Source organism: Nitrospina sp. 32_T5 (assembly GCF_052156635.1).
Classification (GTDB): domain Bacteria; phylum Nitrospinota; class Nitrospinia; order Nitrospinales; family Nitrospinaceae; genus Nitrospina.
This window is the reverse complement of record NZ_JBQKUO010000001.1, coordinates 862771-918998: the sequence shown is the minus strand read 5'-3', so window position 1 is coordinate 918998 and position 56228 is coordinate 862771. Positions and strand designations below refer to the sequence as shown.

The following is a 56228-nucleotide window of genomic DNA, read 5'->3' as shown; positions in this document are numbered from 1 at the left end:
GGAAGAAGTGGACGCACCGGAGCCGGGCCAGCCGTTCGGCAGGCAGGCGTTCGATTACCTGGACGAATTGATCCGGCACCGCGCCATCCGCGTCGACGTCTCCTTCGTGGACAAGGACGGCTGGCACGTGGGCCGCGCTGTGCTGGCGGGAGGCCGGGTGGTGAATGACGAGGTCATCGCCCAGGGCTACGGCTGGCATTACCGCGCCACACCCGATCCCGACGAGCGCCTGACCACGCTGGAGCACCACGCCTTCGCCCACAGCCTGGGGCTGTGGATGCAGGTGGAACCCGTCCCGCCGTGGGAGCACCGCCGCGAGAAGGTCATTCCCGACGCGCCGTGGAGCCAGGCGGAGATGGATTACGACCGCGTCCTGCATTACGGGATCATAGGCGATCCCCGGAGCCGCACCTACCAGTGGCCCGCATGCCGGGGGTATTCGCGCGCCGTGCGGATCAGGAAACCCGTCATTTTCCAGACCCGGAAACAGGCCCAGGAGCTGGGCTACCGGCCCGCCCGCCATTGCCCCTCCTGAAGCCAATCCAACCACCGATACACACAGATGAACACAGAGTTCCCTGGGAGGGAGATCAAGGGAGGGGTCATCGGTAACCTCCCCTCATTCCCCTCCTTGCGAAGGAGGGGAAGTGTCCAAGAAGAAAGCACCGATAAAGAAGAAGGAAAAAGCCCCCCAGCCCCCTTCGGAGAAGGGGGGGCCGGTTATCCCCCATTTCTTAATAAAAAGTCCGGCCAGAGCAACTTCTTGCATGAAAAACAGTTGTTGGACTTTCGCGGAAGCGTTCCTTTATATATAATCAACCATCATGAACAACGCCGACGACAAACAGACTGTGGCCGGGAACGGTTCCGTTTCCTCCTCCGGTACGCGAGTGCCGGAATTGCTGGCCCCTGCGGGCAGCCCGGAGAAGCTCGATTACGCGCTGGCCTACGGCGCCGATGCGGTCTATGCGGGCATTCCGCGGTTCTCGCTGCGCGCCCGCGAAAATCCGTTCAAGGACGCGACGCTGAAAGAGGCCATCGAGCGCACGCACCGGATGGGGCGGAAGATTTACATCACCGCCAACATCCTGCCGCCCAACCGCAAGATCGATTCGTTCAAGCAGTCGCTGGCGTTTTACGCCGAGGCGCAGCCCGACGCCTTCATCATGGCCGATCCGGGGATGATCCGCTTCGCCCGCCGTGAGTTCCCGCACGTGCCGGTGCACCTGTCGGTGCAGACCAACACCATCAACTACGAGTCGGTGCAGTTCTGGTACGACGAGGGAGTGAGCCGCATCATCCTGTCACGAGAGTTGTCTTTGCCGGAGATCGCCGAGATTCACGCCAAGGTGCCGGGGATGGAGCTGGAGTCGTTCGTGCACGGCGCAATTTGTATTGCCTATTCGGGCCGGTGCCTGCTGTCGAATTATTTCAACCACCGCGACGCCAACCAGGGCACCTGCACCAACAGTTGCCGCTGGGAGTACAACGTGCACCAGCAGCCGCACGAGTCGGCGCCCGTGCAGAGCACGCACCAGCCGGAAATCCTGAATGGTGAGTATTTCCTGGAAGAGCGCGAACGGCCGGGCGAGCTGATGCCCATTGACGAAGACGAGCACGGCACTTACATCATGAACTCGAAAGACCTGCGCGCCATCGAGTACCTGAAACCGATTCATGACGCGGGCGTGTGTTCGTTCAAAATTGAAGGCCGCACCAAGACCATCTACTATCTGTCGATGGTGGTGCGCAGTTACCGCCGCGCCATCGACGACCTCGCGCGCGGCAAGGGATTCGATCCCAAACTCATCGACGAGATCAACAAGACCGCCAACCGTGGCTTCACCTCGGCGTTTCTTGTGCCGCGGTCGGATCACCAGACCGAACGGTTCGATTCGGCGCAGGAAACCGACCTGCCGCAGGTGTTCGCCGGGCAGGTGGTGGATGCGCGTCCCGGCTGGATGGAAGTGGAAGTGAAAAACCGGATTGAAGTGGGTGACCGCGTCGAGTACATCTCCCCCGCGCGGCAGAGTTACTTCCACATCGCCGCCATCGAGAACGCGAAAGGCGAAGCGGTGAACGTCGCGCACGGCGGCGCGGGAAAGGTGTGGATCGCCACCGACCAGACCGTCGAGCCCTACGCTCTGCTCAGCCGTGTTGTCACCCAGCAGGCGGCGGACGCTTTCTCCCTGCATACGCAATAATCACCCCACGCCGAGGTTGCAGCCGGTTTTCTGTAAGGGAAACGGTTGGGTTGCGACTCCCCCTCACCCAGTACGCGGGAAAACGGGTGCGGGATCAGTTTCCGTTGCCCGGCTTGTTGGGGCGCTGGGAGGTTTCGGCGAACCAGAGGACGATGAAAATGACGACCGTCAGCCCCGCCGCCAGCCAGAAGTCGAAGCTCTTGTTCTCCAGGTCGAAGAAGTCGTAAGTCATTGTTCCATCAATGATTAGGATGATGACGGCAATGCTGAGAAGGGCGGCGACTTTTCTCAAAACGGGGTCCTCGACATTGGGAAGAAGCGGGCCCGGCGGTGTGCGGTCCGCCGCCCTGTTGGGGCGGGGGTCCCGGAGCGGGTTGCCTGGATTAGAATGAGGCCTTCGCCCAAATTATTTTTGAAACCGGGAGCGGCTTGCTTATATAATATGGGTCGCCTCAATTGTTATTTGAATTTTAACAAGTTACAGGCCGAGCGCAAGCCGGATTCCGGTCTCCCCACAATTTTCAACCGGACGGCCCATCCTGCGTGATTCTCAACCGCATTTATAAAGAGTGGACATTAATATATGGCGATTCCAATTCGACAGGCGATGAAAGTTGGGTTTTATCTGTTCAAGCAAAAACTCCTCGGTAAAAAAAAGTATCCGCTGGTGTTGATGCTCGAGCCCCTTTACCGTTGCAACCTTGAGTGCACGGGCTGTGGAAAAATTCAGAAACCCAACGATATTCTCAAACAGTATCTGAGCGTGGAACAGTGCCTGAAGGCCGCGAAGGAATGCGGCGCGCCGATCGTCTCCATCGCCGGCGGCGAACCGCTGATCCATCCGCACATCGTGGAGATCATCGAAGGTCTGGTCAAGCAGGGCCGCTACGTGTACCTGTGCACCAACGCCATCCTGCTTGAGAAGTACCTCGACCAGCTGCCGAAATCGCCGTTGCTGACGCTGTCGATTCACCTGGACGGCATGAAGGAACACCACGACCATATCTGCATGGAAGAGGGCGTGTACGACAAGGCAATCGATGCCATCCGCGCCGCCAAGAAAAAAGGCTTTCGCGTTACCACCAACACCACGTTCTTCGATGGCGTTTCCGTTGAATACGCGGAGCAGTTTCTCGACCACATCCGGCCGCTGGGCGTGGACGGCATGACGGTGTCTTCCGCCTTCCAGTATCCGGATGCGCCGGACCAGGAACATTTTCCCGGCCGCGCGAAGACGATGGAATTTTTCGGCGACCTGTTGAACCGCAACAAAGACGGGCGGTGGAACTTCAACCACTCGCCGTTCTACCTCGACTTTTTGCAGGGCAAGCGCGATTACGACTGCACGCCGTGGGGCAATCCGTGCTACTCCGTTCTCGGCTGGCAGAAGCCGTGTTACCTGCTCGACGAGGGCTACGCCAAAAGCTTCCGTGACCTGATGAAGACCACCGACTGGGACAGTTACGGTCACCGCAACCACGACAAGTGCCGCGACTGCACGGCGCATTGCGGCTACGAGGCCACGGCGGTGGAGGACTCGACGCGCGGCCTGCGCAACATGGTCTACTCGGCCAAAGCCGTCTTCCAATAGTCCACCACGTACGTGGACAGGCAGATGGGTACTGCCCGGTGGCCCCGTTCCGAAAGTTTACCGGTAATTGCAACCCTCCCCTGATTCAGGGGAGGGTTTTTTATTCCCGTCTTTTTTTAAATCCATTGCGTGAACCACAAAATCCCTGAAAAACGGGATTTCAGGTCCGTCCGCTTCCCTTGTTGTGCAACGCCCCGCCTTTTGTTATAATTTACTAATTCTAAAAAATTCAACCATTTACCCATAGAAAATCATGACAGATTCAGTTCCGGTTCCTCGGTCAAGGGCGGGTTGGTTTGGAGTGCTTGCGCTGGTTTTTATAATCGGGTTTGCCGGATGCGCCTCCTCGATCACGCCACGGGAAAAACTGGATGCCCGCAAACGCTACAACGACGCGCAGAAATACAACACCCTCAACATGCGGGACAAGTATTATCAGGAACTGGTCGAGATCATCAAGGAGGTTCCCGACGATCCGTTTTACCGCGTTGCCCTGGGTGCGGCGTACTTCAAGGACCGGCAGTATCCACGCGCCGAAAAATCCTTCCTGCGAGCCATCCGGCTGGATTCCGAATACATGCAGGCGTACCAGTATTTGGGGCGGTTGTACATGGAAACGGAGAGATGGGATCGTGCCATTGTGCACCTTAAAAAATCACTGGACGCGAAGAAGGTACTGAACCCGCAACAGCTCTACAACTGGCTGGCTTTCAGCTATTACAAAAACGGGCAGTACAATGAGGCGGAACGCACCTGGCAAATAGCGCTGGACATCAAGGACAGTGACCAGATTCGCATCAACCTGGCTCTTGCCTACAAAAAGGCGGAGCAGTACGAGCTGGCCTACAAAAGTTTTCAGAAGGCGGTGGAATTGAATCCGGAATCCGCCCGCGCGCACTTTGAACTGGGTCAGCTGCTGTTTGACGAAGGGGATTACCTGCGCGCCCGTCCCCACCTTCAGGAGGCGATCAATCTCCAGCCGTTGAGTGAGAACGCCCGCACTGCCAAATCCATGTTGAACCGCATGAAGGTTTCGCCCAAGAAATAGTATGGAAGACAGTTTCGGCCAATATCTGAAGCACCAGCGGGAGTTGCGGAGCGTCACCCTGGACGACATCGCCAACTCCACCCGCATTCCCACGCGCCACCTGGAAGCCCTGGAAGAAGACCGTTACGACGACCTTCCGGCAGAGGTGTTCATCAAGGGGTACATCCGCGGTTATGGGGAAGCGCTGGGTGTGGATGCCAACGAGCTATTGACCGCCTATGACGAACGCATCGGCAAGGACCGGCGGGAAGTGCGCGAACAGTCGCTGAAGGAAGTCGTCCAGCGTGAGCAGAAAAAATCTTTCTGGCAGACGCAGATGAAGCTGGTTGGGTTTGTGGTTGGACTGGTTCTGGTGGGCTGGCTGGTGTGGGTCACTTTCCAGTCTTCCCCGCCCTCCGTGCCGGAAGCGACCGTCCCCCCACCTGAAATGAAACAGGAAACGACCCCTCCGGTCCACACGGAATCCGAACCGACCATGGGCTCGGGTCCGCAGCCCGGTCCGCCTCCCCAGGGAGGGGAAGCCCCTCCGCCTCCCGGCTCGGGAATGGAGACCACCGAGGCAAAAACCACCTCCCTGACCGGTCCCAAGAACGACCTGGATGCCGCCGCCGGGGAAAATAAGATTTCGGAATCGGAAAATGGTGGTATAATAAACGACCTGCAAGATCAATTAGTTCCGACAGACCGAAGCTCATTGAACACACCGGGTTCAAGCCATTCCGGCGCTTTTTCTCTGGAAATCCGCGCCAGCGAAAAAGCCTGGTTCCACATGATCGTGGATGAGGAAAAAGAAAAAGATTTCACTCTGCAACCCGGCGAGCGTATCGTATTGCAAGCGGAGAACCAGATCCTGGCGGATATCGGAAACCGGAATGGGTCGGAATTTTTTTTGAACGGGAAGAAGTTTGAACTGCCGGGGACGCAGAACGTGGTCCTCGACTTCGTATTCAAAGCCGAACTGGTAGAGTGACCTATGGCCAAAATCGATGCTTTCTTCAAACTGATGAACGAGCAGGGAGCTTCCGACCTGCACCTGGTGGCCGGGTCCCAGCCGGTCCTGCGTATTCATGGCGACATGGAACGCGTGAAGTACAAGGTTCTTGAAAACGATGAACTGAAAGCCATCCTCTACGAAATCGCCCCTGAAGACAAGATCAAGGTATTCGAAGAAACCGGCGACATCGACTTCGCCTATGAAGTTCCCGGCCTGGCCCGTTACCGCGCCAACTACTTCCAGCAGAAATGGGGCGTCGGCGCCGTCTTTCGCGAGATTCCCAGTGAAATTCTGACCGCGGAACAGCTGGGCCTTCCGCCGGTGCTCACCAAGCTGGCCATGCTGCACAAGGGCATGGTGCTGGTGACCGGCCCCACCGGTTCCGGCAAGTCCACCACCCTTGCGGCGATGATGGACTACGTCAACAAGAACAAGAAAGCGCACATCATCACGGTCGAAGACCCCGTCGAGTTCGTGCACAAAAGCGCGAGCTGTGTGGTGAACCACCGCGAGGTGGGCGTGCACACGAAAAGTTTTAAAGCCGCCTTGAAGGGTGCGCTGCGCGAAGACCCGGACATCATTCTCGTGGGTGAGATGCGGGACCTGGAAACCATCGAGCTGGCGCTGGAAGCCGCTTCCACCGGTCATCTCGTGTTCGGTACCCTGCATACCCAGAGCGCGGCGAAGACGGTCGACCGCGTCATCGACGTGTTTCCCGCCAACCAGCAGGCGCAGATCCGCACCACACTTTCCGAAAGTTTGAAAGGCGTCATCGCGCAGAACCTGTTCAAGCGCGTGGACAAGAAAGGCCGTCTGGCGGTGCTGGAAGTGCTGGTGGTGACGCCCGCGACCTCGAACCTGATTCGTGAGGGCAAGACGTTCCAGATTCCCTCCGTCATCCAGACCGGAAAAAAATACGGCATGCAGTCGCTGGACGACGCCATTCTGGAAGCGTTGCAGGCAAAGAAAATCAGCCCGGAAGACGCGTACGACAAATCGATTGTCAAAGAGCGGTTCGTTCAGTACCTGAAGACACCACCGGAATTCATTTAAAGTCCGTTGCAGGGGTGCAACCATGAGAAAAGCCGAAATCGACCACATTCTGACAACGATGCTGGAGTCGTTCGGAAACATCTCCGACCTCAACATCACCGTGGGCAAACCGTTCCAGGTGGAAAACTCGGGCCAGTTGACGGAAGTGCCCATGCACCCGCCGATCCCGAAGATCACGGCGTTCCAGGCTGAAATCTTCGCGCTGAACCTCATCGGCGCCGACCGGCGGCTGAACGAAATCCTTCTCCGCGAGGGCTCCTGCGACTGTTCGTATTACATTCCCGGCAAGGCGCGGTTCCGCGTCAACATTTTCTCCCAGCGCGGCAACTACAGCATCGTCCTGCGTAAACTGGAAACGCGGATTCCGTCGATCGAGGATTTGAAACTGCCGCCGCAGTTTGCGAAGGCGGCGGAGGAGAAAAACGGCATGGTGCTGGTCACCGGGGCCACCGGTTCCGGTAAATCGACCACCCTCGCGGCGCTGCTCAACAAGATCAATCACGACAAATCGGTGCACATCATCACGCTGGAGGATCCGGTGGAATTCGTGCACCCGCATTTGCAATCCACTTTCAACCAGCGGGAGCTGGGCGGCGATTTCAACAACTTCGCCACGGGCCTGCGTGCCGCCCTTCGTCAGGCGCCGAAGGTCATCCTGGTGGGTGAGATGCGCGACCGCGAAACCGTGGAGATTGGCATGAGCGCCGCGGAGACGGGTCACCTTGTCATGAGCACCCTGCATACAGTCGACGCGGGGCAGACCATCAACCGCATCGTCGGCATGTTTTCGCAGGAAGAGGAACAGCAGATCCGCATCCGTCTCGCGGATACCGTGCGCTGGGTCATCAGTCAGCGCCTGGTGCCGAAAGCGGGCGGCGGACGGATTGCGCTTCTCGAAATCATGAACAACAACATGCGCATCAAGGACACCATCCTGAATGGGGAAGAAGAGGGAAAGACCTATTACGACATCATCCGCGAGGGTGACGCCTACGGTATGTGGACATTCGACCAGCACATCATCAAGCTGTATCGCGAAGAACTCATCACCCAGGAAACCGCTCTCGCGTATGCGTCGCGGCGCAACGTCGTGGCGCGCGGCATCGACGCCATCAAGTCCGAAAGGGGCGAGGCGACGACGGACATCGAGGAGCTGGCCCTGGACGATTCTTACGATCAGGAAACCGGGTTTGCCAAAAAGAAAAAAATGCGAAGGTGACGCGGCAATGCGTCCGAGGAGAGTCTGAATGCAGGTCACATGCAGTCAGTGCAGCAAGACGATCAACATTCCGGATGAAAAGGTCCCCAAAGACAAGGCGTTCAACCTCACCTGCCCGGCGTGCAAAACGAAGAACCGCGTCGATCAGCACCTGAAGCAGGAGGATGAGGAAGAAGAGGGCATGGAAGCCATGATGCTGGTGACCGACGAAGCCTTCGAAGAGGATGAGGCCCCTCCCATTTATGAAGAGGGTGACAAGGTCGCGCTCATCATGGACCCGATGAATTACGATGCTTTCGCCGACGTGCTCACCGAACTGGGTTACAAACTGGAAACGGCCAAGTCACCGGAGCACGGCGCGCACAAACTGAAGTTCTTTCACTATCATGTGGTCGTGTTTCACGAAAAGTTTGGAGGGGAAAGTCTGGAAGAAAGTGCCCTTTACAAGTATGTATTGAACATGCCCATGAGCCTGCGGCGGAAAACCTTCATCTCTTTGGTCGGGAAGGAATTCAAGTCCACGGACAACATGGAAGCCTTCGCCTACAGCGTCAACCAGGTGATCAACGAAAAGGATCTGGACAGACTGGACGTGGTATTGAGGAAAGGCATATCAGACAACGAAATCTTCTATAGGATCTATCGCGAGACTATGGACGTTCTTGGAAAAGTGTGATTATGAGTCTCAAGGATACTCCGACAATTCAGCGGTATGCAGATGGAGACATCATCGTTTCGGAAGGAATTGTCAGCAACAACGCATTCATCATCATAGAGGGCAAGGTCAACGTCACCAAGAAGGTGGACAAGAAAAGCGTGTTGATCAACACCCTCAAGGCAGGGGACGTGTTCGGCGAAATGGGTTTGATTTCTCAGACCGTCCGGAGCGCCAGCGTGGTGGCGGTGGGCAATGTGACAATCGGGGTGATCGAAAAGGAACAGTTCAATCACCTTGTGGAAAAATTGCCGGACGATGTGCGGCTTGTGGTCAAAGCGCTTGTGGACCGCCTGCGGTTTACCAGCGAACAATTGTCGCGCATCGGACTGGAGCTGGAAAAAACGCGCAGCGTCATCTCCTCCTTTTCGATTAATCAATAAGGGGACGGAAAAAAGCCATGCCAACTTTTACTTACAAAACGACGGTAAAAGGGAAAACGCAGACCGGCGAAATTGAAGCCGATAACGAGCAGGGCGCCCGGGCGAAGCTGAAGCAGAAAAACATCCGAGTGGACAGCCTCAAAGCCAAATCCTCGTTTTTTTCATTGGAGATCGGTGGGGGAGGCAAGAAGAAGCAGAAAATCACCGAACGCGACGTCGTTATCTTCACCCGCCAGTTCTCCACGATGGTGGATGCGGGTCTGCCTCTGGTGCAGTGCCTGGAAATTCTCGGCAAGCAGTCGGACAACAAGACCTTTGGCGACATCATCATGGATGTCAAGAACGGCATCGAGCAGGGCGCCAACCTGTCCGACTCCATGCGCCGGCATCCCAAGGTGTGGGATGCCTTGTACTGCAACCTGGTGGAAGCGGGCGAGGCCGGTGGTATTCTGGACACCATCCTGTCGCGTCTGGCCGCGTATATCGAAAAATCCCTCGCGCTCAAGAAAAAAGTGAAAGCCGCGATGGTGTATCCCGGCGCCATCGTCACCGTCGCATTTGTGGTCGTGGCTTTCCTCATGATCTTCGTCATCCCCGCTTTCGCCACCATGTTCGAGGGCAGCGGCGGCGAGCTTCCGGGTCCGACCGCCATCGTCATGATGGTCAGTAACTTTTTCCAGAACCAGTGGTACGTGATCATCGGCGGACCGATACTGTTCTTCATGATCTTCAAGCGGGTGTACGCCACCGAAAAGGGGAAGGTGGAAATCGACCGGTTCGCCCTCAAACTGCCTGTGTTCGGCATGCTCATCCGCAAGGTTTCCGTGGCCAAGTTCACCCGCACCCTCGGTACCCTGCTTTCCAGCGGTGTGCCCCTGATCGACGCGATGGATATCTGTGCCCGCACCTCCGGCAACAAGATCGTCGAGCGGGCGATTCTCAACACCATCGAGTCCATCAAGGAAGGTGAAACCATCGCCGCACCCCTGTCGCGCGAAGATGTGTTCCCGCCCATGGTCATACAGATGATCGACGTCGGTGAATCCGCCGGTGCGCTGGACGGCATGCTGATCAAGATCGCAGACTTTTACGATGAAGAAGTGGATACGGCGGTGGAGGGCCTGACGGCACTGCTCGAGCCGATGCTCATGGTGTTTCTCGGTTCCGTGGTCGGTTTCATTGTTGTCGCCATGTACCTGCCCATATTCAAGATGGGCGAAAACTTCTAATCGGTGTCCGGTGCACTCCCGTGCACCCGCACAGGTCGACTGAAGGGGCAAACCGGGTTCGCTCTTGCCGGGGCCCGACGACATTGAGGAGACCATGTTTAAGACCCAGGATTATCCTGATAAAGAGCTCCTTCTCCGGGTCAAGACGATCATGGTGTTCCGGGTCGTGTTCCTGACCGGGTTCGTCGCCCTCGCCATCGCCTTCGAGCACAACGCCCGTTACGAAACCCCCATCATGCCCCTCAGCATCGTGCTGGGAAGCGCTTATTTCCTCTGCATCATTTATGCCTTGATGTTGCGGCTCAAGATGCCCCTCGTCTGGGTGGCATGGGCCCAGGTGCTGGGCGACCTCACCACCGTTGGCGGGTTGATCTACACCACCGGTGGAATCGAAAGTCCGCTCTCTTTCGTCTTCCTGTTTGTCATCATCGCCACCAGTGTCATGTTGCCGCGGGCGGCGGTGTACCTGGCGGCCTCGGGGGCCAGCATCATCTACGGTCTCCTCGTGGACCTGGAATACTTCAACGTGATCCGCCCGATTTACTTTTTCCAGAAATCCAATATCTCGTACCAGGGTGCGTACGGCTTTTACATCATTGCCCTGAACCTGGCCTCGTTTTATTCGGTGGCCTACCTGAGCAGCATCCTCAACCACCGCCTGCGCATCATCAACGACGAACTGCGTTCCAAAAGCCTGGACCTGAAAAAGCTTCAGGAGTTTCATAAGAACGTGGTGCAGAACATGGTCAATGGCCTGCTCACTACCAACCATGAAGGACGCGTCACCTCCGTCAACACCGCCTGCGAACAGATAACCGGGTGCACTGCCGATCACAGCCTGGGCCGCATGGCGTACGATTTGCTTCCGGTGCCGCCATTGAGGTCGTTTTTCCTCGACCGCCAGTCGGTGCAGTTGCCCGTAACGCTGGAAGGGGAATTCCAGCGCAAGGACGGCGAGACCATTCTGGTTGTCATGAAAATCAGCTCGCTCATCCGGCCCAGCATGGACCCGTTCAAGGACGGCTTCAAGTCGGAAGGCTACATCGTGGTGCTGGAAGACCTGACGGAAATGCGCAAGATGGAGGAAAAGATTTTGCAGTCGGAGCAGCTGGCGGCGGTGGGTCGCTTCTCTGCCGGACTCGCGCATGAAATCCGCAACCCGCTGGCATCGCTGAGTGGTTCCATCCAGGTGCTTCGCGATTCGCTGCAGGTGGAGGACCAGTACAAACGGCTCATGGATATCGTCATCAAGGAAACCGACCGGCTGAATTCCATCGTCAAGGATTTCCTGTCTTATTCCCAGCCGCGAAAGTCCAAGACCACGGTCATCGATCTCACGCAGCTGCTTCAGGATGTGGTCATGCTTCTCAAGAACAGCAATGAATACGATTCTTCCATCGACATTGTTTTGAATGTGCCGTCGAAACACGTGGTCGTTCAAAGCGAGGAAGACCAGATCAAACAGATGGTGTGGAACCTGTGCATCAACGGCATCCAGGCCATGGATAAGAACGGTACCATACGGCTGGAACTGCGGGAGGTCCAGGGTCACCGGCATCGCGATTTCCAAACCGAGCGCAAGGGCGTGCTGCTGATCGTGGAGGACCAGGGCCGCGGTATCCCCCTGGACAAACGCAAGCAGATATTCGATCCTTTCTTCACCACGCGTGAAGAAGGCGTGGGGCTGGGCCTTGCGACGGTGACCAAGATCGTCCAGCGCTTCGGCGGGCACATCGGGGTTGAAAGCGAAGTGGGCAAGGGCACCCGGTTCGAAATCTTCCTTCCCCAGGAACGCGCCCTGGTTGGAACCCGCAAACCGGAACAGGAAAAGCGGTCACAAACCCTGTTCCCGAACTGATTCCTCCGTTTCATGACTTCCTTTACGCTCTACCCGGAAAAACGTTTCCGCTTTCCCGATTTTAAAAACGCCCCGCGGTTGAATCGTCTTCGATGGAGCGTGTTCTTCGTCCTGTGCCTGGTGCTTGCGGCCTGTGCTTCCACCCGGGAAAACATCGATATCACCGACATGGTGGTCATTCCGGCGGGACCCTTCACCATGGGCCTCGACATCGACAACCCGCAGGGCTGGGGCGATACCGACGAGCAACCCGTGCATACGGTGCATCTCGATACTTACGCCATGGACCTTTATGAGGTGACGGCGCAGCAGTTCGCGGAGTTTTTGAACGCGCATCCGGAAAAGGCGGACCGTTTCATTGAACTGGGTAAAGCGGTGACGGTGGAGAAGGTGGGCGAACGTTACCGCGCGCGGCCGGGACTGGACCGGCATCCCGTCAACCGGGTGTCGTGGTACGGAGCGGATGCCTACTGCCGCTGGGTGGGCAAGCGCCTGCCGACGGAAGCGGAATGGGAAAAAGCGGCACGCGGAACCGAAGCACGCCTGTTTCCCTGGGGAGATGAATTCCCCACGAACGACCGCGTCACCTTCCGCCGTTCTTTCGCTGACCTGGGTTTTCAGGTGATGGAACCGGTCGACGCCCTGCCCCGGGGCCGCTCGCCTTACGGTCTGCATCACATGGCGGGCAATGTGTGGGAGTGGGTGGGCGACTGGTATGGTCCCGCCTATTACGAACGCTCGCCGCAAAAAAATCCTGCGGGGCCCGAATCCGGCGACTCGCGCGTCCTGCGCGGCGGCAACTGGTACTTCAAAGCTTATTACCTGCGCACCACGTACCGCTTCAACGAAGAACCGCACGTCTTCAAAATCTGGCAGGGCTTCCGCTGTGCCCGGTGAATCACCGGAGATAAATGGCTACTGCGTGGCGGGCGAACGATGGCCGGCGGGCGCGATCTTGATGGGGTTGTGTTGGCTTCGGCTCACAGCCGTGCGGCGGATCGCCGCTGATGGATGGCCAATGCGTGGTGGGCGAACGATGATCCGCAGGCGCAATCCGAATCGGGTTACGTGGGCTCCGATTCCCTGGCCGGTCCGTTTTGTTCCCCGGGTTGCTTGAGCAGTCGCTGAAACAAATCAGCAAGCACGGAAACCTCTTCTTTCCTGAAACATTCCATGAAATGCCGGCGTACGGCGGCGTGGTACACCGGCCGCATACGTTGTTGCAGTTTCCGTCCTTTGGCGGTGATCGCGGCATAGGCCCCCCGCGCGTCCTCCACGCAGGCCTCTCGCCGAACCAGCCCCTCCGCCGCCATGCGGTCGATCAGGCGGGTGACATTGAACTTTTTCAACAGGGTGGCCTCGCCGATCTCCGTCAGCCGGAGCCGGCCGCCGGTCACGCGGGACAGTTCCAACAGCACGTCGTACCAGACCAAAGGTGGAAATCCCTGCCGTTTCAGGGCGGACTCGACCCGGTCCATCGCCACCTGGTGCCCTTTGATGAGGCCCGTCCACGCTGTTTCTTCCAGTTGCGTCAAGTATTTAGCGGCCATGCGGTCACCTTACAGAATTTTTGTTGCAATCGCAACCAAAAAAATGCATTCTTTTAGTTGCAAATGCAACAATATTATTTCTTGATTGGGAGATTTTATGATGACAAGGAAAATCAAACGGAATGCGATTCGGCAACTTTTGAACGACGGCGCCAACCTGACCCTGGTGGAGGCACTGCCCCGGGAGCACTTCGAACAGGGCCACCTGCCGGGGGCCATTCAGATCAATTACGATGAAGTGGAGGAGAAGGCGCCGAAGCTGTTGCCGGCGAAGGAGGCGAGGATTGTCGTGTACTGCGCCAGTGAAACCTGCCAGAGTTCGACAAAGGTGGCCGAATCGCTGGTGGCGATGGAGTACACGGATGTGTCCCGTTACGAGGAAGGAAAGAAGGACTGGTTGGAACACGGCCTGCCCGTGGAAGGAGCGGCCGTTTCCAGGTAAAAACAAAAACCCCCGGCCCGTGCAAATCGGGCTGGGGGTTGAATTCCGGTTTATTTACCGCCGGCCTGTTTGGCGACGGCGTCCGCCGCTTTCTTCGCGGCTTCGGGGTCGCCCAGGTAATAACTCTTGATCGGCTTCAAATTGTCATCCAGTTCGTATACCAGCGGAATGCCCGTCGGGATGTTGAGCTCCACAATGTCGGCCTCGCTGATGCTGTCGAGGTGCTTCACCAGCGCGCGCAGGCTGTTGCCGTGGGCGCAGATGAGCACGCGCTTGTTCGCCTTGATCTCCGGCACGATGGTGTCGTTCCAGTACGGCAGGAAGCGGTCCACCGTGTGTTTCAGCGCTTCGGTCTTCGGCAGGTCGGTGGCATCGACCCCGGCATAGCGCGGATCGTTGTGCGGCAGGCGGTCGTCGCCGTCGGGCAGCGGCGGCGGCGGGATGTCGTAACTGCGCCGCCAGATCTTCACCTGGTCGTCGCCGTGTTTCTCCGCGGTTTCGGCTTTGTTGAGTCCCTGCAAATTTCCGTAGTGGCGTTCATTCAGCCGCCACGAGCGGTGGACCGGAATCCACATCAGGTCCAGTTCGTCGAGCGCGATCCACAACGTGCGGATGGCGCGTTTCAAAACAGAGGTGTAGGCCACGTCGAACGTCAGCCCGGCCTCGCGGATGAGCTGTCCCCCCTGTCGGGCTTCATCGCGGCCCTGGTCGGTGAGGTCCACGTCGGTCCAGCCGGTGAAGCGGTTTTCCAGGTTCCAGATGCTCTGGCCGTGGCGCATCAAAACCAGTTTATGCATTCGCAAATCCTTGAAAAGGGTTATATGATGGATGGCGGGCCGGGCCCGCCGGACTGAGTCCGGTGACAACAGGATAAATTCGGAATTGCGCCCACGGACCATCGCCGTAACCACCGGGCAGTAGCCATTTTGCGGCGGGCGTGGCCCGCGGCAATTGGCGTTTCCAAAGTCCCCGGTTTTCGGGAAGGCCCGATTGTACCGCATCGCCCGGAAAATGGCGAGTCCCGGCGGGCGTAGCCCGCAGCAAACGACCTAATCCTGAGAGGTCCCGTTATGTTTCTCGAAGTCGAGCCGTGCGGCAATATCGATCAGCCGTTCAGCATGATGTACCGCGAGATGGAATCCCCGCGCGAGGTGTACGCCATCAAGTACTCCGTGCAGGGGTCGGACCAGCCGGTGCAGGTGACCGGATGGGACGCGGAGACCAATGCGCCCTGCCCCGCTTACGCCTGCCGTGTGGAAGAGTCCGGCGACGGCGTGGCCCTGCTCATCTACGGCGGCACGGGCGGCCTGCGGCTCAAGGGGCTGGACGATGAATCCGCCTGGGACCTGCACAGCGCCCATCAATGGGGCGAAACCCACCTCGTCTATCCCAAAGACGCCTTCATTGTTTACAAAGACGAACTGTAACCGGATTGCGTCACTCGGTCCCCCCTTGTAAAGGGGGGTTAGGGGGATTCTTCCGCTTGAATCCTGAGCGTCAGCGAAGGATCTCGATGGTCAATGCAACTCTTTGAAAAAGTCATCCATCACTGCGTTCAGGATGACAAACCAAAAAGGAAAAAGCCCCCCCAGCCCACTTCGGAGAAGGGGGTGCCCATCTGCTTCCAATCACCATCGTTCGCCCGCCGGGCATTACTCCGTTCGCTCCGGGCCGGACGAGGCCGGTCAGCCTTTGGCGTCTTTTTGTTTGTGGAACTGGCGGCCGGAGCGGTCGCCGGGATCGCTGGTCACTTCCTCGAGAACCAGCTGGCAGATGCGCGTCTCGCCGGGTTTGGCCTCGATGACGAACGGACCGTGGTTCAGCATCTCCAGCGTGATGATGCCGAGGCCGGTGCCGCAGTGGATCATCGGTGCGGTCATGTGCACCATGAGGCCGAGGCGGGCGATTCTGCTTTTGCCTTCGACGCGGCCCGCCAGTCGCGATCCGGGCGGGAACTCGACTTTCTCGAATGTGGAGCCGAGGTAGATGCGTTTCGGTTCGATGCGGTAACATCCCTTCTCATCCTTCGGCACTTCAATCAAATACTGCTCGCTGAACTGGCGGTAATCGAAATGCTCCGGGTTGACGGTGATGCCGGAAACGCCGTGCGGCTCGTACTCCGGTTTCCAGATCCACAGCGGCTCGCCCAGATGCAGGTCGATCGACGTGGTGTCGATGTTGGCTTTTGACGGCGCGGGCTCGATGATCATGCGTCCGGCGGCAAGGGCCTTGTGAATGTCGTCGCCACTCAATATCATGCCTGCACCTCTTTCGTGATGTGTGCGGGTTCGATGGCCTCGCCACGACCGGCAGCCACGCAATGCAAAAGGTATTCGCGGTTGCCCTTTTGACCCGTGATGGGCGAGGCGGTGAGGCCGCACGCGACCCAGCCCTGCTCCGCCACAAACGCCGTCAACTCGGTGAGCACCTTTTCGTGTTTCGCCGGATCGCGGATGACGCCCTTGTGCTCGACCTCACTCTTCCCTACCTCGAACTGCGGTTTGACCAGCGCGACAAGGTCGGCTTCTTGTTTCATCACCGCGAACACCGGAGGCAGGATGAGTTTGAGCGAAATGAACGACACGTCAATCACTGCGAGGTCCACGGATGCGTTGTCAACGTCTTCCAGTTTCAGGTGGCGCGCGTTGAAGCGGTCGCGCAGGACCACGCGGTCATCCGATTGCAGTTTCCAGTCGAGCTGGCCGTACCCGACATCGAAGGCGTACACCTTCTTCGCGCCGTTCTGCAGCAGGCAGTCGGTGAACCCGCCGGTGGAGGCGCCGATGTCCGCCGCCGTTTTACCCTGTACATCGATGCCGAACGTGGTGAGCGCGTGTGTCAGCTTGACGCCACCCCGGCTGACGAACGGGTTGGGGTCTTCCACCAGGAGGGCGGCGTCTTCCGCAACCATTCTTCCGGGTTTGTCCAGCACCTCATCGCCCAGGCGTACGCGCCCGGCGAGAATCACCGCCTGCGCGCGCTCGCGCGAGGGCACGAGTTTTTTTTTACCAGGAGCTGGTCGAGCCGCAGTTTATTCGTCTTCTTCGTCATCGTCTTCTTCGTCGTCCGCCAGAGCCGCATCGCCGCCGAACAGCTCCGCCACCAGTTCGCCTTTCTGGTTGCGCGTCAGCTTTTCGATCTTCTGTTCCGCTTCCTGCAGTTTCTTGGAACAGATGCGCGACATCTTGATGCCTTCTTCAAAAATCTGGAGCGACTTGTCGATGTCGAGTTCGCCTTTTTCCAGCTCGGCGACGATCTGCTCCAGCCGCTGCAGCGCCTTTTCAAACTTCATCTCCGCCATATATGGACTCCCTTATAAAAAGAGAAGGTTTTTATTGGAAGGATCCTTGTTTGCATTTCACTCTTTCGTCCCGTCCACCGTGCAGTCGAGTTTGCCTTTCGACAGGCGCACCTCCACTTTATCGCCCGGCTTCATTTGCTCCGCCGCTTTCACCGCCTTGCCGGAGGCGGTGTCGGTGGTGATGCTGTAGCCGCGGTCGAGAATCGACAATGGACTGAGCGCGTTTAAATTTTTGGCAACGCCTTCGAACTGTTGCTTGTGCCAGCGGAACTGCGACGCCATCTGTTTCACCAGCCGGTGCTCGAGGTTGGCGCGCCGGTCCTCGCCGTGTTTGAGGTCCCACTGCGGCGACGCCTGCATGAGCCGGTGGACCAGTCCCGTGGCCCGGTTGCGTTGCACCAGCACCCATTGATCGAGCCCGCGAAGCAGGCGTTGTGTTATTTCATCCAGCCGTTGCGCGGGCTGTTCGAGGATGCGTTGCGGCTCGCGGAAAAAACGCCGGTCGATGAGCCGCCGGAGGTGCTCCCTGTACTCGCCGATCTCGTCTTCCATGCCGTCGATCAGCGAATTGATGAGCCAGCTCAGATCCTCCATCACGTCCTTGAGGCGCGGAACCGCGAGTTCCGCCGCGGCCGACGGCGTCGGTGCGCGCAGGTCGGCGACGAAATCGGCGATGGTGAAATCGATCTCATGCCCGACGGCGGAGATCACCGGCAACTCCGATGCGTGAATGGCGCGGGCCACCACCTCCTCGTTGAACGCCCACAGGTCCTCGATGGAGCCGCCGCCACGTCCCACGATGAGCACGTCGAGATCCTCGAGCGTGTTCATGTGGCGGATGGCTTCGGCGATTTCCTCCGCGGACCCCTCACCCTGCACCCGCACCGGGTAGAGGAGCACCGACACTTTGGGATTGCGCCGTGTGATGACGTTCAGCAGGTCACGGATGGCCGCTCCGGTGGGCGAGGTCACGATGCCGATGCGCCACGGGAATTCCGGGATGGGTTGTTTCTTTGCCTCGTCGAACAGGCCTTCCTTCTGCAGTTTTTCTTTGAGCTGTTCGAACGCTTTCTGCAGTGCGCCCAGTCCGCGCGGTTCCAGCGAATCGACCACAACCTGGTATTCGCCTCTCGGTTCGTACACGTTGAGCCGGCCGCACACCAGCACCTGGTCGCCGTCGGCGGGCTGGAACTTGGTTCGCTGGCGGTTGCCGCGGAAGAACACGCAGCGCACCTGCGACTTGTCGTCTTTGAGACTGAAGTAAGCGTGGCCGGAGTTGGCGACGACGTAGTTGGAGATTTCGCCCTCCACCCACACCATGTCGAACGCCTCTTCGAGCAGGGCGCGGATAGTGCGGGTGAGCTCGGTGACGGTGAAGACGTGACCGCTTTCGTCCTCGAGGGGGGCGTCGCCGAAAGGTTGCGGGGAGGACTGAGCCATGGAGGCGATTCCTTAAATACTCAAAACGAGTGCCGCGCTGCGGACAAAAGCAAACCGCGCGGGCGGCTCACAGATTGTGGATGGACTTGAACGCGGTCAGCGTGTTCTGCATGAGCATGGCGATGGTCATGGGTCCCACGCCGCCGGGCACGGGTGTGATGAACGAACACTTCTCCGCCACGTTGTCGAAATCGACATCGCCCACCAGCTTGCCATCCACGCGGTTGATGCCGACGTCGATGACCACCGCGCCGTCTTTCACGAAGTCGGCGGTGACGAACCGCGGTTTGCCGATGGCGCCGACCACGATGTCCGCTTCCCTTGCCACCTCCGGCAGATCCTTGGTGCGCGAATGACAGATGGTGATGGTCGCATTGCGCTGGAGCAGCAGCATCGCCATCGGTTTGCCGACGATGTTGCTGCGGCCGATGATCACCGCACGCTTGCCTTCGATATCGATCTTGTAGTGGTCCAGCATTTCTATGATACCAGCGGGGGTGCACGGGGCAAGCGTTTTGACCCCGCTGGCAAGGTGGCCGACATTCACCGGGTGAAAACCATCCACATCCTTGCGCGGGTCGATGGCTTCCAGCACGCGTTGCGAGTCGATCTGCTTCGGCAGGGGCAGCTGCACCAGGATGCCGTGGACCGAATCGTCGCTGTTCAGGTCGCTCACCAGCTTCAAAAGAGTGGCTTCGTCCGTTTCCGCGGGCAGGTTGTGGGACAGGGACTGAAACCCCATCTTCTCGCAGGTTTTGTTCTTGTTTTTCACGTACACGGCGGAGGCCGGGTCTTCGCCGACCAGCACCACCGCCAGGCCCGGCACCTTGCCGGTTTTATTTTTGAGCTCCGTCACCTCCGCCTGGACGCGGTCCTTGATGACCGAGGAGACGAGTTTTCCGTCGATGAGTGTCATGATGCGTGAGTTCGAGTGGGTTGGGGTTGCCGTTACAGGATTCCGGTTTCGAAAAAACAGGCCTCATCATACCAGAACCGGGAAAGATTGGAACCGCCCGGAAAAAAGATTCGTCGCCTCCGGAAAAGTCAGACCACCAGTTCCAGCAGGAAATCGAATTCGGGTTCAACCTGTTTTTTGATCGAGGGGACCATCTCGGGAATGAGGTCGAGGTGGGCCCAGTATTCGTCCGGCACGCTGCGGTTGCCGGACTCCATGTCCGGGCTGAACTCCATCTCATGGCACAGGTAATCGGCCATCGCCACGATGCGCGCGTCGTCACGGTATTCCCCGGCCTCTTCAGGCCGGTGGTGGTAGCGGGTGGCTTCCGCGTGCATGGGAGGCAGTTTCCAGGACTCGAACAACACCGCGCCCAGTTCCGCATGGTCGAAACCAAATTGTTTCTTTTCCAGTGCGCACAGGTCCTGTTCTTCCGCCGCCTGTTGCGTCAGGATGGCGGAAACCGCCCTGGGTTCACGCACACACAGGAGGATGCGGCCCATGTCGTGCAACAGGCCCACCAGGTAGTAGCGTCCGGGGCGATCACAACCCATCCGCATGGCCAGCCGTTTGGCCAGCACGCCGCAGGCCACGCTGTGCCGCCAGAACTGGTCTTCGTTGAACAGGTCGTGTGGCACGCCGCGGAAATTCTGGATCACGGACATGGAAAACAGCAGGTCGGCGAGGGGTTCCGTGCCCACCAGCGCGATGGCGTGGTCGAGGCTTTCGATTTTGCGTTCGAAGCCGTAGAAAGGGCTGTTGACGATCTTGAGCAGGCGGGCGGAGAACCCGGCATCGCACCCGATGATGTGGCCGATGTCGCGGAAGGATTTGTCAGGATCGGTCAGCGCGTCGTAGATGGCGAAAAAGTTTCTTGAAAGCGCATAAACTCTATCCTGATTGCGGATAAAATCCTGCGCGGTCTCGGTATTCACGACTTCCTCCCGAAAAAATACGTTCAGGCGATATTCAATTCCTTGATCAGTCGCGACAGGTAAGACCGCTGAACGTCCAGAATCTGTGCCGCCTTGGTGCGGTTGCCGCTGGTGGACTTGAGGGTGTTGAGTATGAACGAGCGGCGAAACGCGTCGGTGGCGTCTTTGAGTGTGGCGCCGACTTCCACATCCAGCGGCGCCTTGGTGGATTCAAACGGAAAACTGTCCGGCCGGAGTTCCTCCCCTTCTTCCAGAACGATGGCACGCTCGACCGCGTTTTCCAGCTGCCGGATATTCCCGGGCCAGTGGTAACCCTGGAGATAGTTGACCAGTCCCTTCGGAACTTTTTTAGGTTTTTCTCCTTCCGGAGTGTGCTTGCGTATGAAGTAATGAAGGAGGTCCTCAATGTCTTCATGGCGGTCGCGGAGAGGCGGCAGTTCGATATTGATGACGTTCAGACGGTAGAAGAGGTCCTGGCGGAATGTGCCTTCCTTCACCATTTTTTCCAGATCGCGGTTGGTGGCGGAGACGATGCGGACATCCACCTGTGTCTGCGAGGTGCCGCCCAGCCGAATGAACGATTCTTCCTGAATGACGCGCAACAGCTTGACCTGCATGTCGAGGGGCATTTCGCCGATCTCGTCCAGAAACAGGGTGCCCCTGTCCGCGGCCTCGAACAGGCCGATTTTGCGGCTGTCCGCTCCGGTGAACGCCCCTTTTTCGTGGCCGAACAGCTCGCGTTCCAGGATCGATGCCGGAAGCGCGCCGCAGCTGATGGAAACGAAAGGGTGCGTCTGCCGGGAACTGCGGTCGTGGATGAGGTGAGCGAACAGTTCCTTGCCCGTTCCGCTTTCGCCGGTGATCAACACCGCCGCCTTGGAACTGGCCACGCGCTCGGCCTGGCTGATGGCGCGGCGCAGAGGGGGGCTTTCCCCAACGATGGAATAACGCTGGCGGTACTTTTCCTGGAGGCGGTCGAACTCCTCGCCCAAAATTTCGTTGTTTCGTGTGAAGTTCAAAAACATCGCCATCATGCGCGAGAAGCGGTCGAGAAACACGTGGTCCCCGTCGTCAAACGGCGTGTCGTCTTCCTTGTCCAGCATCTGCACCACGCCCAGCACTTTGTCGTCGAGCATGAGTGGAAAGCAGGCGATGGACTGCACGTCCATGTCGGTCATGTCGCTGACTTCCCGGAACCATCTTTCGTCCTTGCGCACGTTGTTGGAAATGATGGGTTCGCCCGTTTTGGCAACGATGCCGGCGATGCCCACCCCGAGCGGCAGCTCCACCATTTTCAGCTTGTCCGTGCCTTCCCCCGAGGCCTGGTAAAATTGCAGGGTGCCGGTCTTCTCGTTCAGCATCAGCAACGATGCGTTGCGGCACCCCACCACGTCCAGCCCCGTCTCCAGGGAAATCTTGAGCAGGGCATCCACCTCCTCGAACGTGGTCTTGAACAAGGAAGAGATGTTGCGGATCGTCAGGATGTTGGCAAATTGATTGATCTGTTTCATGATTCAGGTGACAGAACTGCGCGGGTGTGTTTCAATCCGGTCAGTTTCTATTGGCAATGAATGAAGGCGGCACTCTGGCCCCACATCCCCTGCGGGTTCCGATACGTTTGATATTATTTTATAATTGCCCGTTTTTTAGCTTATTGTAAACGGTTTGATGCGGTATCGGACAATTTATTATAAACCTTTTTGCTGAAAGCATCCAAAATAAACCAGATTGTGAATATGTTTCAAAGCGGTATAAAACAACACCTTACTGCCTTAATGGTGCTTGCGGTGCTGGGTCTGGTGGCAGGCGGGGCCACACTTTCCACTCCTTTTGTCTACGAGGACCCCTCCTTCATCCTTGAGGACCCACGGGCGGGTTCCGTGGCCAAGGCCTGGGAGGGGCTCTCGCTGGAGAACGGGTACCGCCAGCCGGTGTTGTTTTTTTCCTATGCACTGGACGGGGTACTCGGAGGCGGCTCGGCCTGGGCTTTCCATTTGACCAATGTGTTGATCCACGTGGCGGCGGGTTGGGCCCTTTATTTTCTGCTGGTGGAAGCGGTTGCGCGAACGCGGGACAGGCCGAAGTCGGAATGGGTGTATGTGCCGATGGTGGCTGCGGGGTTGCATCTCATTCACCCGCTCAACGTTCAGGCGGTAGCTTATCTTTCCGACCGGGAATCCCTTCTGTCCACGTTGTTTTCGCTGCTGGTGGTGTGGAGCGTGGCCCGGTTTGCGCGGTTGAGACAGGAAGCCCCCAAAAGTTTTGCCGGATCCGCCTGGATGCTGGCGGCAGTGGCTTTTTTTGTGCTGGCGGCGGGCACGCATCCGGCCGCGGTGTGCCTGCCGGTGGTCGCGGGGGTGTACCTCATTTTGTTCGGTCAGGACCCGGCTCTCAAAAGGGAGCTCAAGGTCGGACTCGCGGTGATGATTCCCATTCTCCTCTACATGGCCTGGAGGGCGCCGGTGGATCCGTCGGCGCTGGCTGCGGACGATGGGGCTCCGGGCCGCTGGGATCACCTTGCAACCCAGGTTGGATACCTCTGGTTCTATTACGGGTTCAAATACCTTCTGCCGTTCAACCTGAGCTTTCTACCGGATGCGGCCCTCGCGGGTGTGGGCGATGCGGGGGTGTGGGCGGCCCTGGTATTGACGCTGGCCGTGGCGTGGCTGGCCTGGAAAAAAACACAATCGCCCCTGCTGCGGTTCGGGTTGATCTGGACCGGTGTTGCGTTTCTTGCCAACTCGGCCCTGGTGCCTCAATCTCCGCTGGTTTCCGAAGCGCGGTTTTATCTGCCGGGAGCGGGTCTCCACCTCGTCGTGGCCTGGGCTCTGGCGCGCCTCACCCACCGGGTGCCGGGACGTCTGGCTCCGATCGCCGCCGGACTGGGAGCGGTGTTGTTGACCCTCGCCGTGTTGCGGGGCCTGGTGTTCACTTCCGAGGAAACGCTGTGGCGGGATGTGCTGAACCAATCCCCCGGCCAGCGAGTGGCGGCCATGCAGCTGGCTTCGTTTTATGAGCAGGCGGAAAAGCCGGACGAGGCGGAGGCGGTGCTCAAACAGGCGATCGCGGTGCGGCCGGATTCCGAAAACCTGCGCCTCAAGCTGGGGCTTTTGTATATGAAGCAGGAGCGGTTCGATTCCGCCATCGAGCAGTTCGAGGCGGCCATCCACGGCGGCACGCAGAATCCCGTCGCCTACTACCACGCCGGAAAAGCGCTGGTCGAGCAGGACCGCGGGGCGCAGGCCGTGCCGTTTCTGGAGCGCATCATTCAGGGCGAGAACCTGCCGGGTAAATACTATTACCTGCTCGGCCGCGCCTACCACCAGGCCGGGCGGCTGGACGATGCCTTGAAGCAGTTCCGCCTCACCGTCAAAAAAGATCCGGGGAACGCGCTGGCATACAACCGCATGGGCGAAGTGTACTGGGACACAAAAAGTTACTTCTTCGCTGATGTCGCTTTTCAGCAGGCGTATGTGGCGGACAACGCATCGGTTCCCATCCTCAACAACCTCATCAGCTCCAGCATGCTGATGAAGCATTATGAAGAAGCCATCGAGTACTGCGACCGCCTGCTGGAGATCGATCCGGACAACCCCAACGCCCGGCAGTGGAAGATCGCCGCCCAGCGGCTCCTGAAAACGGAGAAGAAGGAAGAGCCCCCTGCGGTGGAAGGAGGAGATTTCAACCGCTCTTCTGAATGAGCGGGGGAATTGTTGTTCTTTCGACGGGGTTGTGGTAACTTTTCTGGCTACGCGCCGAAGTGGTGGAATTGGTAGACGCGCCGGACTCAAAATCCGGTGGGGGCGACCCCGTGTCGGTTCGACTCCGACCTTCGGCACCACCCCGAATTTGCAAGCCCACCCCGCCCCGGGTGGGCTTTTAATTTTTGTTGCGCGTCATACCCTCCCCGGCATCCCATAAAATCAATGCCCGCCGAGCAGCCCCACCTTTTCTCCCCCTTTAAAGAGTATTTTTATTTTTATTCCCGGCCCACCGTTGGTACAATTCCGCTCATCCCCCCTTCAATATTCCACGCAACTCACTTTCCTATGGAGGTCTTGACACATGGAGAAGACGGAACTCGTCCGCCGCCTGAAGGACGCTAAAAAAGCATCCGGCAAAACGTATGATGAAATCGCCGACGCCCTGGGCCTGTGCAACGGCTATGTGGCGCAGTTGTTCCAGAACCAGGCGCAGTTGAAAGAAGGCACGGCGGAGAAACTGCAAAAGGTCGTGCCCGGCATCAACGCGGAGATGATCGAGCAAATGAAGCAATGCCCGATGCGCTCGTACAACCCGATGCTCATTCAGGAGCCGAACGTGTACCGCATGACGGAGATCTGCCTGCACTACGGCGAAGGCATCAAGGAACTGATGAACGAGAAGTTCGGCGACGGCATCATGTCGGCCATCGACTTCAAGATCACGGTGGACAAGGTGAAAGGCGACAAGGGCGAAGACCGCATGGTGGTCACCATGAACGGCAAGTTCCTGCCGCACATCGAGCAGGTGCAGTAAAGGCGACGGTGGGGAGGGGTACGTTCCCTCCCCCCTGTGCGTCTTTTTTACGTCCCGCCTTCTATGGTAGAGTATGCGCTGTCAATTCTGCGGAGACAATCATGGTGGAACGGCGTCAACTGGACAAGGCGGAGATCGAGGCGTCCAAGAAAAACCTGGAGCGGGCCAGGCTCAACAAGTCGGACCTTGAAGGCATCGACCTGAGCGAAGGTTACATGAAGGAAGTGGACCTGGAGCGGTGCAACCTGAAGCGGTCCAATTTCAAGAACGCGTCGATCAATGGCGGCTACTTCAAGGGAAGCAACCTGTTCGGATCGAACTTTTCCGGCGCGTCTTTGATCCGCGCCGACTTCACCCGCACGAACCTTTCCGGCGTGAACTTTCGCAACACGGACCTCAGTGGCGCGAAGTTCCACCAGGCGCTTTTGAAACGGGCCCAGTTCCAGGGCGCGAACCTGGTGCGCTCGGAATTCCTGGAAGCCCAGATGAATGAAGCGAATCTTTCCGGCGTCCGCCTCAACAAGTCCGACCTGCGCGGCGCGATGATGATCGGCATCAATCTCGCCGGGGCGCAGATTCCGCAGTCGCACCTGAGCAAGACCAACATTTCGAAAGGCGACCTCACCGGCACCGACGTGAGCGGGTGCAACTTCACCGGATCCGACCTGCGCGAAGCGGTGCTCCGGGAAACCAATTTCGAGAACGCCATCCTCGACCGCACGTTTCTGAAAGGGGCCGACCTTGCGGGGGCGAACCTGACCGGTGCGCGCCTGCGCGGCGCCGACTTTGCCGAAACGGTTCTGGACGGCGCCAACTTTTCCGGGGCGGACCTCTCCCTGGTCACCAACCTTTCCGCAGAGAGGCTGCAAAAGGCGGTGCTCGACCAGAACACCAAACTGCCCGATCACCTGAAGGCCGAGTCCGACGGCAACGGCGGTTACACCGTCACCGAACTGCCGCGCGAAGCGTAACCCGGGTTTGCCGGGTTTCCACTCCCGCCTGCGATAACCGACGCCGATTCATCCCCACGTAGTGGTGTCAGCTGTACTTGGACATCACCTCTTCCGGATACGCTTCCAGCCGGTGGACCGACAGGTCTGACCCCTGCATCTCTTCCTCTTTAGAGAGGCGGATGCCGAACAGCGAGTCGAGCGTTTTGTAGATGACAAAGCCGAACACCACGGCAACGCCCACCGCGATGAGCGACCCGATCAGCTGCGAGAGAAAACTCACGTCCCCCAGACCGCCGAGCGCCTTCTGGCCGAAGATGCCGCAGGCAATGCCGCCCCACGTACCGGAGAGGCCGTGCAGGGGCCACACGCCCAGCACGTCGTCGAGCTTCAGCTTTTCCTGTTCCCAGATGAAGCCCTTGACGAAGATGATCGCCGCGATACCGCCGATGAATAACGCGCCGATCGGGTGCACCTGGTCGGACCCGGCGCAGATGGCCACCAGTCCCGCCAGCGCGCCGTTGTGGATGAAGCCGGGATCGTTCTTGCCGATGACCAGTGCGAACAGGATGCCACCGACCATGGCGAACAGGGAATTGATCGCGACCAGCCCCGTGACGCCGGTCAGCGTGGCGGCGGACATGACGTTGAATCCGTACCAGCCAATGCACAGCATCCAGCTTCCCAGCGCGAGAAACGGGATGTTGCTGACCGGGATCGGCGTGCTTTTTCCCGACGCGCTCCACCGGCCGAGGCGCGGACCCAGCACAATGACGCCGACCAGCGCGATCCACCCGCCCATGGAGTGCACCACCACCGATCCCGCGAAATCGTGAAACGGTTTGCCGCCCAGTCCGGCCAGCCACGATCCGTCCTGGCCCAAAAACGAGATCTGGCCCCACACCATGCCCTCGAACAGCGAATAGGTGAAGGCGACAAACAACGCCCCCGCCAGCGCCTGTGTCCAGAACTTGGCGCGTTCCGCGATGCCACCGGAAATGATGGCGGGAATGGCTGCCGCAAAGGTGAGAAGAAAAAAGAAATGCACCAGCTCGTAGCCCTGTTTGTCGGCGACGAGGGTCTCGGCGGAATCGTAAAAATACACGCCGTAGGCGATGGCGTACCCGACCGTGAAGTACACCACCGTGCAGATTGAAAAATCGACGATGATTTTGACCAGCGCGTTCACCTGGTTTTTCCTGCGCACGGTACCGACTTCCAAAAATGCGAAGCCGCCGTGCATGGCGAACACCATCACCGCCCCCAGCATCAGGAATAAAACGTCACCACTTGTCTCCAGAGTTTGAATATTCTGTTCCATACAGTCACACTTCCTCCCTTAACGTTTTGCACGTAAAGAATCCCCCTTCTCAGTGCGACTTTTCCTCCCTTGAAAAAGTCGGGTTGAGTATAATGGATGGACTGCCAAACGGACAGGGATTATTGGCCCGTCCGGGTGTTCAAAATCCAAACGTCCTTCCCTCCTGACACGAGCATTGCATGGCCCAACTCATACAAGACCTCACCATCCTCCTGCTCGTTTCCCTGCCAATCACGGTCCTTTTTCATCGATTCAAGCTGCCGACGGTGGTGGGCTTTCTGGTGACGGGGATGCTGATCGGCCCGCACGGGCTGGGGTTGATCGGCGACCTGGAATCGGTCGAGCACCTGGCGGAGATCGGCGTCATCCTCCTCCTGTTCATCATCGGGCTTGAATTTTCGCTGAGCCAGATGCTGAAGCAACTGGGGCGCATTGTGGGCACCGGCGGATTGCAGCTGGGCTTGACCGCGGTAGTGTGTTTTTTCCTGTTTTCGGCGATGTCGTTCCCGGTGAACCAGAGCGTGGCGCTGGGCCTGTTGATTGCGTTGTCCAGCACCGCGATTCTGCTCAACATGCTCAACGAACGGGTGGAGCTCGATACCCTGCACGGGCGCATCGCCGTCGGCGTGCTTTTGTTTCAGGATGTGTGCGTGGTGCCGTTCATGCTGGTGGTGCCGCTCCTGGGGCAGATGGAAACCATTTCCGGCTGGAGTTTTCTGTGGGCGTTCGTGAAAGCCATCGGCGCGGTGGGCGGCGTATTTTTTCTTTCCCGTCTGCTTGTTCCCCGTGCGTTGGGAAGGATTGTGCAGGTGGGGAAGCGGGAACACCTGACGCTGTTCGTCATCTTCATCATTCTCGGAACCGGCTGGGTGTCGCACCAGATCGGGTTGACTCTGGCAATGGGTGCGTTCATCGCCGGGCTGATTCTTTCCGAGACCGAGTACAACCACCAGATCATTCTCGACATCCTTCCCCTGAAGGAATATTTCGTCAGCGTGTTTTTCACCTCGGTGGGCATGCTGATGCAGGTGGAGGTGTTTCTGGAACAGCCGGGGTTTTTACTCATGCTTGCGGCGGTGGTCATTGTCGTCAAGGCGGTGATGGCGTTTGTTGCCGCCATTCTGGCGGGCACGGCGCCGCGCATCGCTTTCATCGTCGGCATCCGGCTGGCGCAGGTGGGTGAGTTCTCCCTCATTCTCGCGGCGGTGGCTCTGGAGACGGGGGTTTTTGATTCCAGGCTGTACCAGCAGTTTCTGATCGTCTCCATTTTGTCCATGATCGTGGCCCCGTTTCTGATCCAAATGTCTTCCAGCCTGTCCCTGCGCCTGTTCAAGGGCGGGCTCGCCGCCGATACCGGCACGCAAAGCAAGGCGACGCAGGTGAGCGATCACGTCATCGTGGTGGGGTACGACACGGTCGGGCAGAACCTGTCCAAGGTGTTGAAGGAGGTCCAGATTCCCTTCACCGTGGTGGACCTGGATGGCCAGCAGATCAAACGCGCTTTGGTGGAGCAGTGCCATGGGTTTTATGGGGACGCAACCCAGCGCTCCACCCTGCTGCGGGCGGGCATCCGCCAGGCCAAGATGCTCGTGGTGTCCATCCAGGAATTGAAAGCGCTGGAACAGGTGATCCGTCTGGCCCGGCAGTTGAACCCCAGCCTCTACATCCTGGTCAAGACCCGCCTGGCTTCGGAGGTGGAGACGTTGACCCATGCGGGCGCGGACCTGGTGATCCCCGCCGAGTTCGAAACCTCGATTGAGATTTTCTCGCGCGTGCTCCGCGAGTTCGGCATGCCGCACAACGTCATCGAGCAGCAGGTGGAGCTGATGCGCCTGGAAGGTTACCGCATGTTGCGCGGGTTGTCTTTGAACATGGACAGCCTGGCCAACTTTTCAACTTACCTCACCGCCTCGCTCAGCCGCTCATTCCTGGTTCTGGAGGGATCCTGGGCCAATGGAAAGACGCTCAGGCAGATTGAGCTCAAGACCAAAACCGGGGCGACCCTCATCGCGGTGGTGCGCAACCAGGTAGCCCAGCCGAATCCCGTCGCCGACTTCACCATCGAACTCCGGGACGTGCTCATCCTGTTCGGTTCCCACGCGCAGCTGGACCAAGCCCATCGCCTGTTGCAGGACGGACCTTCAACGAAATCCGAATCCCGAGCCAAGGTCAATTGAAGCGGCCGTCCGGGAAGAACGCACCCCTGTGGGCGGTCCCGTGTTGCAACCCGGTATGAGTTTTGTCTTTTAAACGGTGGCGCGGGTCGCGGGCTTCTTTTTTGGAATGCGTACGGGTATGGGGCGCGCGGAGCCTTCACCGCCTGCGAGGTATTTGGTGGGTATGCAGGATTTGAGAGTGGGCAGGGTGTTGCCCTTGATGTCGTGTCCCCGTACCCGTGCAAAGGCGGCCATCAACTGGGCCATGTAATGGGCTTCCACAATGTCTTCCAGATCGAAGCAGTTGACGGTGGTGGGCTTGGCGGGTTTATCCGGGTTTTTGATCACCAGGTGCGGCCGGAAAAATCGGCGGCTACCGGATTCCGTTTCCAGTGACACCGCGACCCGCTGAATCTGCTGGGCGTGATACGCTTGCTGTTTCCAGAAAAAAAACGAGTCCGTCATCAGCAGGGAGCGGCTTTCCGTATTCAGTAATATACGGGGCCGCCGGCAGACCCATTTTGCCAGGAGCCACGCCGCCAAGGCGGTGAGGCCGGTGTACAGGAAGAATTCAATGAAATCGACTGTCACCAGAAACAGGGTTACCAGGATCAGGGCCAGACAGCGAAGGTAGCGGACACCGTTTTTCTGGCTTCGGGTGAGCCTTTTGGTCAACACCACGTCCGTATTCTGGTAGGCTGTTTCAAGAGACATAGGAGTTCCGGGAGATCAGAGTGACACTAAATACTTTAAGGGAACCTGCCAGGGTTGTCAAACACGCTTATGACCACATCGGAAAACCCAACTCCAAATAAATCAAATAATAAGAACCGGCTTCCGGTGGCCGGCAGGTGGCTTCCGCTGGCCGGGCTGGCTTTGCTTCTGGCGGCGTGTTCCGGCACCCGGCCGGATCATCTGGGTGTGACCGACGGACGCCTCGCCCCCTGTCCGGATTCCCCCAACTGCGTTTCCAGTTTTGCTTCCGACGCCGAGCACCAGGTGAAACCGCTGATGTTTAAAAGTGAACCGGAAGCGGTGATGAAGGCCATCCAGGAGGAACTGGCCAGTCGCGACCGGGTGGAGATCATCACCCGGAATCCCCATTACCTGTATGCGGAGTTCACCAGCCTGGTCTTCCGTTTCGTGGATGATGTTGAATTCCTGATTTACGCGGAGACGAAGACCCTCCACTTCCGTTCCGCCTCGCGCATCGGACGCAGTGACCTGGGCGTCAACCGGAAGCGCATCGAGTCTATCCGGAAAGCCCTGGCCGCAAAGAACCTTTAGCGTTTTCCCAGAGTCGGCAGTTCCAGCTCCAGTTTTTCTGTGAAGTTCTGAAACAAATCCACGGCGTGTTTTTTGTCCGGTTTGGGATGGCTCCACTCTTTGTGGAAACCCGGGTTCACCTGCAGAAACGTTTCCTGAGGGTAGGTGGTGTTGGGGTACACGAAGTAGGCAAAATCCAGGAGATGCGCGTGCCGCCGGACGCGCGGAAACAACTGGTAGATCGACGGCCGCAGGGTGAAGTGGTTGCTGTCGGGAAGGAGCGGTTTTTCCGGCCACCAGAACGCGGGCACGAACACGATGTTGGGGTCGCCGAAAAGGTAAACGGTGATGCCCTCCGCCGGGTTGCCGGGCAGGCGCGGGATCATGAGGTACAGTTCGTAACCTCGTTGCTGCTGGTTCTTCACCGCCTGCTGGCGCAGATAATCCGCCGCCTCCTTCACACCATAACCGGAATTCATGCCTTCGACGTAGAGAAGCCGGTCGAGCTCGTGCAGGGATGCGGTTCGCGGATCGTTGAGCAGGCGGGCGTCCCACACTGCCGCGGTGAGACCCGTCACGAAAAGCAACAAAACCAGGGCGCCCGATTGCATGCGCGGCGGGACCGCCGATGAGGAAGCCCTGCGTTTGGCCAGGCGTCCGGCCAGCCATCCCGCCATGCGGTCCACGGCCAGACCGGCAATCAGCGCCGCCGCCGGAACCATCGGTAAAAAATATCGTGAGAAGAATCCGTTGGCCACCAGCACGATCGCCAGCCCCGGAAGAACCAGCCAGCTCCATAGTGCCATTTCCGCCCGGTCTTTTTTCTGGATCAGTTTCACCAGTCCCATCAGCAGCAGCAACGCCACAGGCCAGGTCAGGTAGGTGGCGAAAAATTCATGGGTGATCCACAGGTTTCGGATCCAGATCATGAACGGGAAACGGACCAGCTCTTCCAGCGGAATGAAGTAAGCGAGGTGATGCAGGAACGGCAGGCGGCCCGGCACGCGCACCGGCGGCGCCAGGTAATAGATGACCGCGTTCATCAACAGTGGAATCGATACCGCGACGCCCAGCTGCATCCAGAATCCGGTCCGCTTGTGCGCGCCCCACATGAAAAACATGAGGACGGGAATGAGGATCCAGAGGAGAGCGCTGGCCTTGGTCCACAGCATCAATGCCCACAGCACGCCCAGCACGCGGAAGGCTTTTTTGGGGTCCCGCGTTTCGTGGACGATGTGGAAGGCCCAGCGTAACGACCACACCCCCAGCGCGGTGAGGAGCCCGTCCACCAATGCCAGCCGGTCGAAGAACAAGGTGTAGGGGAGCAGCACATAAAGAAGGGCCGAGGCCACCCCCGCGCGGAGGGAAAACAGGTCGCGCCCGATAAAAAATACACCCAGCATGGCGGCCCATCCGGCCAGCACCGACACCACCCGTCCCGCCACCAGCGGATCGTCGAACAACGCGAGCGTCATCGCGTTCAGCCACATGAACAAGGGTGGCTTGCCGTCGGTCATCGAAATCAGGATCTGCGTCGGATCGCTCAGGATGATCTGCGCCCAGTGGATGTAGATGGCTTCGTCGGAAAAGATGGGCAGGCGCGTGAGAGCAAACAAGCGGGTCCACGCATACAGCAGGGTGAGGAGGGCCAGCGCGAGCGCTTGTTTACGACGGTGTGACGGGGATGGCGTTTGTGTTTGCATGGCGACGTTTAGGTTTTAACAGAAAAGCGCCACACAAAACAATGGTAACCAGCGTGATTCCCGCACCGAGGCGGAAACTCCACGGCCGGTACTCGAACCGGATCCGGTGCGTTCCGGCGGGCACCACCACCGCGCGGTACACCAGGTTGGCGCGGTAAAGCGGCACGTCCTCGCCGTCGATCGACGCCTTCCAGCCGGGATAATGCGCGTCGGACAGCACGAGCACCTGCGGCTCGGGCGTGGTGGCAGTGAGCGTCACCGAACCGTAATCGAGAACGAGATCGGCGACGGATCCCACCGGCCGGGGTGAAGGGGTTTCCGGATTGTCGTCGCCGGTGCATTCAAACCCCTCCGGCGGCTGTTCCAGGATGACCTGCCGGGAGAAGTCGTTGCGCCCGTCCAGAAGCTTGGCGATGATGTGTTTCTCGTCTGCAACCACCCGGCACTCTCCCACCAGAAACCCACGCGGCAGGAAACCGGTATTTTTGTAAACCTTCAACTCCGGGTAGGCGGGATCGTGAAATTCCACCGGCTCAAGTTTTGGCGATGCCAGCGGGTCCCGGCTCACGATGTACTGCACGTTGGCGAGGCGAAGCAGGTTGAGACGGTTTTCGAACGGCGGCACCCGGAGGATTTTGCGAAACTTGAGATAAAGGTTCTGCCGCATCACCGCCCAGCCGTCCGCCTGGTAAATTCCGGGCACGGTGCGGATGGGAAGCGGTACCTTGGGACCCTGGATGAGGTTGCCGCGCAGGTTCACTCTGGCGATGCCTCCATCCTTGGCCCGCTCGGCGTTGTCGGCAATGTAAATACGTTCCTCGCCGGCATGGGTCTGCATGAAACGGGTCAGGGGATCGGTCGCTTCAAAGTCTTCTATCGGCACTTTGTGATGAAAGCCGTAGCCACTGAAAACCAGGTCCAGTGCCAGCACGAACAATGCGGCACCCAGCCACCGCCGGGGTTTTCGCTCCGTGCGCAGAAAGAAAAACAACATCAGGCAGAACAACGACAGGAACGCCAGCAGGCGTTTGGAATTGAACAGGTTGATCCTCACATCATTGTAAGTGGGCGGCACCAGTCCCGCTTCCTGCATTGTCCTCTGAATGGCCGGTTCGAACGCATTGATCAGGCCGAACAGGACCATGCCCGCTGTGGCCAGGCCGATCCACACCGGCGCGCGTTTGATTCTGGCCGTGGGGGCGGACCCGGCCTCGCGGACAAACCCATCCCACCCCCACCCTGCAAGAAGGGCGAGCATCACCACCGCGGGCAGGATGAATTTGACCGGGTAACGGAAGGTGTCGAAAAACGGGACGGCGGCGTGAAAGAGCGGATACAGCCCGCCCGCCGGTCCCATCGCCACCAGCGCCGAAAGCACGGCCACCCCCGCGCAGACCCGGGCGCGCAGACCGCCGCGCAATAGCGCCAGCCCGGCCAGCAGGAACGGAATCGCTCCCACATACAGGGAGCGCAGCCACACCTGGTTGGTGCCGGAAGCATCCGGCTGGCTCAGGTAACCGTAAGGATCGAGGAAGAAAAACTGCAGCAGGTCCTGCGGCATCATCGACCAGCGTGCCGCTTCGCCGATAGGGAGCCCCCCGGCCCGTTCGGTCAGCTTCGATAGTTCATAAGTCGGGAAAAACTGCACCGCAATGAGTCCGATAAAGACGGCAAAGAAAGTGCCCAGGTATGCCAGCCGCCAGCGCCAGGCGGGAAGGGATTCCTGCGGGAACAGGCTTTGCGGCCACAGGGCGAACAGGGTGAGCAGGCCGAACATCTGGTAACACGTCTCCACGCCGCCCGCGAGGAACATGCACGCTCCAACCACAGACGCGGCCAGTCCCCAGCGCAGATCCCGATTTCGCAGTCCGGCGAAGAAACACAGCAGGAGAAGAGGAATCCAGGCAACGGGCATGAAAGTGGACAGGTAAATGCGCACGGTCACCAGGTACCCGCCGAACATGAAGATGAGAGCCGACACCAGCGACGCGCCTCGACCGCAGTGCGACGCGCGCATCAGGAGATACATGAACCAGCCCGCCAGTGCATAATGCAGGACCACCGTGAAGTTCACCGCCAGCACAAAGGGAAACGCGATGAACAGGAGACTCAGCGGGTAAAGGATGGCGGGTTGAAGCGTGGCGAACAGCGGGTTGCCGCTCAGGATGTACGGGTTCCACAACGGGAAGGTGAAATCCCCCACCTGTTCCAGCCACAGCATGCGGTAGGGAATGAAGAAGGAAATGAGGTCGCCGCCGCCGAAGATGAAATCGCCGCCGACCATGTCGTGAAAATACAACACGGCCAGGGCCAGAAAAGCCAGGCCGGAAAGGGCGATTTCCTTCGCCGTTAAAAAAATAGAAAGAGGACTCTGCCCGGGGGCAGGGTCCTCTTCCGAGAGGGGCGTCATGCTGCTACGATCAGTTCACGGTACCCGGGTTGAAACCAGACTGGTCGGCATACGTGAACGTGTTGGTCGTCGAGTCATCCCAGGTGATGGTGATGGAGGTCGCCGCGGAGGCGGTACCGGTCGTACCCGCCAGGTCCGTTTGCGCCAGTACCGAGGTGGCGTCGTAAGTGGACGTGGTGTCCAGCAGGTACTGGGCATGCAGCAACGTGATGGATCCACGCAGTGCCGCAAGCGCGCCCTTCTGGCGTGCCGTCGAAGCGGCGGATTGCAGGTCCAGGAATTTGGGAATGGCCACAGCGGCCAGAATGCCCAAAACCACGATCACCAAAATCAGTTCAACCAAAGTGAAACCTTTTTCATTCTTTTTTCTGGATTTCAACATGATTCCCTCTCCTCCCTTAATGTTTAACGGAATCTTCTTTAGATAATGTAGAATTTCTTACCCAATCAACTATTCAAAATGGAATGATCGGCTGTTTGTATACCCTGAATAGAGCAATTGTCGTGCCAAGCAACCATTTCATTCCCCTGCCAAACCCGAGAGATCAAATTAAAGTCTTATTTTACAATAAATTAAATTAATATTGACTCGAAAAAAGATTTTTTCATCTCAGTCCCCTTGGTGAATGGATTCTCACCCCGCCCCCGGCGCGGGCTCCTGTTTTCCGAGTTAAAACCATGTTAATACTAATGATGACAAGGGGTTAAGCGGTTTTTTCGGTATTCTGCCCCCATTCCGGGTTGCTGATTTGGAGGTACGAAAATTGTCCCAATCTGACATTATTTGTCAGTAACCGTCTATTTTTCAACACTTTTTCGGGCACCGGATATAGCCGGCCGGAACCCCGGCCGTGTGCCGGTCAATCCCAATCCGAGTCCGAAATCCGTTCCACCGCCTGCTCCAGTTCGCTGTCCGGTACTTGAAATTTCCGGCTGATCGCCCCCCGGGACCGGTCGTAGGCCCAGCGGAACACCTTTCCGTTGTTGCGCTGGTGGTAGATGAATCCATCGACGTCGAACGAGGTGAGCGTGGTGCCCGCCTCTTCGGGAGAAAGAATCTCGCTTCCTGTGGCCCGAACGTACACCCACAAATTGTCGTCCCTGTCCAGCCCGGTGGGTTTTTCCCTGCGGCGCGGGTCGTATCCTTCCGGGATTTTATTGAGGTCGGAAAACGGGCTTTCCGGGAAGGAAGCTTTTTTCCCCTGGAGCATTTGTTCTCCCATGACCGTCAGCAGATTCGAGCGCAGGATTTCGATGGTGGTGGCTTCGGCGGTGACTTCCGCCTGACGTGCCATATCGAACATGCGTTGAATGGCCACGGAGGCCAGCAGGCCGATCATGACAATGACCATGACCATTTCAATGAACGTGAAACCCAGCTCCGATTTCCAACCGGATTGGCGGCGGACCGAATCGTGATCGGGTTTGAACATGGCAGTCACCTCAGCGCCATTTTCGACATATCCCACATCGGCAGAAAAATGGACAACGCAAGAAACAGGACCATGACGCCCATCACTACAATGAGGATGGGTTCCAGCCAGGTGGACAGGGCCTTGATGCTGCGCTCCCCTTCCTGGTCATAATAATCGGCCACCTTGAGAAGCATTTCATCCAGGGCGCCGGAAGTTTCCCCTGCCGCGACCATCTGCACCACCAGGATCGGCACCCATCCGCTTTCCCGCAAAGGCCGGGCCAGCCCCTTGCCCTCTTCGACGCTATCGATCAATTTCATCAGGGCCCCAGTCAAAACGGTGTTATCCACGACTCGTGCCGACACGTGGAGGGATTCCAGAATGGGTACGCCGCTGCGCTGGAGGTTGCCAAAGACGCGCGCGAACTTGGCCATCGATGACCGCAGGTGAATGGGCCCCAGAAGCGGAATCTGGAGTTTGATGTAGTCCCACTGGTGTCGGCCGAACTGGGTTGCCGTGTAACGACGAAACAGGTAGATGCCACCCACCACGACCACCACAAACGAAATCCAGTGTTTCACGAACATGCCGTGGATCAGCACCAGGATCTGGGTTGGCATGGGCAGTTCCACCTTGATGGTCTGGAACAGGTTGATGAACACCGGGACCACCTTCCACATGAGAAAAGCGATGGCGATCACCATCACGCCGAGCACGATTTTCGGGTAACGAAAAGCCGCGCGTACCTTGGCGTCGGTCTCCTGTTGTTTCTCCAGCAGGTCCGCCAGCCGGGCAAGAACGTCTTCCATGATGCCGCCGGTTTCCCCGGCTTCGATCATGTTGATGTAAATATCGGGAAACACGTCCGGGTGACGGGCCATGGCCTCCGAAAGCGCCAGACCGTCGGCAATGTCATCCTGTAGTTTTCGAACGACCGCCTTGAAGCGCTGGTTTTCCACCTGGTCTTCCAAAGCCTGCAGGATGGAAAGAATGGGAATGCCGGCGTTGAACAGGGTGGACATCTGCCGGGTGAACAGAACGATCTCCTGGGTTTTGATCCTCTGGAAACGGGTAAACAGGTCCGTTTCCATTATGGAAGGCCGTTCCCGTCTGGCCGTCTCGATGGCCACGGGGTAGTGGCCCATGCGGCTCAATTCCAGGCCCACGTCCTGCTGGGTGGCGGCTGTCATCGTTCCCGATATCAGGGTCCCCATCCGGTTGCGTGCCTTGTATTGAAATTGCGGCATGACGGCTCCTGTTAAAACGTCGAGTCTTCGGTGAAAGTCATCCGGTTCAACTCTTCCACCGTGGTCATTCCATTCAGCACCTTGGAAAGTCCGTCCAGCCGCAGGGTACGAAGTCCCTGCGAGGACATGGCGCGGTCCCGGATGTCCATGGGTGCGCTGCGGTCCAGAATCATTTTGCGGATGATGTCATCCACCAAAAGCACCTCGTAAATTCCGACGCGGCCTCTGTAACCGCTTTTTTTGCAATTCTTGCACCCTTCGCCCTCGTAGAGGGTCAGCCCGTCCACTTCGAAACCCTGTATGTTGAAAATTTCGATTTCTTCCGGGGTGGGAGCGCGTTCCGTTTTGCATTCCTGGCAAATGCGTCGAACCAGGCGCTGGGCCAGGATGCCGACGATGGAAGACACCATCAGAAACGGTTCGATGCCGAACTCCGCCAGCCGCGAGATGGTGCTCGCGGTGTCGTTGGTGTGAAGGGTGCTCAACACCAGCTGACCCGTCAGCGCCGCCTGGATGGCGATCTGTGCGGTCTCCGCATCGCGGATCTCACCCACCATCACGATGTCCGGGTCCTGCCTCATCAGGGAGCGCAGCCCCGTGGCGAACGTGATGTTGGCCTTCGGGTTGACCTGCGTCTGGCGGATGCCATCCAGCCGGTATTCCACCGGGTCTTCAATGGTCTTGATGTTCTTGTCCGGCGTGTTGAGCTGGCTGAGCGATGCGTAGAGCGTTGTGGTTTTTCCGCTTCCCGTCGGTCCGGTCACCAGAATGACGCCGTAGGGGTTTCTCAGCAACTTCTGGAACTTTTCCAGGCTGCCGCCGATCAGGCCCAGGTCGTCCAGCGAGAGCGACAGCTTGGACCGGTCCAGGAGGCGGATGACGAGATTCTCGCCGTAAATGGTGGGGCAGGAAGAAACACGGAACTCGATGTCCCTGCCCTGAAGCTTGCGGGAAAATCCGCCGTCCTGCGGCGCCCGGGTTTCGGCGATGTCCAGGCTCCCCATGACCTTCAAACGGGAAATCAAGGCGGACTCGATGGATTTGGGTATGCGTTTGGCCTCGAACAGAACGCCGTCAATACGGTTGCGGATGAGAAGGAATTTTTCGTACGGCTCGATGTGGATGTCGCTCGCACCGTCTTCCAGGGCCTGGCGCAAAATCAGGTCCACCAGCTTCTTGACCGGCGCGTCGTTGCTGTCCGCCACCTCGGCCTTGACGGGTTCCTCCACCTTCTTCCTGGCTTTTTCGCCCACGCCCAGGTGGTTGACCACATCCTGGATGTGAGACGCCACACCGTAATACTCTTCAATCGCGCGGTGGACCTCGGATTCGGTTGACAGCCAGGTCACCACATCCATCCCGGTTTTCACCGCGATTTCATCGATGGCAAACAGGTCGAATGGATTGGTGATGGCCAGGTTCAGTTTTTTGCCCTCCACTTTGAATGGGATGAGCATGTACTTGCGGGCAAACTTTTCTTCGACCAGGTCGGTGGCCTCGTTCGGAATCTTGATGTTTTCCAGGTCGGCCTGCGGAATGTCCATTTGCTCCGACAAGCTGGATACGAGGTCCTTGTCCGTGATGTATTTCATCTGCACAAGGACTTTGCCCAACTGCATGCCGGTTTTTTTCTGGATTTCCAGCGCCTCCAGCAGTTGGGATTCGTTGATGGCGCCCGCCCGAATCAAAATGTCTCCCAACCGGAGCTTCGACTTGATAGCCATAAACCTCGGACCCAAAAAATTGAAATGATAGGGTGAAAACCCTAGTATTGTACCCTTAAAGCTTTGATTTTTAAAGAATAAAATGATATTTGGGCTATATCCGGTATCCGCAAACCAAACTTTTTGCGGTTGGACGAAAACCGGGGACACCCTGTTTGCCAAACAATCTCTCTATATTATTGGAACGCCGTTCCATCAAAATTCCAACTGTTTTCTCGTGGTTGGAGGGTCAAGCGGCCATCGGCCCGGCACCGGGTGGGGCGCGTTCATGCTGTTTTCAGGCGGCCCGGTTTCTGGTAGGTTGAGAAAAACAAAGCGACTGCCATGACTGCCGAAAACACAACCCATCTGGAGTGTCCCTCCTGCGGGAACAACCTGACTCCCCGCAGTGTGGCGGGGGTGAGCGTTCATGCCTGTGAAGGGGGGTGCGGCGGTTACTGGATCGGGAAGAACAGCCTGAAGCGGTTGCCCGAGAGGCTCCCGGGGGCCGGTGCGGAACTGCTCACCGTATCGCGTTCGGACGGGGTGCATGCGTTCCGCAATGTGGATCACATCTGTCCGCATTGTCAAAACACACTCCTGTACCGCCACTGGTTCAGCCGGAAACTGCAGCTGGAGGTCGACCAGTGCTCGAAGTGCGCCGGGTTCTGGGTGGAGGTGGGTGAGCTCGCACCCATCCTCACCGCCGGCCTGGACCCTGAAGAAAGAAAACAGCGCGCCGAGGCTTATTTTGAGGTGGTCATCCGCGACAAGGTGGGAGGCATGAACCTGGTCAATGACGACATGATGGATGCAGCGCGGCACATCGTGCAGATCTTCCGGTTCCTGTGCCCGAGGGAATATTTTCCGGATGCCGCGCTGTTGTCAAACATCCTTCGTTGACGCGCCGGCGGAAGGCGGGTCGATCTTCCCGTTATCCCCATCCGATTCGAACGCACCCGCTCCGGACGGAGCCCCCACTTCTGTTTCCTCGCCTCCCGGCCCGTTGTCGCTTGAGAATTCGGGATCGATGGCTTCCTGCATGGTTTCCGCCACCGATACGGCGGACAGGGGGGACGGACGCGACGGCACGGGCACGGTTGGCACGTTTTCTTCCACTTCCGGTTCCGGTGCCACCACCTCCAGCCGGAAGGCGTAACTGCCCAGAACCGCGAACACCATGGTCTGCATGGTGAAGAACCCCGCACTGCCCAGTACGTCCAGCATGATGCCGCCTGCAATCGGACCCAGGATGGCCCCCAGCCCGAACACCAGCATCAAACCACTGCTCGCCTGGATCATCTTCTCCGGCGGAACGTGGTCGTTGGTGTACGCGGAAAGGATGGAATACAGGGGCAGGGAAAATCCGCCGAACAACATGGCCAGAAACAGCAGTACGTTCATGCCTTTGTTTTCAAAAACCAGGAGGGCGAGAGAGACGAACGCGGCGGAAAACGCCACCACGGCAATCACTCTCTGCCGGGTCATGCGGTCCGCCAGCCAGCCCAGAGGCCATTGGAACACCATGCCGCCCAGAATGACCACCGCCATGAACAGCGCGATGTTGGAAACCGAAAGCCCCAGCTTGGATGCGTACACCGCACCCACCCCCCAGAAAGCGCCGGAGGACACGCCCACCGCAAGCGATCCCACGAGCCCCAGCCGCGCCAGGCTGAACAGGCTGGCCAGTTTGGGTTTCGGCGGGTTGGTGATCTGGGGCGCCACCGTCGCAGTGGACAGCAGGATCGGCACCGACGCCATGGAAATGACCACCGACACCAGGATGAACAGCATGAAGCCGTGCGGGTCGTCCACGTTCAAAAGCATCTGGCCCAGCCCGCTTCCCAGGAACTGGATCACCATGTACAGCGACAGGATTTTTCCCCGCATCTCGTTGCGGGTGAAATGGTTCACCCAGCTCTCCACGGTGATGAAGATGCCGACGAAACAGAATCCCGTCACCAGCCGGAACACCAGCCAGGCAACAGGATGGACAAACACCATGTGAAGGAGGATGGTGCCGGACGCGATGGCGGCCATCGCCGCGAACACACGGATATGCCCGACTTCGTGGGTGATGCGGATGACCCACAGCGACCCTACCAGGTAACCGATGTAATACCCGGACATGATGAAGCCGGTGAGGAAGGGGGAAAATCCTTCAAACGAGGCGCGCAGGCTGAGCAGGGTGCCCTGCAGACCACTCCCCAGCATAATGAGGAAAAGGCCGAACAACAATGTGCGCAGTGAGGTGAGTGTGGGCAGCATGGTTTCGAGTCGTTTTTTTATACCTTTTCGGGTTTTCGTCTGAATGCATTAAATTTCATATGAAAGGAACCCGCTTTTGATTTCAAGAACAATCCCTTCCTCAATCCAAATATTTTTCCGACCTGTTTCCCCACCTTAAAAATTGGGTTAATCCACTTGGGCTGGTATTGAAATGTTTCCTCCCGATCCGGGAGCAGGCTGGAAAAATTTTCCCTCCGGGGCAGGATTTGCCCGGCTCCAGGCCGGCTTCGTTTCCGCACCTTCAACCCCGCAACCCCGCTCCTGGTAAGAGTTTCCCGGGTTTTATCCGTTTTGGCACACCCTTTGCTTTTCAAGGGGGAACCAAAAAGCTGTGCCTCGGGCCAGCGTGATGAGGAAACCATCGTGAACACTCAAAACAAAAACATCCTTGCACAACTGATCGGGCCGGGGCCCCAGTCCAGGCAATCCGGGTTCCAGCCCGGGAGCAAGGAAACGGGCGCGCCGGACTTCGACAAGTTCATGCAGAACGACACGCGCACCGTGCGGCAGGACCATGTTTCCTCTTCAGACGCTCACCACCATGACCGCCGCTTCGACGACACCCGTACCGAATCACACAACCGCACTCGCGAATTCGTTCACGAACCGAAAACAGAAAACCGTTTTGCGAAAACCTATCAACCCCGTACCCACGACTCCAAATACACAACAACCGCTTCGGACAATACGCAAACGCAATGGGCGGATGGGAAACAGTCCGGTCCCATCCCGCAGGAAACTTCCTTGCAGGCGTTGCTCGCCTTGTTGCAGAACGCCGGGGGTTTGTCCCCACAGGCGCAGGCGCTTCTGGACTCAGCCGAAAATTCAAACAAGCCGGGCACCGATGCGCTCATGCAACTGCTCAATCAGCTCAAAACGGATCCGGACCTTCAACTGATGAACCTGATCTCCGGTCAAAACGGCGGGGCGTCGAAAGACATGCTCATCGAACAGCTCCGGCAGATGGACCTCGATCCCGAGGTGCTCGACCGCCTCATCGCTGCATTGAACGATGACATGAATCAAAACGGTCAGGGCGGTGCGTTCCTGATGGCGTTGAACGGATTGCTGCAGGCCCTGCAGAACCTCCAGGTTGAAAACCCGGATGATGGCATGGCCGTCCAGTCTGCGCAGAACAACGGGGCCAACGCTACCGTCCTCGAAAAGAAAGTGATCGACGCCTTGATGAAGGCCGGCCTCACCGAAGCCGAAGCGCGCAAGATCATCGAAGAGGCGCGCGGCATGAACGGCTCGGACAGCAAGGTGGATGGTCGCATGGTGCTTGCCAAGCTGGCGCAGAGCCTTTCCAAATCCAGGGGAGCCGGCCAGCCGACACCCGAAACGCAAACCGAATCCGCCGCGCCTTCCCGCGAACCCAAACTGAACCTCGACATGCGTTCCACCGACGCGAAGATGAAAACCCCCGCCGAACTGATGGGGGATAAATCCGGTTCGCAGACCGTTTCCAACCTGACGCACGAAGGCAAGGCACAGACGAATCCCGGCATGCAGCCGCTGAACCCGAACGCGGCTGCACCGAAACCCGCCGCCGTATCGGCGCAGGCGGCAACGGCAACGGCAGTCAACGGTATGAACACAGGTGGCGAAGCCACGCAGACCGCAAACCAGACCGCTCCGGTTGGCGCCACGTCCACATCACCCGTTTCCGACAAAGCCGGGGAGGGATTCCGGCCGATGATGGCGGAGACCTACAGCGCCCGTGGCGGGGTCGAAAAACCCGTGACCGCACAGATCATCGAAAAGGTGGCGTTCCGCAACCTGGGTCATTCGCGCGAGGTGCACATCAAACTCGACCCGCCGTCTTTGGGCACCGTGCGGCTGAACGTTTCGTCCAGCGGCGAAACGGTGCGCGCCACCCTGGTGGCGGAAAACCACGCGGTCAAGCAGGCCATCGAAGGCAGCCTCACGCAACTGCGCGACAGCATGCACAGTCAGGGCGTGAAGGTGGATTCCTTCACCGTGCTCGTCGGCGGCAACCACCAGGGGCAGTCATCGCACCAGCGCCAGGAACAGGTGCACGCGTTCCGGCCGTTTGATCCGGCACAGGGACCCGATGCGTCCGGACCGGTGGAAGAAGTCGCGTTCACCCGGCCGGTGTTTTTCAACGAATCGCAAACGATCAGTTTATTCGCATAACTCTTTAGGAGGCATTGGCCATGTTGGATGGTGTTTTACCGTACGCGGAATCGAACAAATCCACTGCGCCCACCAGCGCCAAGAACACACTGGGCAAGGATGATTTCATGAAACTCATGATCGCCCAGCTCAGCAACCAGAATCCGCTCGACCCGATGGACGGCCAGGAGTTCAGCGCCCAGCTGGCGCAGTTCAGCGCGCTGGAACAGATGACCAACGTCAACACCAACATCCTGAAACTGATCCAGTCGCAACAGGCCGCCACCAATTCCAGCATGATCAACATGATCGGCAAGCAGGTGGATGTGCAGGGCAACACCGTCGCCCATAAATCCGGCGACACGCACAACCTCAGCTACTCGCTCGCAGAGCAGGCGGACACGGTGACGGTTGAGGTGTTCGACGCGATCGGTTCGCTGGTACGCACCGTCACGGGTTCCGGCGGCAAGGGCGGCAACACCGCTGTCTGGGATGGATTGGACGCTTCGGGCAACCCGGTGGCCGAAGGCAACTACACCTTCCGCGTGAAGGCGACCAGTCCCGCCGGCAATACGGTGGAGGCCACCACCTTCACCAAGGGAACGGTGTCGGAAGTCCTGTTTGAAGACGGCGACACCTACGCCATCGTGAACGGTACCAAGATTTCGGCAGATAAAATTTCCAGGGTTTCGCTCTAATAAAAATCGATAAGGAGAGATGTCATGTCACTCATAGGCTCCCTGTTCTCCGGTGTTTCCGGTTTGCGGTCGAATTCGCAGGCCATGAACGTCATCGGCGACAACATTTCCAACACCAATACGGTTGGATTCAAAAGCAGTAAAAGCGTGTTCGGCGATCTGTTCAGCACCGTCCTGACCTCCGGGTCGGTGACCTCGCAGGTGGGGCAGGGCACGCAGTTCATAGGATCGTTGCAGGATTTTTCCCAGGGCGCGATCGAAAACAGCACCAACTCGCTGGACATGGCCATCGACGGCCAGGGTTTTTTCATCGTCAACAACGGCCAGGGAAATTTTTACACCCGCGCCGGGCAGTTCCGCATCAATGACAACGGTGTGGTGCAGGACATCGGCGGAAACATTCTTCAGGGATTCCGTGTCACCGGCGGTACCGTGAACAACACCCTGGAGAACGTGGACCTCGCCGGAGTGCAGTCCGCCCCCAATGCCAGCACGCAGTTCACGCTGGGAGCGAACCTCGACGCACGCTCCGCGGTAGGCACCACGTTCACCTCACCGATCACGCTGGTCAACTCGGTGGGCAACCAGGTGGTGGCTTCCATCACCTTCACCAAGGCGACCAACACCACGGCCACCTTCCCGGCCACCACGCACACGCAGTGGGACTATGCGGTATCGGTTCCCGCGGGCGAGGGCACGGTGGTTGCGGCTACAGCAAATAACAGCGGTTCGCTGGTATTCGACAATACCGGGACACTGGACGGCGTTCTGGACAGCGGCGGCACGGTGCTTTTCGGCGGCGACGTTCAGGATCTGACCGTCACCATCGACTTCACCACGGCGTCGCCTCCCGGTGCCGCGCAGAACATCACCTGGGACCTCGCCGACACGACTGGCATTGCCACCAACGGCAAGGTGACCGGGTTCGCCGCCACCTCCAACAACAACTCGGTGGTGCAGGACGGTTTTCCGACCGGCGTGTTGACGGGAATCAGCGTGGCCAACGACGGCACCATCAACGGCCTGTTCAGCAACGGCCAGTCGGAGTCGCTCTTCCAGCTGGGTCTGGCTGATTTCCTGGCCCCGACCGGGCTGACGCGGGTGGGACAGAACCTGTTTGCGGAATCCGGGCTGTCCGGGCAGCCGGTCATCGCGGCGCCGCAGACCGGAGCGTTCGGCTCCGTGCTGGGAAGCACGCTGGAGCTTTCCAACGTCGACCTGGCACAGGAGTTCGTCACCATGATCAAAACCCAGCAGGCGTTCCAGGCGAGCGCCCGCATCATCACCACCACCGACGACCTCCTTACCGAGACCGTGAATCTCACACGGTAATCGTCGAAACCTCCTGCCCGGGTCCCGTTTGCGGGGCCCGGGTTTTTTTATGGCGAATCGCTTCCCATGAATTAGCAGGCGGTCATGGGACCTCCGCCATCGTCTGCCAACAAAGTATTACCCATTTTGACACGGGCCAAGCCCGCCGGACTGAGTCCGGTCGCAACTGGATGAATCCAGATTCGCGCCCACGGATCATCGCCGTGGCCGCCGGACAGTAGCCAAATTGCTACGGGCCACGCCCGCCCCACGACGTGGGGAGGAAACGGTTGGTATCTGGAACGGGCCCGCCGACCATCGTCTGGAGACAAAGCATTACCAATAATTGCTGCGGTCCACGCCCGCTTTGGGCTTGACAAAGCGGTCAATAAAAATAGAATAAGCTCAAGCAATCTAGGTGATTACAGGCACGTAGCTCAGGGGTAGAGTACTTGCTTGACATGCAAGGGGTCGGCGGTTCGAAACCGCCCGTGCCTATTTTCTCAATATCAGGATCCTCCAAGGTCTTTTTAAGCAAAAAAAGGGCATCATGTGCGGATCGTCCCATGATGCCTTTTTACGTCTTATGAACGAACAAACCCAGAACAAACCGGCGCAAACGGAATTCGACCTCGACACCATCCGCCACAGCTGCGCCCACCTGATGGCGCAGGCGGTGAAGGAACTGTTTCCCGAGACGCAGGTCACCATCGGGCCGGTCATCGAGGACGGGTTCTATTACGATTTTTACCGCGAGACGCCGTTCGTTCCCGAGGACCTCAAAAAGATCGAAAAGCGCATGAAGGAGATCGCGAAGAAAGGTCTCGACATTCAGCGCCAGGAGATGCCGCGCAACGAAGCGGTCAAGTTCTTCAAGGACCTGGGCGAGGATTTCAAGGTGGAGATCATCGAGTCCATCGACCGGGACGACGCCATCTCCGCCTACTCGCAAGGGGATTTCACGGACCTGTGCCGCGGTCCGCACGTGGACAACACCAAGCGGCTGAAAGCATTCAAACTGCTGTCCACCTCCGCCGCCTACTGGCGCGGTGACGAGCGCAACCCCGTCCTGCAGCGCATCTATGGCACCGCCTGGCGCACCAAGGATGAACTCAAGGAATACCTCGACCGCCTGGAAGAGGCCAAGCGGCGCGACCACCGCAAGCTGGGCAAGGAGCTCGACCTGTTTTCGATGTCGGAGGACGTGGGCCCCGGGCTGATTCTCTGGCATCCGAAGGGATCCCGCATCCGCTACATCGTCGAGGAGTTCTGGCGGCAGGAACATTACAAGAACGGTTACGAGCTGGTGTACACGCCGCACACGGCAAAGTCGGATTTGTGGCAGATCAGCGGCCATTTCGATTTCTATAAAGAGAACATGTTCGCGCCGATGGATGTCGAGAACAAGGAATACATCCTGAAGCCGATGAACTGCCCGTTCCACATCCAGATTTACAAGTCGCACCTGCGCAGTTACCGCGACCTGCCCCTGCGCTGGGCCGAACTGGGAACGGTGTACCGCTACGAGCGGTCGGGCGTCATGCACGGGCTTTTGCGCGTGCGCGGCTTCACTCAGGACGACGCGCACCTGTTCTGCGCGCGCAACCAGATCGAGTCCGAGATCGAACGCGTGCTCGAATTCGTGCTCTACATATTGCGCGCGTTCGGCTTCGACCAGTACAAGGTGTTCCTCAGCACCCGGCCGGAGAAATCCGTGGGCTCCGACGACGACTGGGTCACCGCCACCGGCGCCCTGCAGAAGGCGCTCGACAAGTCCGGCCTCGACTACGAGGAGGACCCCGGCGAAGGTGTGTTTTACGGACCCAAGATCGACATCAAGATCAAGGACAGCCTCGGCCGGTTCTGGCAGGTGTCCACCATCCAGGTCGATTTCAACCTGCCGCACCGGTTCGAAATGTCGTACGTCGCCGAGGACGGCAAGCACCATCAGCCGATCATGATCCACCGCGCGCTGATGGGGTCCATCGAACGTTTTTTCGGATGCCTGATCGAGCATTACGCGGGGGCGTTTCCCCTGTGGTTGGCCCCGGTACAAGTGATACTTTTGCCCATCACGGATAGCCAGAACGCCTATGCCGAAGAGGTGGCGGCGAAACTGGAAGAAAACGGAATCCGGGTGGAAAAAGACTTGCGAAATGAAAAGATTGGGTTCAAGATAAGGGAGGCCCAAATGGCCAAAACCCCTTATATGTTGGTTTTAGGCGACAAGGAAGTGCAATCCGGGCAGGTGGCCGTCCGCAAGCGGCGCTCTCAGGATACCCACACCCTGTCATTGGATGATTTCTTGAAACAGTTGAAGCACGAGATCGACACCAAGGCGATCGATGTGCTTTAAAGCGTTTTTTCATTTGAAATTGAATAGGAGACCTTTGTATTAATAAAAAACAGCGTATCAACAACATGATCCGTGTCAAGGAAGTCACGGTGATTGGCGCCGATGGCGAACAGTTGGGAACGTTCCCCACGCACGAGGCCCTGTCGATGGCGCAGGAAAACGATCTCGACCTGGTGGAAGTCGCGCCTCACGCCAACCCCCCCGTTTGCCGGATCATGGATTACGGCAAGTACAAGTACAAGCAAAGCAAACGGGCGCACGAAGCGAAGAAAAACCAAAGGGTCATTCACGTCAAGGAAGTCAAATTCCGGCCGAATACCGACCAGCACGATTTCAATTTCAAAATCAAGCACGCCCAGCGTTTTCTTGAAGCCGGGGACAAGGCCAAGATCGTGATCTTTTTCAAAGGCCGGGAGATCGTTCACCGCGAAAACGGGCAGCGCCTGCTGGAACGCGTTGCCGAAACGCTGGAGGATCTTGCCGATATCGAACAGGCTTCGAAGCAGGAAGGCCGTACGTTGACGATGATTCTCGTGCCGAAAAAGAAAAAGGAAGTTCCGACGAAAAAGGAAGATGCGGCCGAAGCCTGAGCGCCGGACCGTGACAGGAATAGAGATAAGGAAAACGGAGTCAGCACAATGCCGAAGATGAAAACCAACAAGAGCGCCGCGAAACGATTTCGCAAAACGGGGACGGGCAAGATCCGCAGGAACGCCGCGTTCACGAGTCACATCCTGACCAGCAAAACCACTAAACGAAAACGCAACCTGCGCCGCAGCCGCACCCTGACCAGCGGCGACGCCAAGCGCATCAAAGCCCTGTTGCCTAATTGAGCGAACCGGGAGAACACCAGGAGAATCTGAAAAATGCCAAGAGCCGTAAACGGAACTGTATCCCGTAATCGCCGAAAGAAAGTGTTGAAGCTGGCAAAAGGCTTCCGCAGTGTGCGCAGCACCGCGTACCGCAAGGCCCGCGAGGCAGTTGAGAAGTCGCTCAGCTACGCCTACCGCGACCGCCGCACCCGCAAGCGTGATTTCCGCCGCCTGTGGATCGCACGCATCAATGCCGCCGCCCGCGCCGAAGGACTGACCTACAGCCAGTTCATGCACGGCCTGAAGAAAGCCAACATCGACCTGGACCGCAAGGTGCTGTCCGACATGGCGATCCACAACGAAAAGTCCTTCAAGGCACTGCTCGAAACCGCCCGCTCCAATCTGAATTGACCGGCCTGCGGCCAGACGAAACTGGCTGATGTTCCAAGGGCGGGTTTTGGTTTCCCAGTGCAATCGGAATACAACCTGTTTGCCCCCGGCCCAGCCGGGCCAGTTTTCCCCAGACCTTGCCTGGTATGATCGATCAGATTGACAACCACCGCCGGGAATTCGAAGAAGCCCTGGCCTCCGCCTCCACTTCCGCCGACCTCAAGGACCTGCGCACGCGCTACCTTGGAAAAAAGGGGCACGTCACCGTCATCCTGAAAGACCTGCGCGGTCTGCCGCCGGAAGAAAAACGTGCCGTCGGCAAACACATCAACGACCTCAAAACCCACGTCGAAGAACGCATCCAGGAAAAATCCGGCGAACTCGAACAGTCCGGAGGCGGCAAAAAATCCGGAACGTTCGACACCACCCTGCCCGGCCGGCGCGAACCCATCGGCACGCTCCATCCCGTCATGCAGGTGATGGAAGAAATCACCCGCGTCTTCGTCAGCCTCGGTTTCGACGTGGCCGAAGGGCCGGAGATCGAATCCGACTACTACAATTTCGAAGCGCTCAATATTCCGCAAGATCATCCGGCGCGCGACATGCAGGACACCTTCTATATCGGCGATCGCGTTCTGCGCACCCACACCTCGCCGGTGCAGATCCACGTCATGGAAAAACAGCAACCGCCGGTGCGCATCATCGCGCCGGGCAAGGTGTACCGTTGCGATTCCGACATCTCACACACGCCGATGTTCCACCAGATCGAGGGATTGATGGTGGACGAGGGCGTGTCGTTCAGCGATCTCAAGGGCGTCATGAACCTGTTCGTGCACCAGGTGTTCGGTCCCGATACGGGGGTGCGCTTCCGCCCCAGCTTTTTCCCGTTCACCTCTCCCAGTGCGGAAGTGGACATCCAGTGCGTCATCTGCGGCGGCGACGGCTGCCGCGTCTGCTCGCGCACGGGATGGATCGAGATCCTCGGGTGCGGCATGGTGGACCCGGCGGTGTTCGGCTTCGTCGATTACGATCCGGAAAAGTGGACGGGCTTCGCCTTCGGACTCGGTATGGAACGCATCGCCATGCTCAAATACGGCATCAACGACATCCGCCTGTTCTTCGAAAACGACCTGCGGTTCCTGCAACAGTTCTAACCGGAAACCGTTTCCCTTTCTCCATCTCTTCACCCACTGGAGGCGTACGATGGATCGTTACCGCCTGCTTCGCTGGGCTTTGGCCGTCGGGGCGTTGGGATTCGCCGCCCTGTGCTCGGTGTACTTCGTCGTCAACATCACCCCCGGCCTCATTCCGGACTCCCTCATCCAGAAAGTGCGCGAACCGGACCTGTTGAAATACCCCAAAGCGAAGCGGTGTGCCGATTGCCATAAAGATATTTTCGAAGCGTGGAAGAAAAGCCGTCACTCGGTGGCGTGGGTGAGCGAGGGTTACGTCAAGGCGTCGGAGAACCATTCCAAGGAAAAATGCCTCAACTGCCACATCCCGATCACCGTGTTCCCCGGAGAAAAACCGCAACCGCGCCTCAAGCACCGTGACGATGGCATCTATTGCGTGCCCTGTCATGTGAAGGAAGACGCCATGCATGGGCCTTACGACATCCTGTCGCCGCCGCATCCGACGAAACAGGACGATGCCTACCGGACCGCGAAGTTTTGCTCATCGTGTCATGAAAAAACCTACAAGCAGTGGCAGGCGACGGGATCGGACAAAACCTGCCAGTCCTGCCACATGCAGCGCAAACTGGCGCGCCTCACCCAAAGCTTTCCGAAAAGCCTGCTGCACGCCAAACGCGAAGTCGCCGATCACAGTTTTCCAAAACGGGAAATCACCGAGGTGGAGATTGCGGTGACCGGTTCGTTCGGCAAGCGCGTGTTCGAACTGGAACTCACCAACCTCAACGTGCCGCACTGGGTGCCGACGGCGGACAACGGCGACCCGCGTATGTACCTGTACACCACTTTTTTTGACGAAGCGGGGAAGGCCATCGACGAGTACAAGGAAATCCTGGCGCCGCAACAGGAAACCGCCCTGCCTTACAGAAAACCCGTGCAATACCGCTACTTGGCGGGAAATGACGTGCACCGCGCCGAGCTTCTCATCCAGTACACGCCCGCCTGGTCCAAGGAAAAAACCGACGTGAAACGCGTGCATTTCTCAAGATAAGCCCTTGCTTTCCCTCGGTTCGGTTTAGGTATAATGGAAGTCTCAATCGTATTTTACGATCACCCCAAACCGGGAGGGCTTCATGATCCGTCTTTTCCAATTCTCCGCCTTTGTTTTCGTTGCACTGCTGTTGTGGGCGGCTGCGCCCGTTCTGGCCAAGGACCTGGTGGTGAAACCGCCGCCGGACTCCCTCAAAAAACTCTACCCGCCTCAATCCAAGGAACCGAAGTGGATCCAGCAGATGCACGCCCTGTCCGGGAATTTCGGTGGGGTGTTCACCAACATAGCGGAGCAGGATTGGGAAAACGCGGAACAGCGTGCGGCCGATTTCGTGAAAGCCTACGAGGACACATCGAAGCTGGTTCCGGAATGGGAGGAGTATTTCGACCTCAAGGCGGCGCACAATTTCGCCCAGGCGGTCACGACCCGCGATGCCAAAAAAATCGGCGAGGCCTCCGGCGGGGTCGCCAAGACCTGCGGCAAATGCCACGCGGACAACTACGTCTCCGTATGGGCGCATTTCCACTGGCCGCACGTGGATAAAATAAAGATCACCGATCCGGTCACCGAGGAAGAGCTGCCCTATGGCAAGTTCATGCACAAGATTTCCGGCTCGTTCAACGCCGTCACCACCAACTTCAAAGAGGGGCAGTACGATCGATCGGCCAAGGCGGTGCGCGGATTCAAACAGCGCTTCATGGAATTGAAATCCACCTGCTCGAAGTGCCACACCACCGACGCGGTGAAACAGTTCTTTGTCGGCGACGAGGTCAACAAGGCCTTCGACGACATGCGCGACACGTTGATGCAGGACAAGCCGAATCCCGGCGAGTTCTGGAAAAGCGTCGGTATCATCGGCAAGGAAGGGTGCAAGAAGTGCCATCTCACCCACCGCGCTTGGGCGATGATCCAGGAATACTGGGAAAAGGGCACGCACAAGCATTGATGGGGCGTGACGGAATGGAATGAAACCACAACAAGGATCGTCCGCGAAACAGGCAACGGGCCGGGGAGCGGGGAGCAACCCCGCGAACCGGTTCAAGCCCCTCGACCGGTCCACGGCCGAGGACTGGCTGGACGATCCCCAGGGCCCGGGCAAGGACACCGAGTTCTGGCAGGACATCTCGAAGTCGATCCTGTCGTCGAATGACAGCCCGGACATTCCTTTCGATACCAGCCTCAATCCCTACCGCGGGTGCGAGCACGGGTGCGCCTACTGTTACGCGCGGCCGACCCACGAGTATTTCGAGCTGTCGGCAGGAATCGATTTTGAAAGCAAGATCCTCGTCAAGCCAAGCGCGCCGGAACTGTTCCGGCAGGCCCTTTCCAGAAAAAGCTGGACCCCGCAAGTGGTCGCCGTCTCCGGCGTCACTGACGCGTATCAACCCGTCGAGCGTAAACTGGGCCTCACCCGCGCCTGCCTGGAAGTGGCGCTCGATTTCCGCAACCCCATCGCCATCATCACCAAAAACGAGCTCGTGACACGCGACATCGACGTATTGTCGGAGCTTGCAGCGTTCAACTGCGCCGCGGTGTATCTTTCCATCACCACACTCGACGCGGACCTGGCGCGCAAGCTGGAGCCGCGTGCCTCGACGCCGGAGAAGCGGCTCGATGCCGTGCGTGCGTTGACCGAGGCGGGCGTGCCCGTTGGTGTGCTTGCGGCACCCATCATTCCCGGTCTCACGGACCATGAAATCCCCGCCTTGCTCAAGGCGGCGAAAGACGCGGGCGCGCAGTTTGCGGGATACCAGGTGCTGCGTCTGCCGTATGGATTGAAAGACCTGTTCCGCGAATGGCTGGAGACGCACGTGCCGACGCAGGCGGGAAAAGTGTTGAACCGCATCCGCGAAGTGCGCGGTGGAGAATTGAACGAGACGCGCTTCGGCGCACGCATGAAAGGGGAAGGGGTGTACGCGGAGCAGATCAAACAGATGTTTTCGCTCGCTCGCAAACAGGCGGGGTTTGCGGCAGGCGGACCGAAACTGGCCACCGACCACTTCCGCGATCCCACCGACCGGCAGGCCAAACTGTTTTAAAGAGACAGGAGACGGCCGGTTGGTATCATCGTTTCAACCAAACCTTTCTTCCCAGTGCTGAAGCAGGGCCCGGATGAAGTCGCGGTGCGACTTCTCTTCGCTTTCCAGCTCAATCAAAACCGACTTGGTTTCCACATCCTCACAACTTGCCCGCATCAGTCCATAGAATTCGACGGACATCTCCTCGCATTTCAGGCAGACCTCCAGTGCTTTTGGGATATCCACGGAATCGTGCATGCGATCAAGCATGTGGTCCACCATTGGAAACAGTTTTTTTTGAATCTGCGTGTCAATCAGTTCGCGCAACTTCGGGCTGTGGTTCCAGGCGCAATGCCGACTTTCCTCTGTGCCCAGCATGTCTTCAAAATGCTTTTCATGATGAGCTTCATCCCGGGCCATCAGCAATAAATAATTCTTAACCACCGGGTCATCAATGCGCCCGGCGACGTTGCGGTATAACTCCTGCACCTTCTCTTCCAATTCCGTTGACACTTCAAGAAGTTCCTGGCTTGCGATATCCATGACCCGTCCCGCCTCAAAGTTTTTATCGAGGATGCTCTATTATTAAATATAGGCCCCTGCCCGAAAATAAAAACCCCGGCACGCCACTTTGGTTCAGGAAATGTGGGGGCTTTTGATTGAGGTGGATTCGACTGTTTTCAATGAGAGAAAGGTGCCGGGAAGAAAGGCAGGTGAATTTCCCGGAAAGGTGCCCGGTTATTCCGCGTCAGGCCTTTGGGCGCGGCGGACGATGTCCTTGTCGAAGTAGTTGATGCTCATACCCGCATCGAGCACGATGCCCTGCGCGTTGATGCCGCTGGCCCGTTCGCTGAGCAGAAACACGGCGGTGTTCGCCACTTCCTGCGTCTGCAAGGCTTTCTTGCGGAGCGTCAACTGCTCGGCGTGCATGTACGAGTCGAGGTAGCCCGGGATGCCCGCCGAAGCGGAAGTCTTGAGCAGGCCCGCGTTCACCGAATTGAACCGCACCTGAGAAAACGCGCTGAACGACTTGGCGAGGAAGGCGAGCGAGGAATCGAGCGCCGCCTTGGCGGGTCCCATGTAGCCGTAGTTTTCCGCCGCCATGCGCGTGGTGGAGATGCCCACCGTCACCACCGACGCGTCTTTTGCGAACAAATCCTTGAACGCGTTCGAAAGGCGGATGAGTGAGTAGCAGGAAATGTCCACGCACTGCAGGAAATCGCGCTTTGCCGTTTCGTGAAACGGTTTGAGTCCATCTTCAAAATTGGCGAAGGCGATGGAATGCACGAGGCCGTGCAAGGTGTCCGTTGTTCTGGAAACGTCGTCGCGCAGGCGGTCGATCTGCGCCTCGTCCTCCACATCGCAGACGAACATCGGTGCCGGGTCGAGCAGTTTTTTTAAACTGGCCTTGCGGTCCTCCGAGCGCACGCTGTAAATAACTTTCGCGCCCTCAGCCTCCAGCGTTTTGCCGATGTGGCAGGCGACGCTCTTCTTGTTGGCGACGCCGGTGACGAGGATGCTCTTGCCTTCGAGGTTGAGGAAACTCACCGCTGTTCCTCCATGAGCATGGCGGTGAACTCGACCGACACCGCGGTCTTCCCGTTCACTTCGGCCTTGCCTTTCATGTAATGCGCCGGGCCGACACTCTCGCCGTACTCGACACGGATGTCGAGCACGCTGTCGGGATATACGGGCTGCTTGAATTTCACGTTCTGAATGCGCGTCAGCACCGGCACCTTGCCTTCCTCGGTGCCCAGTTTTTTGGCCATCAACAACGCCCCCGCCTGGAACACGCATTCGCAGATGAGCACGCCCGGCATGATGGGAAAGTCCGGGTAATGGCCTTTGAAGAACGGCTCGTCGGCATTAATGGTCTTGCGTGTGTGGATGCGGGTGTCCGTCTGCTCGACGATTTCATCGACGAACAGGAACGGTGGCCGGTGCGGGATGGTGTTTAAGATTTCGTCGTTCATAAATTTTCCACTCAAATTGATCCTTCGTCGCGTTCCGCTCCTCAGAAAAACAACTTAAGGAAAAAGCCCCCCAGCCCCCTTCGGAGAAGGGGGTGCGCATCGGCCTCCCACACACCCTCGTTCGCTCGCGGCGCGTTGACCACAAGCAACTGGATGCAGTGGGCCACGTTTCCTCCCAGCGTGGCCTGGTTACAATCCGCCGGTCACTTCGAGCACGGCGCCGGTGATGTAAGCGGCGTCGCGGCTGGCGAGGAATAGCACGCAGTGGGCGACGTCCTCCACGGTGCCGAACCGCTTCAGCGGCACCTGTTCGAGGTACTGCTGTTTCTGTTCATCCGGCAGGTCGGCGATGAAATCGGTGTCGATGAACCCCGGCGACACACAGTTGACGGTGATCTTTCGGCTGGCCACTTCCTTTGACAGCGATTTGGTGAAGGCCACCTGCCCGGCCTTGGTGG

54 protein-coding genes and 2 tRNA genes (2 of these 56 only partly in view) are annotated in these 56228 nt (G+C 58.4%); 33 read left to right on the top strand and 23 right to left on the bottom strand.

Going from position 1 to position 56228, the window contains the following annotated elements:
- Both ACTRW9_RS04280 and trhP read left to right on the top strand, forming a co-directional pair.
- Positions 1-535, top strand: the 3' portion of a protein-coding gene (locus ACTRW9_RS04280; RefSeq protein WP_442428416.1) for a thermonuclease family protein. It extends 149 nt beyond the left edge of the window; the window shows 535 of its 684 coding nt (coding positions 150-684); its start codon lies off the left edge, out of view; the stop codon is at positions 533-535.
- A gap of 289 nt (positions 536-824) precedes the next feature.
- A complete protein-coding gene (gene trhP, locus ACTRW9_RS04275) occupies positions 825-2204 on the top strand; it encodes a prephenate-dependent tRNA uridine(34) hydroxylase TrhP (protein ID WP_442428415.1) in 1380 nt (459 codons plus the stop codon).
- Between the two features lie 94 nt (positions 2205-2298).
- On the opposite strand, the gene ACTRW9_RS04270 is transcribed toward trhP, so the two are convergent.
- Positions 2299-2496, bottom strand: a complete 198-nt coding sequence (locus tag ACTRW9_RS04270) for a hypothetical protein (RefSeq protein ID WP_442426895.1) — start codon at positions 2494-2496, stop codon at positions 2299-2301.
- A 291-nt stretch (positions 2497-2787) separates the two neighbouring features.
- On the opposite strand from ACTRW9_RS04270, the gene hpnH reads away from it, so the two are divergent.
- The 10 genes from hpnH to ACTRW9_RS04220 all read left to right on the top strand — a co-directional run bounded on the left by hpnH (position 2788) and on the right by ACTRW9_RS04220 (position 13191).
- Positions 2788-3795: an adenosyl-hopene transferase HpnH gene (hpnH, locus tag ACTRW9_RS04265; protein ID WP_442426894.1), complete on the top strand. Its 1008-nt coding sequence runs from the start codon at positions 2788-2790 to the stop codon at positions 3793-3795.
- A gap of 301 nt (positions 3796-4096) precedes the next feature.
- Positions 4097-4843, top strand: a complete 747-nt coding sequence (locus ACTRW9_RS04260) for a tetratricopeptide repeat protein (protein WP_442428414.1) — start codon at positions 4097-4099, stop codon at positions 4841-4843.
- 1 nt (position 4844) lies between these two features.
- Positions 4845-5813 (top strand): RodZ domain-containing protein, encoded by a 969-nt coding sequence (locus ACTRW9_RS04255; protein ID WP_442428413.1) that lies wholly within the window; start codon positions 4845-4847, stop codon positions 5811-5813.
- A 3-nt stretch (positions 5814-5816) separates the two neighbouring features.
- Entirely contained in the window at positions 5817-6890 is a 1074-nt protein-coding gene (locus ACTRW9_RS04250; protein WP_442426891.1) for a type IV pilus twitching motility protein PilT, read from the top strand.
- A 22-nt stretch (positions 6891-6912) separates the two neighbouring features.
- On the top strand, positions 6913-8109 hold the full coding sequence (locus ACTRW9_RS04245) for a type IV pilus twitching motility protein PilT (RefSeq protein ID WP_442426890.1): 1197 nt from the start codon (positions 6913-6915) through the stop codon (positions 8107-8109).
- 28 nt (positions 8110-8137) lie between these two features.
- Complete coding sequence (locus ACTRW9_RS04240; RefSeq protein WP_442426889.1) at positions 8138-8785, top strand: zinc-ribbon domain-containing protein; 648 nt, start codon at positions 8138-8140, stop codon at positions 8783-8785.
- Between the two features lie 2 nt (positions 8786-8787).
- The gene (locus tag ACTRW9_RS04235) at positions 8788-9207 is read left to right on the top strand and encodes a Crp/Fnr family transcriptional regulator (RefSeq protein WP_442426888.1); all 420 of its coding nucleotides are present in this window, start codon (positions 8788-8790) and stop codon (positions 9205-9207) included.
- Between the two features lie 17 nt (positions 9208-9224).
- A complete protein-coding gene (locus ACTRW9_RS04230) occupies positions 9225-10436 on the top strand; it encodes a type II secretion system F family protein (RefSeq protein WP_442426887.1) in 1212 nt (403 codons plus the stop codon).
- Positions 10437-10530: 94 nt separating this feature from the next.
- The gene (locus ACTRW9_RS04225; protein WP_442428412.1) at positions 10531-12294 is read left to right on the top strand and encodes a two-component system sensor histidine kinase NtrB; all 1764 of its coding nucleotides are present in this window, start codon (positions 10531-10533) and stop codon (positions 12292-12294) included.
- 12 nt (positions 12295-12306) lie between these two features.
- Positions 12307-13191 carry a formylglycine-generating enzyme family protein gene (locus ACTRW9_RS04220; RefSeq protein WP_442428411.1) on the top strand — a complete coding sequence of 295 codons (885 nt, stop codon included), beginning with the start codon at positions 12307-12309 and terminating at the stop codon, positions 13189-13191.
- Between the two features lie 167 nt (positions 13192-13358).
- Here the strand turns inward: ACTRW9_RS04220 and ACTRW9_RS04215 are convergent, their stop codons facing one another.
- Positions 13359-13844 (bottom strand): MarR family winged helix-turn-helix transcriptional regulator, encoded by a 486-nt coding sequence (locus ACTRW9_RS04215; protein ID WP_442426884.1) that lies wholly within the window; start codon positions 13842-13844, stop codon positions 13359-13361.
- Between the two features lie 97 nt (positions 13845-13941).
- On the opposite strand from ACTRW9_RS04215, the gene ACTRW9_RS04210 reads away from it, so the two are divergent.
- A complete protein-coding gene (locus ACTRW9_RS04210) occupies positions 13942-14286 on the top strand; it encodes a rhodanese-like domain-containing protein (protein ID WP_442428410.1) in 345 nt (114 codons plus the stop codon).
- 50 nt (positions 14287-14336) lie between these two features.
- Here ACTRW9_RS04210 and gpmA read toward each other — a convergent pair whose 3' ends face one another.
- Complete coding sequence (gene gpmA, locus ACTRW9_RS04205; RefSeq protein ID WP_442428409.1) at positions 14337-15083, bottom strand: 2,3-diphosphoglycerate-dependent phosphoglycerate mutase; 747 nt, start codon at positions 15081-15083, stop codon at positions 14337-14339.
- Positions 15084-15356: 273 nt separating this feature from the next.
- Between gpmA and ACTRW9_RS04200 the strand changes: the two genes are divergently transcribed.
- Complete coding sequence (locus ACTRW9_RS04200; protein WP_442428408.1) at positions 15357-15713, top strand: hypothetical protein; 357 nt, start codon at positions 15357-15359, stop codon at positions 15711-15713.
- A gap of 258 nt (positions 15714-15971) precedes the next feature.
- On the opposite strand, the gene ACTRW9_RS04195 is transcribed toward ACTRW9_RS04200, so the two are convergent.
- The 7 genes from ACTRW9_RS04195 to ACTRW9_RS04165 form a co-directional block, all read right to left on the bottom strand.
- Positions 15972-16544, bottom strand: coding sequence for a dCTP deaminase (locus ACTRW9_RS04195; RefSeq protein WP_442428407.1), 573 nt, complete (start codon positions 16542-16544; stop codon positions 15972-15974).
- The gene (locus tag ACTRW9_RS04190) at positions 16541-17281 is read right to left on the bottom strand and encodes a TlyA family RNA methyltransferase (RefSeq protein WP_442428406.1); all 741 of its coding nucleotides are present in this window, start codon (positions 17279-17281) and stop codon (positions 16541-16543) included. The genes ACTRW9_RS04195 and ACTRW9_RS04190 overlap by 4 nt, the downstream gene beginning before the upstream one ends.
- 36 nt (positions 17282-17317) lie before the next feature.
- Positions 17318-17587, bottom strand: a complete 270-nt coding sequence (locus tag ACTRW9_RS04185; RefSeq protein WP_442428405.1) for an exodeoxyribonuclease VII small subunit — start codon at positions 17585-17587, stop codon at positions 17318-17320.
- Positions 17588-17644: 57 nt separating this feature from the next.
- The gene (gene xseA, locus ACTRW9_RS04180; RefSeq protein ID WP_442428404.1) at positions 17645-19027 is read right to left on the bottom strand and encodes an exodeoxyribonuclease VII large subunit; all 1383 of its coding nucleotides are present in this window, start codon (positions 19025-19027) and stop codon (positions 17645-17647) included.
- A 67-nt stretch (positions 19028-19094) separates the two neighbouring features.
- A complete protein-coding gene (gene folD, locus ACTRW9_RS04175) occupies positions 19095-19943 on the bottom strand; it encodes a bifunctional methylenetetrahydrofolate dehydrogenase/methenyltetrahydrofolate cyclohydrolase FolD (RefSeq protein ID WP_442428403.1) in 849 nt (282 codons plus the stop codon).
- A 128-nt stretch (positions 19944-20071) separates the two neighbouring features.
- Positions 20072-20917 carry an HDOD domain-containing protein gene (locus ACTRW9_RS04170; RefSeq protein ID WP_442426874.1) on the bottom strand — a complete coding sequence of 282 codons (846 nt, stop codon included), beginning with the start codon at positions 20915-20917 and terminating at the stop codon, positions 20072-20074.
- A 23-nt stretch (positions 20918-20940) separates the two neighbouring features.
- Complete coding sequence (locus ACTRW9_RS04165) at positions 20941-22428, bottom strand: sigma-54 interaction domain-containing protein (RefSeq protein WP_442428402.1); 1488 nt, start codon at positions 22426-22428, stop codon at positions 20941-20943.
- Between the two features lie 225 nt (positions 22429-22653).
- Here ACTRW9_RS04165 and ACTRW9_RS04160 point away from each other — a divergent pair, with 225 nt between their 5' ends.
- The 4 genes from ACTRW9_RS04160 (at position 22654) to ACTRW9_RS04145 (ending at position 26406) form a co-directional block, all read left to right on the top strand.
- Entirely contained in the window at positions 22654-24618 is a 1965-nt protein-coding gene (locus ACTRW9_RS04160; RefSeq protein ID WP_442428401.1) for a tetratricopeptide repeat protein, read from the top strand.
- Positions 24619-24671: 53 nt separating this feature from the next.
- Positions 24672-24758, top strand: a tRNA-Leu gene (locus tag ACTRW9_RS04155).
- A gap of 224 nt (positions 24759-24982) precedes the next feature.
- Complete coding sequence (gene cynS / locus ACTRW9_RS04150; RefSeq protein WP_442428400.1) at positions 24983-25435, top strand: cyanase; 453 nt, start codon at positions 24983-24985, stop codon at positions 25433-25435.
- 101 nt (positions 25436-25536) lie between these two features.
- Positions 25537-26406 (top strand): pentapeptide repeat-containing protein, encoded by an 870-nt coding sequence (locus ACTRW9_RS04145; protein ID WP_442426870.1) that lies wholly within the window; start codon positions 25537-25539, stop codon positions 26404-26406.
- Between the two features lie 67 nt (positions 26407-26473).
- Here the strand turns inward: ACTRW9_RS04145 and ACTRW9_RS04140 are convergent, their stop codons facing one another.
- Positions 26474-27706: an ammonium transporter gene (locus tag ACTRW9_RS04140; RefSeq protein WP_442428399.1), complete on the bottom strand. Its 1233-nt coding sequence runs from the start codon at positions 27704-27706 to the stop codon at positions 26474-26476.
- Positions 27707-27885: 179 nt separating this feature from the next.
- Between ACTRW9_RS04140 and ACTRW9_RS04135 the strand changes: the two genes are divergently transcribed.
- Positions 27886-29883: a cation:proton antiporter domain-containing protein gene (locus ACTRW9_RS04135; RefSeq protein WP_442428398.1), complete on the top strand. Its 1998-nt coding sequence runs from the start codon at positions 27886-27888 to the stop codon at positions 29881-29883.
- 69 nt (positions 29884-29952) lie between these two features.
- Here the strand turns inward: ACTRW9_RS04135 and ACTRW9_RS04130 are convergent, their stop codons facing one another.
- Positions 29953-30576 carry a hypothetical protein gene (locus tag ACTRW9_RS04130; protein WP_442428397.1) on the bottom strand — a complete coding sequence of 208 codons (624 nt, stop codon included), beginning with the start codon at positions 30574-30576 and terminating at the stop codon, positions 29953-29955.
- 126 nt (positions 30577-30702) lie between these two features.
- Here ACTRW9_RS04130 and ACTRW9_RS04125 point away from each other — a divergent pair, with 126 nt between their 5' ends.
- Positions 30703-31149, top strand: a complete 447-nt coding sequence (locus ACTRW9_RS04125) for a DUF1499 domain-containing protein (protein WP_442428396.1) — start codon at positions 30703-30705, stop codon at positions 31147-31149.
- On the opposite strand, the gene ACTRW9_RS04120 is transcribed toward ACTRW9_RS04125, so the two are convergent.
- The 6 genes from ACTRW9_RS04120 to ACTRW9_RS04095 all read right to left on the bottom strand — a co-directional run bounded on the left by ACTRW9_RS04120 (position 31146) and on the right by ACTRW9_RS04095 (position 39627).
- Positions 31146-32831 carry an ArnT family glycosyltransferase gene (locus ACTRW9_RS04120; protein WP_442428395.1) on the bottom strand — a complete coding sequence of 562 codons (1686 nt, stop codon included), beginning with the start codon at positions 32829-32831 and terminating at the stop codon, positions 31146-31148. The genes ACTRW9_RS04125 and ACTRW9_RS04120 overlap by 4 nt on opposite strands.
- Positions 32794-35241 carry a YfhO family protein gene (locus tag ACTRW9_RS04115; protein WP_442428394.1) on the bottom strand — a complete coding sequence of 816 codons (2448 nt, stop codon included), beginning with the start codon at positions 35239-35241 and terminating at the stop codon, positions 32794-32796. Before ACTRW9_RS04115 ends, ACTRW9_RS04120 begins: the two co-directional genes overlap by 38 nt.
- A gap of 10 nt (positions 35242-35251) precedes the next feature.
- A complete protein-coding gene (locus ACTRW9_RS04110) occupies positions 35252-35623 on the bottom strand; it encodes a prepilin-type N-terminal cleavage/methylation domain-containing protein (protein ID WP_442426863.1) in 372 nt (123 codons plus the stop codon).
- Positions 35624-36101: 478 nt separating this feature from the next.
- Positions 36102-36674 carry a type II secretion system protein gene (locus tag ACTRW9_RS04105; RefSeq protein ID WP_442428393.1) on the bottom strand — a complete coding sequence of 191 codons (573 nt, stop codon included), beginning with the start codon at positions 36672-36674 and terminating at the stop codon, positions 36102-36104.
- A gap of 5 nt (positions 36675-36679) precedes the next feature.
- Complete coding sequence (locus ACTRW9_RS04100) at positions 36680-37903, bottom strand: type II secretion system F family protein (RefSeq protein WP_442428392.1); 1224 nt, start codon at positions 37901-37903, stop codon at positions 36680-36682.
- A gap of 11 nt (positions 37904-37914) precedes the next feature.
- A complete protein-coding gene (locus ACTRW9_RS04095) occupies positions 37915-39627 on the bottom strand; it encodes a GspE/PulE family protein (protein ID WP_442428391.1) in 1713 nt (570 codons plus the stop codon).
- Positions 39628-39951: 324 nt separating this feature from the next.
- On the opposite strand from ACTRW9_RS04095, the gene ACTRW9_RS04090 reads away from it, so the two are divergent.
- Entirely contained in the window at positions 39952-40509 is a 558-nt protein-coding gene (locus ACTRW9_RS04090) for a zf-TFIIB domain-containing protein (protein ID WP_442428390.1), read from the top strand.
- Here the strand turns inward: ACTRW9_RS04090 and ACTRW9_RS04085 are convergent.
- Entirely contained in the window at positions 40492-41874 is a 1383-nt protein-coding gene (locus ACTRW9_RS04085; RefSeq protein WP_442428389.1) for an MFS transporter, read from the bottom strand. The two genes, ACTRW9_RS04090 and ACTRW9_RS04085, sit on opposite strands and share 18 nt — an antisense overlap.
- A gap of 384 nt (positions 41875-42258) precedes the next feature.
- Here ACTRW9_RS04085 and ACTRW9_RS04080 point away from each other — a divergent pair, with 384 nt between their 5' ends.
- From ACTRW9_RS04080 to ACTRW9_RS04025, 12 genes are all read left to right on the top strand, one after another.
- Positions 42259-44052, top strand: a complete 1794-nt coding sequence (locus ACTRW9_RS04080) for a flagellar hook-length control protein FliK (RefSeq protein WP_442428388.1) — start codon at positions 42259-42261, stop codon at positions 44050-44052.
- Between the two features lie 20 nt (positions 44053-44072).
- Positions 44073-44729 (top strand): flagellar hook assembly protein FlgD, encoded by a 657-nt coding sequence (locus ACTRW9_RS04075; RefSeq protein ID WP_442426856.1) that lies wholly within the window; start codon positions 44073-44075, stop codon positions 44727-44729.
- A 24-nt stretch (positions 44730-44753) separates the two neighbouring features.
- Positions 44754-46061: a flagellar hook protein FlgE gene (locus tag ACTRW9_RS04070; RefSeq protein ID WP_442426855.1), complete on the top strand. Its 1308-nt coding sequence runs from the start codon at positions 44754-44756 to the stop codon at positions 46059-46061.
- A gap of 405 nt (positions 46062-46466) precedes the next feature.
- Positions 46467-46538: transfer RNA gene (locus tag ACTRW9_RS04065), tRNA-Val, on the top strand.
- An 88-nt stretch (positions 46539-46626) separates the two neighbouring features.
- On the top strand, positions 46627-48396 hold the full coding sequence (thrS, locus tag ACTRW9_RS04060; protein WP_442428387.1) for a threonine--tRNA ligase: 1770 nt from the start codon (positions 46627-46629) through the stop codon (positions 48394-48396).
- Between the two features lie 38 nt (positions 48397-48434).
- Positions 48435-48986 carry a translation initiation factor IF-3 gene (gene infC, locus ACTRW9_RS04055; RefSeq protein WP_275450597.1) on the top strand — a complete coding sequence of 184 codons (552 nt, stop codon included), beginning with the start codon at positions 48435-48437 and terminating at the stop codon, positions 48984-48986.
- Positions 48987-49034: 48 nt separating this feature from the next.
- Positions 49035-49229: a 50S ribosomal protein L35 gene (gene rpmI, locus ACTRW9_RS04050; RefSeq protein WP_005007187.1), complete on the top strand. Its 195-nt coding sequence runs from the start codon at positions 49035-49037 to the stop codon at positions 49227-49229.
- Between the two features lie 33 nt (positions 49230-49262).
- Positions 49263-49619, top strand: coding sequence for a 50S ribosomal protein L20 (gene rplT / locus ACTRW9_RS04045; protein ID WP_237097006.1), 357 nt, complete (start codon positions 49263-49265; stop codon positions 49617-49619).
- Between the two features lie 125 nt (positions 49620-49744).
- On the top strand, positions 49745-50752 hold the full coding sequence (locus tag ACTRW9_RS04040) for a phenylalanine--tRNA ligase subunit alpha (RefSeq protein WP_442426853.1): 1008 nt from the start codon (positions 49745-49747) through the stop codon (positions 50750-50752).
- Positions 50753-50801: 49 nt separating this feature from the next.
- Complete coding sequence (locus ACTRW9_RS04035) at positions 50802-51779, top strand: multiheme c-type cytochrome (protein ID WP_442428386.1); 978 nt, start codon at positions 50802-50804, stop codon at positions 51777-51779.
- Positions 51780-51861: 82 nt separating this feature from the next.
- Positions 51862-52725 (top strand): hypothetical protein, encoded by an 864-nt coding sequence (locus ACTRW9_RS04030; protein WP_442428385.1) that lies wholly within the window; start codon positions 51862-51864, stop codon positions 52723-52725.
- A gap of 19 nt (positions 52726-52744) precedes the next feature.
- Positions 52745-53818 (top strand): PA0069 family radical SAM protein, encoded by a 1074-nt coding sequence (locus ACTRW9_RS04025; RefSeq protein ID WP_442428384.1) that lies wholly within the window; start codon positions 52745-52747, stop codon positions 53816-53818.
- Positions 53819-53851: 33 nt separating this feature from the next.
- Here ACTRW9_RS04025 and ACTRW9_RS04020 read toward each other — a convergent pair whose 3' ends face one another.
- The 4 genes from ACTRW9_RS04020 to fabG form a co-directional block, all read right to left on the bottom strand.
- Positions 53852-54340: a ferritin-like domain-containing protein gene (locus tag ACTRW9_RS04020; RefSeq protein WP_442428383.1), complete on the bottom strand. Its 489-nt coding sequence runs from the start codon at positions 54338-54340 to the stop codon at positions 53852-53854.
- Between the two features lie 195 nt (positions 54341-54535).
- Positions 54536-55345 (bottom strand): enoyl-ACP reductase FabI, encoded by an 810-nt coding sequence (locus tag ACTRW9_RS04015; protein ID WP_442428382.1) that lies wholly within the window; start codon positions 55343-55345, stop codon positions 54536-54538.
- Positions 55342-55770: a 3-hydroxyacyl-ACP dehydratase FabZ gene (gene fabZ, locus ACTRW9_RS04010; RefSeq protein ID WP_005007201.1), complete on the bottom strand. Its 429-nt coding sequence runs from the start codon at positions 55768-55770 to the stop codon at positions 55342-55344. Before fabZ ends, ACTRW9_RS04015 begins: the two co-directional genes overlap by 4 nt.
- Before the next feature lie 189 nt (positions 55771-55959).
- Positions 55960-56228, bottom strand: partial view of a 3-oxoacyl-ACP reductase FabG gene (gene fabG, locus ACTRW9_RS04005; RefSeq protein ID WP_442428381.1) — the end only. It continues 475 nt past the right edge of the window; the window shows 269 of its 744 coding nt (coding positions 476-744); its start codon lies off the right edge, out of view; its stop codon occupies positions 55960-55962.

What these genes read in the sequence shown, in the direction of transcription:
- ACTRW9_RS04095 (WP_442428391.1), bottom strand. Translation starts at nt 39,627, where the DNA reads ATGGCTATCAAGTCGAAGCTCCGGTTGGGAGACATTTTGATTCGGGCG.
- rpmI (WP_005007187.1), top strand. Translation starts at nt 49,035, where the DNA reads ATGCCGAAGATGAAAACCAACAAGAGCGCCGCGAAACGATTTCGCAAA.
- ACTRW9_RS04075 (WP_442426856.1), top strand. Translation starts at nt 44,073, where the DNA reads ATGTTGGATGGTGTTTTACCGTACGCGGAATCGAACAAATCCACTGCG.
- fabZ (WP_005007201.1), bottom strand. Translation starts at nt 55,770, where the DNA reads ATGAACGACGAAATCTTAAACACCATCCCGCACCGGCCACCGTTCCTG.
- ACTRW9_RS04020 (WP_442428383.1), bottom strand. Translation starts at nt 54,340, where the DNA reads ATGGATATCGCAAGCCAGGAACTTCTTGAAGTGTCAACGGAATTGGAA.
- ACTRW9_RS04185 (WP_442428405.1), bottom strand. Translation starts at nt 17,587, where the DNA reads ATGGCGGAGATGAAGTTTGAAAAGGCGCTGCAGCGGCTGGAGCAGATC.
- ACTRW9_RS04090 (WP_442428390.1), top strand. Translation starts at nt 39,952, where the DNA reads ATGACTGCCGAAAACACAACCCATCTGGAGTGTCCCTCCTGCGGGAAC.
- ACTRW9_RS04105 (WP_442428393.1), bottom strand. Translation starts at nt 36,674, where the DNA reads ATGTTCAAACCCGATCACGATTCGGTCCGCCGCCAATCCGGTTGGAAA.
- ACTRW9_RS04160 (WP_442428401.1), top strand. Translation starts at nt 22,654, where the DNA reads ATGTTTCAAAGCGGTATAAAACAACACCTTACTGCCTTAATGGTGCTT.
- ACTRW9_RS04220 (WP_442428411.1), top strand. Translation starts at nt 12,307, where the DNA reads ATGACTTCCTTTACGCTCTACCCGGAAAAACGTTTCCGCTTTCCCGAT.
- ACTRW9_RS04200 (WP_442428408.1), top strand. Translation starts at nt 15,357, where the DNA reads ATGTTTCTCGAAGTCGAGCCGTGCGGCAATATCGATCAGCCGTTCAGC.
- ACTRW9_RS04145 (WP_442426870.1), top strand. Translation starts at nt 25,537, where the DNA reads ATGGTGGAACGGCGTCAACTGGACAAGGCGGAGATCGAGGCGTCCAAG.
- thrS (WP_442428387.1), top strand. Translation starts at nt 46,627, where the DNA reads ATGAACGAACAAACCCAGAACAAACCGGCGCAAACGGAATTCGACCTC.
- ACTRW9_RS04165 (WP_442428402.1), bottom strand. Translation starts at nt 22,428, where the DNA reads ATGAAACAGATCAATCAATTTGCCAACATCCTGACGATCCGCAACATC.
- ACTRW9_RS04040 (WP_442426853.1), top strand. Translation starts at nt 49,745, where the DNA reads ATGATCGATCAGATTGACAACCACCGCCGGGAATTCGAAGAAGCCCTG.
- ACTRW9_RS04225 (WP_442428412.1), top strand. Translation starts at nt 10,531, where the DNA reads ATGTTTAAGACCCAGGATTATCCTGATAAAGAGCTCCTTCTCCGGGTC.
- ACTRW9_RS04245 (WP_442426890.1), top strand. Translation starts at nt 6,913, where the DNA reads ATGAGAAAAGCCGAAATCGACCACATTCTGACAACGATGCTGGAGTCG.
- ACTRW9_RS04035 (WP_442428386.1), top strand. Translation starts at nt 50,802, where the DNA reads ATGGATCGTTACCGCCTGCTTCGCTGGGCTTTGGCCGTCGGGGCGTTG.
- ACTRW9_RS04135 (WP_442428398.1), top strand. Translation starts at nt 27,886, where the DNA reads ATGGCCCAACTCATACAAGACCTCACCATCCTCCTGCTCGTTTCCCTG.
- ACTRW9_RS04025 (WP_442428384.1), top strand. Translation starts at nt 52,745, where the DNA reads ATGAAACCACAACAAGGATCGTCCGCGAAACAGGCAACGGGCCGGGGA.
- xseA (WP_442428404.1), bottom strand. Translation starts at nt 19,027, where the DNA reads ATGGCTCAGTCCTCCCCGCAACCTTTCGGCGACGCCCCCCTCGAGGAC.
- ACTRW9_RS04240 (WP_442426889.1), top strand. Translation starts at nt 8,138, where the DNA reads ATGCAGGTCACATGCAGTCAGTGCAGCAAGACGATCAACATTCCGGAT.
- ACTRW9_RS04230 (WP_442426887.1), top strand. Translation starts at nt 9,225, where the DNA reads ATGCCAACTTTTACTTACAAAACGACGGTAAAAGGGAAAACGCAGACC.
- ACTRW9_RS04210 (WP_442428410.1), top strand. Translation starts at nt 13,942, where the DNA reads ATGATGACAAGGAAAATCAAACGGAATGCGATTCGGCAACTTTTGAAC.
- trhP (WP_442428415.1), top strand. Translation starts at nt 825, where the DNA reads ATGAACAACGCCGACGACAAACAGACTGTGGCCGGGAACGGTTCCGTT.
- ACTRW9_RS04215 (WP_442426884.1), bottom strand. Translation starts at nt 13,844, where the DNA reads ATGGCCGCTAAATACTTGACGCAACTGGAAGAAACAGCGTGGACGGGC.
- ACTRW9_RS04030 (WP_442428385.1), top strand. Translation starts at nt 51,862, where the DNA reads ATGATCCGTCTTTTCCAATTCTCCGCCTTTGTTTTCGTTGCACTGCTG.
- ACTRW9_RS04070 (WP_442426855.1), top strand. Translation starts at nt 44,754, where the DNA reads ATGTCACTCATAGGCTCCCTGTTCTCCGGTGTTTCCGGTTTGCGGTCG.
- ACTRW9_RS04100 (WP_442428392.1), bottom strand. Translation starts at nt 37,903, where the DNA reads ATGCCGCAATTTCAATACAAGGCACGCAACCGGATGGGGACCCTGATA.
- ACTRW9_RS04110 (WP_442426863.1), bottom strand. Translation starts at nt 35,623, where the DNA reads ATGTTGAAATCCAGAAAAAAGAATGAAAAAGGTTTCACTTTGGTTGAA.
- rplT (WP_237097006.1), top strand. Translation starts at nt 49,263, where the DNA reads ATGCCAAGAGCCGTAAACGGAACTGTATCCCGTAATCGCCGAAAGAAA.
- cynS (WP_442428400.1), top strand. Translation starts at nt 24,983, where the DNA reads ATGGAGAAGACGGAACTCGTCCGCCGCCTGAAGGACGCTAAAAAAGCA.
- ACTRW9_RS04140 (WP_442428399.1), bottom strand. Translation starts at nt 27,706, where the DNA reads ATGGAACAGAATATTCAAACTCTGGAGACAAGTGGTGACGTTTTATTC.
- ACTRW9_RS04235 (WP_442426888.1), top strand. Translation starts at nt 8,788, where the DNA reads ATGAGTCTCAAGGATACTCCGACAATTCAGCGGTATGCAGATGGAGAC.
- hpnH (WP_442426894.1), top strand. Translation starts at nt 2,788, where the DNA reads ATGGCGATTCCAATTCGACAGGCGATGAAAGTTGGGTTTTATCTGTTC.
- ACTRW9_RS04195 (WP_442428407.1), bottom strand. Translation starts at nt 16,544, where the DNA reads ATGATATTGAGTGGCGACGACATTCACAAGGCCCTTGCCGCCGGACGC.
- ACTRW9_RS04115 (WP_442428394.1), bottom strand. Translation starts at nt 35,241, where the DNA reads ATGACGCCCCTCTCGGAAGAGGACCCTGCCCCCGGGCAGAGTCCTCTT.
- folD (WP_442428403.1), bottom strand. Translation starts at nt 19,943, where the DNA reads ATGACACTCATCGACGGAAAACTCGTCTCCTCGGTCATCAAGGACCGC.
- ACTRW9_RS04120 (WP_442428395.1), bottom strand. Translation starts at nt 32,831, where the DNA reads ATGCAAACACAAACGCCATCCCCGTCACACCGTCGTAAACAAGCGCTC.
- ACTRW9_RS04255 (WP_442428413.1), top strand. Translation starts at nt 4,845, where the DNA reads ATGGAAGACAGTTTCGGCCAATATCTGAAGCACCAGCGGGAGTTGCGG.
- ACTRW9_RS04130 (WP_442428397.1), bottom strand. Translation starts at nt 30,576, where the DNA reads ATGTCTCTTGAAACAGCCTACCAGAATACGGACGTGGTGTTGACCAAA.
- gpmA (WP_442428409.1), bottom strand. Translation starts at nt 15,083, where the DNA reads ATGCATAAACTGGTTTTGATGCGCCACGGCCAGAGCATCTGGAACCTG.
- ACTRW9_RS04085 (WP_442428389.1), bottom strand. Translation starts at nt 41,874, where the DNA reads ATGCTGCCCACACTCACCTCACTGCGCACATTGTTGTTCGGCCTTTTC.
- ACTRW9_RS04250 (WP_442426891.1), top strand. Translation starts at nt 5,817, where the DNA reads ATGGCCAAAATCGATGCTTTCTTCAAACTGATGAACGAGCAGGGAGCT.